43 protein-coding genes and 1 pseudogene (1 of these 44 running past the window's edge) are annotated in these 57,671 nt (G+C 67.5%); 21 read left to right on the top strand and 23 right to left on the bottom strand.

Annotation, left to right across the window (positions count from 1 at the left end):
• Both HH310_RS21335 and HH310_RS21330 read left to right on the top strand, forming a co-directional pair.
• Positions 1 to 1,773: the 3' portion of a bifunctional diguanylate cyclase/phosphodiesterase gene (locus HH310_RS21335; protein ID WP_169177368.1), read on the top strand. It extends 183 nt beyond the left edge of the window; 1,773 of the gene's 1,956 nt are visible here — the last part of the coding sequence; the start codon falls outside the window, past its left edge; its stop codon occupies positions 1,771 to 1,773.
• A gap of 114 nt (positions 1,774 to 1,887) precedes the next feature.
• Entirely contained in the window at positions 1,888 to 3,129 is a 1,242-nt protein-coding gene (locus HH310_RS21330; RefSeq protein ID WP_248294238.1) for a hypothetical protein, read from the top strand.
• A gap of 75 nt (positions 3,130 to 3,204) precedes the next feature.
• Here HH310_RS21330 and HH310_RS21325 read toward each other — a convergent pair whose 3' ends face one another.
• From HH310_RS21325 to HH310_RS21315, 3 genes are read right to left on the bottom strand one after another with little or no spacing between them, the layout of a single operon-like run.
• Entirely contained in the window at positions 3,205 to 5,355 is a 2,151-nt protein-coding gene (locus HH310_RS21325) for an FtsX-like permease family protein (RefSeq protein WP_169177367.1), read from the bottom strand.
• Positions 5,352 to 6,029 carry an ABC transporter ATP-binding protein gene (locus tag HH310_RS21320; RefSeq protein ID WP_169177366.1) on the bottom strand — a complete coding sequence of 226 codons (678 nt, stop codon included), beginning with the start codon at positions 6,027 to 6,029 and terminating at the stop codon, positions 5,352 to 5,354. The genes HH310_RS21325 and HH310_RS21320 overlap by 4 nt, the downstream gene beginning before the upstream one ends.
• Positions 6,026 to 6,550 carry a PadR family transcriptional regulator gene (locus tag HH310_RS21315; RefSeq protein ID WP_169177365.1) on the bottom strand — a complete coding sequence of 175 codons (525 nt, stop codon included), beginning with the start codon at positions 6,548 to 6,550 and terminating at the stop codon, positions 6,026 to 6,028. Before HH310_RS21315 ends, HH310_RS21320 begins: the two co-directional genes overlap by 4 nt.
• Positions 6,551 to 6,660: 110 nt before the next feature.
• Here HH310_RS21315 and HH310_RS21310 point away from each other — a divergent pair, with 110 nt between their 5' ends.
• Complete coding sequence (locus HH310_RS21310; RefSeq protein ID WP_169177364.1) at positions 6,661 to 7,440, top strand: hypothetical protein; 780 nt, start codon at positions 6,661 to 6,663, stop codon at positions 7,438 to 7,440.
• Between the two features lie 16 nt (positions 7,441 to 7,456).
• On the opposite strand, the gene HH310_RS21305 is transcribed toward HH310_RS21310, so the two are convergent.
• The gene (locus HH310_RS21305; RefSeq protein WP_169177363.1) at positions 7,457 to 8,119 is read right to left on the bottom strand and encodes a hypothetical protein; all 663 of its coding nucleotides are present in this window, start codon (positions 8,117 to 8,119) and stop codon (positions 7,457 to 7,459) included.
• A 158-nt stretch (positions 8,120 to 8,277) separates the two neighbouring features.
• On the opposite strand from HH310_RS21305, the gene HH310_RS21300 reads away from it, so the two are divergent.
• Entirely contained in the window at positions 8,278 to 9,102 is an 825-nt protein-coding gene (locus HH310_RS21300; protein WP_169177362.1) for an RNA polymerase sigma factor SigF, read from the top strand.
• A gap of 17 nt (positions 9,103 to 9,119) precedes the next feature.
• Here HH310_RS21300 and HH310_RS21295 read toward each other — a convergent pair whose 3' ends face one another.
• The gene (locus tag HH310_RS21295; RefSeq protein WP_169177361.1) at positions 9,120 to 9,929 is read right to left on the bottom strand and encodes an SMP-30/gluconolactonase/LRE family protein; all 810 of its coding nucleotides are present in this window, start codon (positions 9,927 to 9,929) and stop codon (positions 9,120 to 9,122) included.
• A 515-nt stretch (positions 9,930 to 10,444) separates the two neighbouring features.
• Here HH310_RS21295 and HH310_RS43245 point away from each other — a divergent pair.
• From HH310_RS43245 to HH310_RS21270, 5 genes are all read left to right on the top strand, one after another.
• A complete protein-coding gene (locus tag HH310_RS43245; protein ID WP_211192446.1) occupies positions 10,445 to 10,630 on the top strand; it encodes a hypothetical protein in 186 nt (61 codons plus the stop codon).
• 43 nt (positions 10,631 to 10,673) lie between these two features.
• Entirely contained in the window at positions 10,674 to 11,921 is a 1,248-nt protein-coding gene (locus HH310_RS21285; protein ID WP_169177360.1) for an AAA family ATPase, read from the top strand.
• 112 nt (positions 11,922 to 12,033) lie between these two features.
• Positions 12,034 to 14,127: a hypothetical protein gene (locus tag HH310_RS21280; protein ID WP_169177359.1), complete on the top strand. Its 2,094-nt coding sequence runs from the start codon at positions 12,034 to 12,036 to the stop codon at positions 14,125 to 14,127.
• On the top strand, positions 14,124 to 15,266 hold the full coding sequence (locus HH310_RS21275; protein ID WP_169177358.1) for a glycosyltransferase: 1,143 nt from the start codon (positions 14,124 to 14,126) through the stop codon (positions 15,264 to 15,266). The genes HH310_RS21280 and HH310_RS21275 overlap by 4 nt, the downstream gene beginning before the upstream one ends.
• Positions 15,235 to 15,834: a LamG domain-containing protein gene (locus HH310_RS21270; RefSeq protein WP_248294249.1), complete on the top strand. Its 600-nt coding sequence runs from the start codon at positions 15,235 to 15,237 to the stop codon at positions 15,832 to 15,834. Before HH310_RS21275 ends, HH310_RS21270 begins: the two co-directional genes overlap by 32 nt.
• Here HH310_RS21270 and HH310_RS21265 read toward each other — a convergent pair.
• On the bottom strand, positions 15,788 to 16,708 hold the full coding sequence (locus tag HH310_RS21265; protein WP_169177356.1) for an iron-containing redox enzyme family protein: 921 nt from the start codon (positions 16,706 to 16,708) through the stop codon (positions 15,788 to 15,790). The two genes, HH310_RS21270 and HH310_RS21265, sit on opposite strands and share 47 nt — an antisense overlap.
• 31 nt (positions 16,709 to 16,739) lie before the next feature.
• Entirely contained in the window at positions 16,740 to 17,138 is a 399-nt protein-coding gene (locus HH310_RS21260; RefSeq protein WP_169177355.1) for a hypothetical protein, read from the bottom strand.
• 319 nt (positions 17,139 to 17,457) lie between these two features.
• Here HH310_RS21260 and sigJ point away from each other — a divergent pair, with 319 nt between their 5' ends.
• Entirely contained in the window at positions 17,458 to 18,348 is an 891-nt protein-coding gene (gene sigJ / locus HH310_RS21255) for an RNA polymerase sigma factor SigJ (RefSeq protein ID WP_211192445.1), read from the top strand.
• A 320-nt stretch (positions 18,349 to 18,668) separates the two neighbouring features.
• Positions 18,669 to 20,009, top strand: a complete 1,341-nt coding sequence (locus HH310_RS21250) for a M1 family metallopeptidase (protein WP_248294237.1) — start codon at positions 18,669 to 18,671, stop codon at positions 20,007 to 20,009.
• Positions 20,010 to 20,076: 67 nt separating this feature from the next.
• On the opposite strand, the gene HH310_RS21245 is transcribed toward HH310_RS21250, so the two are convergent.
• From HH310_RS21245 to HH310_RS21215, 7 genes are all read right to left on the bottom strand, one after another.
• Complete coding sequence (locus HH310_RS21245) at positions 20,077 to 21,204, bottom strand: branched-chain amino acid ABC transporter substrate-binding protein (RefSeq protein WP_312034245.1); 1,128 nt, start codon at positions 21,202 to 21,204, stop codon at positions 20,077 to 20,079.
• A gap of 268 nt (positions 21,205 to 21,472) precedes the next feature.
• On the bottom strand, positions 21,473 to 21,772 hold the full coding sequence (locus HH310_RS21240) for a hypothetical protein (protein ID WP_169177352.1): 300 nt from the start codon (positions 21,770 to 21,772) through the stop codon (positions 21,473 to 21,475).
• A 799-nt stretch (positions 21,773 to 22,571) separates the two neighbouring features.
• Positions 22,572 to 22,940 carry a hypothetical protein gene (locus tag HH310_RS21235; protein ID WP_169177351.1) on the bottom strand — a complete coding sequence of 123 codons (369 nt, stop codon included), beginning with the start codon at positions 22,938 to 22,940 and terminating at the stop codon, positions 22,572 to 22,574.
• 24 nt (positions 22,941 to 22,964) lie between these two features.
• Complete coding sequence (locus tag HH310_RS21230; RefSeq protein ID WP_169177350.1) at positions 22,965 to 26,486, bottom strand: hypothetical protein; 3,522 nt, start codon at positions 26,484 to 26,486, stop codon at positions 22,965 to 22,967.
• On the bottom strand, positions 26,447 to 28,783 hold the full coding sequence (locus HH310_RS21225) for a hypothetical protein (RefSeq protein ID WP_169177349.1): 2,337 nt from the start codon (positions 28,781 to 28,783) through the stop codon (positions 26,447 to 26,449). The genes HH310_RS21230 and HH310_RS21225 overlap by 40 nt, the downstream gene beginning before the upstream one ends.
• A 276-nt stretch (positions 28,784 to 29,059) precedes the next feature.
• Positions 29,060 to 29,644, bottom strand: a complete 585-nt coding sequence (locus HH310_RS21220) for a DUF4389 domain-containing protein (RefSeq protein WP_248294236.1) — start codon at positions 29,642 to 29,644, stop codon at positions 29,060 to 29,062.
• 214 nt (positions 29,645 to 29,858) lie between these two features.
• Positions 29,859 to 30,791, bottom strand: a complete 933-nt coding sequence (locus HH310_RS21215) for a helix-turn-helix transcriptional regulator (protein WP_312034244.1) — start codon at positions 30,789 to 30,791, stop codon at positions 29,859 to 29,861.
• 248 nt (positions 30,792 to 31,039) lie between these two features.
• Between HH310_RS21215 and HH310_RS21210 the strand changes: the two genes are divergently transcribed.
• Positions 31,040 to 33,952, top strand: coding sequence for a M4 family metallopeptidase (locus HH310_RS21210; RefSeq protein WP_169177348.1), 2,913 nt, complete (start codon positions 31,040 to 31,042; stop codon positions 33,950 to 33,952).
• Positions 33,953 to 34,046: 94 nt separating this feature from the next.
• Here the strand turns inward: HH310_RS21210 and HH310_RS21205 are convergent, their stop codons facing one another.
• On the bottom strand, positions 34,047 to 35,063 hold the full coding sequence (locus HH310_RS21205; RefSeq protein ID WP_169177347.1) for a TIGR03118 family protein: 1,017 nt from the start codon (positions 35,061 to 35,063) through the stop codon (positions 34,047 to 34,049).
• Between the two features lie 757 nt (positions 35,064 to 35,820).
• Between HH310_RS21205 and HH310_RS21200 the strand changes: the two genes are divergently transcribed.
• Positions 35,821 to 36,159, top strand: a complete 339-nt coding sequence (locus tag HH310_RS21200; RefSeq protein WP_169177346.1) for a hypothetical protein — start codon at positions 35,821 to 35,823, stop codon at positions 36,157 to 36,159.
• A gap of 29 nt (positions 36,160 to 36,188) precedes the next feature.
• Here HH310_RS21200 and HH310_RS21195 read toward each other — a convergent pair whose 3' ends face one another.
• Both HH310_RS21195 and HH310_RS21190 read right to left on the bottom strand, forming a co-directional pair.
• Positions 36,189 to 36,689 carry a hypothetical protein gene (locus tag HH310_RS21195; RefSeq protein ID WP_169177345.1) on the bottom strand — a complete coding sequence of 167 codons (501 nt, stop codon included), beginning with the start codon at positions 36,687 to 36,689 and terminating at the stop codon, positions 36,189 to 36,191.
• On the bottom strand, positions 36,689 to 38,593 hold the full coding sequence (locus HH310_RS21190; protein ID WP_169177344.1) for an NAD(P)/FAD-dependent oxidoreductase: 1,905 nt from the start codon (positions 38,591 to 38,593) through the stop codon (positions 36,689 to 36,691). Before HH310_RS21190 ends, HH310_RS21195 begins: the two co-directional genes overlap by 1 nt.
• Positions 38,594 to 38,699: 106 nt before the next feature.
• Between HH310_RS21190 and HH310_RS21185 the strand changes: the two genes are divergently transcribed.
• The 3 genes from HH310_RS21185 to HH310_RS21175 all read left to right on the top strand — a co-directional run bounded on the left by HH310_RS21185 (position 38,700) and on the right by HH310_RS21175 (position 43,284).
• Positions 38,700 to 40,367, top strand: coding sequence for an acetolactate synthase large subunit (locus tag HH310_RS21185; protein ID WP_169177343.1), 1,668 nt, complete (start codon positions 38,700 to 38,702; stop codon positions 40,365 to 40,367).
• Between the two features lie 94 nt (positions 40,368 to 40,461).
• Positions 40,462 to 41,124: a hypothetical protein gene (locus tag HH310_RS21180; RefSeq protein ID WP_169177342.1), complete on the top strand. Its 663-nt coding sequence runs from the start codon at positions 40,462 to 40,464 to the stop codon at positions 41,122 to 41,124.
• Positions 41,125 to 41,331: 207 nt separating this feature from the next.
• A complete protein-coding gene (locus HH310_RS21175) occupies positions 41,332 to 43,284 on the top strand; it encodes a protease pro-enzyme activation domain-containing protein (RefSeq protein WP_169177341.1) in 1,953 nt (650 codons plus the stop codon).
• A 130-nt stretch (positions 43,285 to 43,414) separates the two neighbouring features.
• On the opposite strand, the gene HH310_RS45430 is transcribed toward HH310_RS21175, so the two are convergent.
• Positions 43,415 to 44,599, bottom strand: coding sequence for a GDSL-type esterase/lipase family protein (locus HH310_RS45430; RefSeq protein ID WP_211192444.1), 1,185 nt, complete (start codon positions 44,597 to 44,599; stop codon positions 43,415 to 43,417).
• A gap of 257 nt (positions 44,600 to 44,856) precedes the next feature.
• Here HH310_RS45430 and HH310_RS21165 point away from each other — a divergent pair, with 257 nt between their 5' ends.
• From HH310_RS21165 to HH310_RS21150, 4 genes are all read left to right on the top strand, one after another.
• The gene (locus HH310_RS21165) at positions 44,857 to 46,389 is read left to right on the top strand and encodes a DUF5010 domain-containing protein (protein WP_169177340.1); all 1,533 of its coding nucleotides are present in this window, start codon (positions 44,857 to 44,859) and stop codon (positions 46,387 to 46,389) included.
• Between the two features lie 68 nt (positions 46,390 to 46,457).
• Positions 46,458 to 49,193 (top strand): glycosyl hydrolase family 95 catalytic domain-containing protein, encoded by a 2,736-nt coding sequence (locus HH310_RS21160; RefSeq protein WP_211192443.1) that lies wholly within the window; start codon positions 46,458 to 46,460, stop codon positions 49,191 to 49,193.
• A 106-nt stretch (positions 49,194 to 49,299) separates the two neighbouring features.
• Positions 49,300 to 50,760, top strand: a complete 1,461-nt coding sequence (locus tag HH310_RS21155) for an FAD-dependent oxidoreductase (protein ID WP_169177339.1) — start codon at positions 49,300 to 49,302, stop codon at positions 50,758 to 50,760.
• Between the two features lie 254 nt (positions 50,761 to 51,014).
• Complete coding sequence (locus HH310_RS21150) at positions 51,015 to 51,974, top strand: aldo/keto reductase (RefSeq protein ID WP_169177338.1); 960 nt, start codon at positions 51,015 to 51,017, stop codon at positions 51,972 to 51,974.
• Between the two features lie 76 nt (positions 51,975 to 52,050).
• On the opposite strand, the gene HH310_RS21145 is transcribed toward HH310_RS21150, so the two are convergent.
• Positions 52,051 to 52,605: a hypothetical protein gene (locus HH310_RS21145; RefSeq protein WP_169177337.1), complete on the bottom strand. Its 555-nt coding sequence runs from the start codon at positions 52,603 to 52,605 to the stop codon at positions 52,051 to 52,053.
• A gap of 96 nt (positions 52,606 to 52,701) precedes the next feature.
• The gene (locus tag HH310_RS21140; RefSeq protein ID WP_211192442.1) at positions 52,702 to 54,639 is read right to left on the bottom strand and encodes a S9 family peptidase; all 1,938 of its coding nucleotides are present in this window, start codon (positions 54,637 to 54,639) and stop codon (positions 52,702 to 52,704) included.
• Positions 54,640 to 54,855: 216 nt separating this feature from the next.
• On the opposite strand from HH310_RS21140, the gene HH310_RS43945 reads away from it, so the two are divergent.
• Positions 54,856 to 55,344: a GNAT family N-acetyltransferase gene (locus tag HH310_RS43945; protein ID WP_169177335.1), complete on the top strand. Its 489-nt coding sequence runs from the start codon at positions 54,856 to 54,858 to the stop codon at positions 55,342 to 55,344.
• A 78-nt stretch (positions 55,345 to 55,422) separates the two neighbouring features.
• On the opposite strand, the gene HH310_RS21130 is transcribed toward HH310_RS43945, so the two are convergent.
• The 3 genes and pseudogenes from HH310_RS21130 to HH310_RS43940 form a co-directional block, all read right to left on the bottom strand.
• Positions 55,423 to 56,331 carry a helix-turn-helix domain-containing protein gene (locus HH310_RS21130; protein WP_169177334.1) on the bottom strand — a complete coding sequence of 303 codons (909 nt, stop codon included), beginning with the start codon at positions 56,329 to 56,331 and terminating at the stop codon, positions 55,423 to 55,425.
• Positions 56,328 to 57,533 (bottom strand): glycosyltransferase, encoded by a 1,206-nt coding sequence (locus HH310_RS21125; RefSeq protein WP_169177333.1) that lies wholly within the window; start codon positions 57,531 to 57,533, stop codon positions 56,328 to 56,330. Before HH310_RS21125 ends, HH310_RS21130 begins: the two co-directional genes overlap by 4 nt.
• A gap of 11 nt (positions 57,534 to 57,544) precedes the next feature.
• Positions 57,545 to 57,671: pseudogene (locus tag HH310_RS43940) on the bottom strand (sugar ABC transporter substrate-binding protein); the annotation flags it as partial.

The raw sequence follows: 57,671 nt of genomic DNA, 5'->3' as shown, positions 1-57,671 counted from the left end.
CTGACCGAGATGCAAAGTGCCGCCTGGCAGCAGAGCACGATCCGGTTGGAAGCGGTGATGGCGAACCGGCTGTCGCCCTCCGCGGCGCAGACCCGCCAGGAGATTCACGACTACATCGACGCCATCGGCGACCATTTCTCGCTGCGTGATCCCGGAAACCCGCAGGCCCAGGCCGTGCAGGACACCTTCGAGACCTACGATCACGCGGTCGATGAGGAGTTCATCCTGCTCGGCCGAGGCGACATCGGCGGCGCGCAGCGCCTCGACGCCGAGCGTGCCGCTCCGGCCTACAAGCAGATGACCCTGGCTCTTGCCGACGCCGACCGGCACTACAAGCAGCAGGTGGACAACGCCTCCGCCCGTGCACAACTCGGGGCGGGACTGATCGTCGGCTCGGGCGCGCTGATCATGCTGCTGCTGGTATGGCAGTCCCACCGGCTGCGGTCACGGTCGTTCCGGCGCGCCACGTATCAGGCGTCGCACGATGCCCTCACCGGTTTGCCGAACCGGGTGCTGCTGCACCAGCGCATCACCCGATCCGTCGACGCCGACACCGGCGCGGCGCTGCTGCTGATCGACCTGGACCGGTTCAAAGAGGTCAACGACACTCTCGGCCACCACTACGGCGACCACCTGCTCATCGAGGTCGCCCAGCGCATGCAGGCCATCCTGGGCCCCGAACCGACGGTGGCCCGGCTCGGCGGCGACGAATTCGCCGTCCTGCTGCCCGGCGTCAGCAACGCGCAGGACGTTGCCGCGCTCGCCGGCGACCTGCAGAAGGCTTTGGCCGAGCCGTTCCTGTTGGACGGGCTGAGCCTCACCGTGGCCGGCAGTATCGGCGCGGCCCTGTGCCCGCAGCACGGCAGCACCGCCGACGAGCTGATGCAGCGCGCGGACATCGCCATGTACGCAGCCAAAACCCGGCGCGCCGGATACCTGCTGTTCGACGACAGCCAAGACAGCACCGACCCGCGCAAACTCACCCTCGCCAGCGACTTGCGCCGCGCGATCGACCAGAACCAGCTCACCCTGCACTACCAGCCCAAGGTCGACGCCCACACCGCTACCGTCCTCGGCGCCGAGGCACTGATCCGCTGGCACCACCCCGAACACGGCATGGTGCCGCCCGACGAGTTCATCCCTCTCGCCGAACACACCGGCCTCATCACGCCACTGACCCGATTCGTGCTCGACACCGCGGTACGACAGTGCCGCTCCTGGATGCTCGACGGCCACCAGCTCAGCGTCGCCGTCAACATCTCCACCCACCAGCTGCTCGACCTCGGGTTCCCCACCACGATCAGCGACCTGCTCACCCACTGGCAGGTACCGGCCCGGCTGCTCACCCTGGAGATCACCGAAACCGCGATCATGGCCGACCCCGACCGGGCGTTGCAGACCGTCCAGCAACTGCACGACCTCGGCGTCCAGCTGTCCATCGACGACTTCGGCACCGGCTACTCATCCATGGCGTACCTGAAAACCCTGCCCGTCGACGAACTCAAAATCGACCGGTCCTTCGTCAGCCGCATGACCACCAGCGAACGCGACGCGATCATCGTGCGCTCCACCGTGGAACTCGGCCGCAACCTCGGCCTCAACGTCGTCGCCGAAGGCGTCGAGGACAGCGCAACCCGCGACCAGCTCGACGCGGTCGGCTGCAACGCCATCCAGGGCTACTACATCTCCAAACCGGTCGCCTCCACCGGGTTCGGGGACTGGCTCACCGAGCACGCGAACCTCGCTGCGGCCTCTCCGACCCGTAAAGTCTGACCGGCGCGACTCTCCGGATCCCGTGATTATCACCTGATAGGAGTCTTCAGCGAAATTTCAGGACTCATGATGGATTGTCGTCTTGGTCCCAAAATTTTCTTTAGGAGACTCTCCATGACGCTGACTTCTGCCCGCGCGGAACAGACGCGCACCTGGATGACCAAGGTCCCGGCGATCACCGCCACGTTCTGGATCATCAAGGTGCTGTCCACCACGATCGGCGAGACGTTCGCGGACTACCTGACGGTCAACGTCGGCCTCGGGCCGATCACCACCGACGCGATCATGGCCGTGGTCCTGATCGCCGCGCTCGCCATCCAGTTCCGCACCAGCCGATACACGCCGTGGATCTACTGGCTGTGCGTCGTGCTCGTCAGCATCGTCGGCACCCAGATCACCGACTTCCTCACCGACACCCTCGGCGTCCCGCTGCTGGCCAGCACCATCGCTTTCGCCGTCGTCCTCGCCGTGGTCTTCACGATCTGGTACCGGCAGGAACGCACCCTGGCCATCGCCTCCATCGACACCCCGCGCCGCGAAGGCTTCTACTGGGGTGCCATCCTCACCACGTTCGCGCTCGGCACGGCCGCCGGTGACTACGCCACCGAGGCGCTGAGCCTGGGCTTCCGCAACGGCGCACTGATTTTCGGCGGGCTCATCCTGGCCGCCTGGATCGCCCGCAAGGCGGGCGCCGGCCTGGTGCTGACGTTCTGGATCGCGTACGTCCTGACCCGGCCACTCGGCGCTTCCCTGGGTGACCTGCTCACCCAGGACAAACAGTTCGGCGGCCTCGAGCTGGGTGCCAGCGCCACCAGCCTGCTCTTTTTCGCTGTCATCCTGGTGCTGGTAGCCCGCGAACAACTCCTGGTCGGCAAGCACGGCGTGACGGCAAAAGGCAGCGGACGCGGCCGCGACTACGGATGGGCTGCCGCCGGCGTTGCGGCCGTCGCCGCCGTCGGCGCGGTATTGAGCTCGGCACAAACCACCCCCGGCGATACCGCCACCACCGGCCTGACCGTCAAGGGCACCAGCACGGCAGCCGCCACCCGAAAGCCGCATCCCACAACGCGGCTGGGGGACCTGACATCGTTCGTGACGATCGCGACCGATGTCCAGGCCAAAGTCAACGCCAACAACCTGTCCGGCGGCAAAACCCGGGTCAAGGACCTCGAGGTCGCCTGGGACGATGCCGAGGCCGGCCTCAAACCCCGCGACCCCGGCAAGTGGCACAAGCTCGACGACCAAATCGACACCGTCCTGACCGCCCTGCGGGCGGGCAATCCCAGCCAAGCTGACTGCGCAAGCAGCCTCAAAACCCTGATCAGCACTCTCGACACGTTCGACGGCATCGCCTGAACCGCGTCATGCCCCGGGTGACTCAAGACCGTCACCCGGGACGGAGCGCTGACGTCTGGCAGCGGTATCACTCGGTCATTCGCTGCGTGCGGTCTCCGGGCCGGTGATGCGTTCCAGCAGCGGCAGGGTGGAGGCGATGATGCCGAGACAGGCCGCCAGCCCGGCGATCACGATCCCGTAGAAGGCCGCTCCCGGCGCCACCAGGGTGTAGCCCATCTGCGCCTGGAGGAACAGTTGCGCCGCGAGGAAGCCCATCCCCATCGCGATAACGGCAGCGGTGACCATCGGCGCGGCGGTCTCGAACGCCACGACTCGGCGCAGGACCTGGACCGGCGCGCCGCTGAGCCGCAGCAGGCTGAACGGGCGTTTGCGTTCGGTGAGGCCACCGATCACGCTGACCGCGAGGCTGCAGCCGGCGATGGCGAGGCTGGCGACGATGACGACGTCGGCGAGTTGCTGCCAGCCTCGCAGCGTGTCGGCGAAGTCCGATTCGAAGTCGCCGGGCACATGCGGCGCGACCGCGTAGCCCGAGTACCCCTTCTCCAGTGCGGTGCGTGCGCGTTCGATGGCGGCTGCCGAGCCGTCGGTGAGAACGACGATCGATTCGGCCGGCAACGTCGCCAGCCCGTCGAGCGGGACGGTGGACGCGGGCCACACTCGTGCGGGATCGGCCGTCGCCCCGTACGGGACGAGGTCGGTCGACACCTCGGCGACGGTGACGCCGCCGGCGCACCGCCCGTACGCGGCAGGGATGTCGGAACACGCCACCACGGGGCCGGCGTATTTGACGGGATTCTCGCGGAGTTCGGTGGCGGCTTCGACGCCGGGGGTGGAACGCAGCTCGGCGAGGGTCGTTGCCGGCACCGGCTTCCCGTCGGGCATGTAGGTCGACAGCGTGGCACTGTCGGTCGAGCCGGTGGGCGCGGGCCCACGGTTCGCGACAATCGTGGTGATCACGCCGGTGGCCACGGTGGTGATGAACAGGGCGAGCATGATGCCGCTGATCGCCCGGAAGCCGGCCTTGGGGTTGTCCGCGAGGCGGCGCGCCGCGATGAGCATGGCCGGCCGGGTGGAGCGCCGCGCCATGACCCGGGCGCTGACCATGGTCAGCAGTGGGCCGGCCAGCAACAAGCCGGTCATGACCAGCAGCAGCCCGGGGACGAACACCGCCATCTGCCCGTCCGAGGTCTCCGGCCTCGGTCCGATGAGGAAGAACGTCAGTTCGGCGAGGCCCAGCAGCAGCGGGACCAGCCGGTACCAGCGCGGCGGCCGTGGCGTGGTCCGCCGGGTGATGCCCAGCGGCGAGACCCGCACCCGGCGCAGCGACACCGCCGCCGCCAGCGCCGCGCCGGCCGGCACGCCCACCGCGACCAGCAGCACGTCCCACCCGCCGAGCGAGATGTCGCTGGAAAAGAACCGGTCGCCGGTGAACGGGATGCTCGCCAGCGAGTCCCGGAACACGAAGAACAACACGAAGCCCAGTGCGGTCCCGGCGAGCGCCGCGGAGGCTGTCTCGATCGCCGCGACCACCGAGATCTGCCTCGGGGTGGCACCCACCAGCCGCATCGCGGCGAACCGTTGCTCGCGGCGGGCAGCGTTGAGCCGGGTGGCGGTGCCGATGAAGATCAGGACCGGGAACAGCAGCCCGGCCACGATCACGCTCATGATGAGATCCACGACGGTCTCGGGCAGCGCGGGTGCGTTGTCACCGGTGCTGGTGAGCTGCCTCGCGCGCGGCTGCTCGGCCAGCAGCTCGGGCGTGCTGCCGGCGATCAGCAATAGCGTGTCGGGCGAGGTCAGCGCCGCATCGCCAACAATTCCCACATTGTGTACGGGATAACGATCGGCGAGCTGGTCACCCGGGTTGGCGGCGAGTAACCGCTGCAGCGCCGATGAGGCGTAATACTCCCCGACAGCGGGAGTCCTCGGGATGCCGACCGGGACAGGCGATGCGGCGCCGGTGGCGGCAACGTCGACCCGCAGGATCTGCTCGCCGTGGAAGTAGTCCTCGCGGGTACTCCACCACAGCGGATCCCCGGACGCGCCCGACGTGGACGGCGGATACAGCGCGGCGTACCGGGTGAGCTGGGCGTTGACGGCGTTGATCCCGGCGAAGGTGGCCAGCAGCAGACCCGCACCAACCGCCACGGCGGCGGCGATGATGACCAGACGGGTGAGCGCCTCGCGCCCGCCGGCCACGGCCAGGCGCAGCCCGAAGCCGATCATGACGCGACCCGGTGCGGTGCGTTGACCCGCCCGTCGCGCACGATGACTTCCCGGTCGGCGTACGCGGCGACGCGCGGCTCGTGGGTGACCAGAATGACCGTGGTGCCCTGCTCCCGCGCGGTGCCGACCAGCAGATCCATCACCTGTTCGCCGGTCAGCGAGTCCAGCGAACCGGTCGGCTCGTCGGCGAACAGGATTTCCGGCCCGGCGACCAGAGCCCGCGCGAGCGCGACACGTTGCGCCTGCCCACCCGACAGCTCCCCCGACCGGCGCTCCCCCAGCCCGTCGAGACCCAGCCGTTCGACGAACCCGTACGCCTTGGCCAGCGCGGGCGTCCGGCGGATCCCGCTGAGCATCAACGGCAGCGCCACGTTCTCGGCGGCCGTCAGCTCGGGAACCAACTGTCCGAACTGGAACACGAATCCGAACCGGTCCCGACGTAAGGCACTGCGCTTGGTCTCGGTCATCGAGTCGACTCGCGACCCGTCGAAAACGACCTCGCCGGAATTGGGCACGAGAATGCCGGCGAGGCAGTGCAGCAAGGTGGACTTGCCGGAGCCGCTCGGTCCCATGACGGCCAGGATCTCGCCGGATGCCACCTCGATGGTCGCCCCGCGCAGCGCGGGCGTCGCCCCGAAGGAGAACATGACGTTCCGGGCTTCCAGGATTGTCATCGCTGTACCGCCTTCCGCAGGGCGTCCAATCGGGCACTGGTCGTTTCGATCCACCGCAGGTCGGCCTCGAGGTGGTAGAGGCCGTGGTCGGCGAGCAGCCCGTCGACCAGGCCGCCGGCACGTTTGACCTCGGTGAGCTCGCGCATCCGCTGCAGGTGAGCGGCGCGCTGGGTGTCCAGATATTCCTCGGCCGGACGCTCGAGCATCAACGCCAGCACGACCTTGGAGAACAGCACGGTCTGCAGGTGGGGTTCCGGCTCCACCGGCTGGGTCAGCCACTGCTCGAGCTCGGTCGCCCCCAGGTCGGTGATCACGTAGCGCTTGCGGTCGGGCCCGTCGCCGGGGCTGACCTCGCTGACGACGACTTTGCCGTCTCGGGTCAGCCGCCCGAGCGTCGAGTAGACCTGGCCGAACGGCAGCGGCTTGCCACGGCCGAAGAAGGTGTCGTAGTCCCGCTTCAGGTCGTAGCCGTGACTCGGCTCGCGTTCCAGGAGGCCGAGGAGGGTGAGGGGAACACTCATGCCGGAAGAATACACTGGAGGTATACACCGAGTACATACGCGTCATAAGAAAGCCGTAAGAGATCTCGCGCTCAGCGTTTCTTCAGGCCGGCCCGGTGACCCTGTCCGCCGTGACAGTCGATGATCGAATCCGCCGCCCAGCCGCTCTCGTGGCCAAGGTGCCGCAGGTGACGGCCCTGTTCTGGGTGATCAAGGTGCTGACAACCGGCATGGGCGAGACCGCATCGGACTTCCTCGCCCGCGCGATCGATCCACCGATAGCCGTGGCGTTGGCGCTGGCCGCCCTCGCCGCGGCCCTCTACCTCCAGTTGCGCGCACGCCGATACCGCACCGGCCTCTACTGGTTCACCGTGGTCATGGTCAGCATTTTCGGCACCATGGCCGCCGACGGACTGCACGTCGGGCTTTCCATCCCGTACGCCGTCTCCACCGCCGTGTTCGCGGCAGCCCTCGCCTTGACACTCTGGTGGTGGCACGCCCGCGAAGGCACCCTGTCGATCCACACCGTCACCCGCGGCCGCCCCGAACGCTTCTACTGGGCCACCGTGCTGATCACCTTCGCCCTGGGCACCGCCGCCGGCGACCTCACCGCCACCACCCTCGGCTGGGGCTACCTACCGTCCGGGTTGGTGTTCGCCGCCGCCATCTGCCTGCCCGCGCTGGCGTTCCGCACCCACAGGCTCAACGCGATCGCCGCCTTCTGGACCGCGTACGTCATCACCCGGCCCCTCGGCGCATCCTTCGCCGACTGGATGGGCGTACCCACCGACCGCCACGGCCTCGGCTGGGGAACCGGACCCGTCACCGCGGCATGGGCGGCCGCCATCGTCGCACTCGTCGCCTACCTCGGGCTGCACCGCACCAGCACCAAAACCGCCACGGCCATCTGATCGCGCGGCGCCGCTCCTAATCGACCGGCGGCGGCACGACCATGAACCGACGCGACAGCGGCGCGCGCCACCGGACCCGTGTCTCGACGACGCCGGCCCCGACGCCGAGCAATTCCAGAAAGTCCAGCACCGCGGACTCGTCACCCCGAGCGAATCGGTCGCCCGGCCGAGCCGGTACGTCCCACCGCTCCTTCGCGTCCCACCGCTCCTCGTCGTCCTCGTCGCCGGGCGACTGTGCGAGGTAAGCAGCCACGTCCGCGCGATCGAGGGCCAGCTCCGGAAACGCGGCAACGACAGCCTCCGGCCGACCACGCGAATCCTTACCCGGGAACCAGTCACCCTCCGGCGATTGACCGAACCAGTCCACCGCCACCCCGCGCTCGAACAGCTCGTAGCCCCAATAGTCGCCGTCATAGACGAACACCAGAGCGCCCGCGCAGCCGAGCACCTCGGACACATGGAACTGGGCCTGACGCCGCAACGTCCACTCCCAACCACTCGTCCAATCGAGCAGCGTCCAGCCGTCGCGCTGCTCGTAGAGGTCGAACGCGTCGGCTCGCGCGTCCGGCGCCACCCGCTCGACCTGACGATCCTGCCGCGACCAGAAGTCGGTCAGGGCGGCGTAGACGTCGTCGTGCGAGACGCCACGAAAGACGTTGAGCCGCATGAATAATCCCATGACCGAAAAACCTACGCGGTCCTCAAGATCCCACCGTGAGTTCCCCATTAGACACTCAGCGTGACTCATACTTTCGGCTAGCTTCGGCTCGGTTATTCGGTTATGATCATGCGGCCGAACGGGTATCCGTCCTGGCGGGACAACCGAAGGATCACGTCATGACCAGCGCACCTGCCGCGACTGTCAACCAGCCGGCCGCCACCGACGGTGACACGTCTACCGACCCCCGTACGGCGGACGTCGCCGGTGATCTGATCAACGCGCTTGCGGCGATGCCTGCCGGTCATCCCTCCCGGCCGGCCCTGCGCGAGAAGACCATCGAGGCATGGCTGCCGCTGGCCCACCACCTCGCGCACCGCTACACCGGCCGAGGCGAACCCACCGACGACCTCGTGCAGACTGCCGTCATCGGGCTGATCAAGGCGGTCGACCGGTTCGACGCCGGGCGCGGGGTGGACTTCGCCGGCTACGCGATCCCGACGATCCTCGGCGAGGTCAAGCGACACTTCCGCGACCGCACCTGGTCGATCCGGGTCCCGCGGCGCCTGCAGGAACTACGCCTTGCGATCACCGAGGCCAACAACACGCTCACCCACTCGCTGGGCCGGCCGCCGCTGGTCGCGGACGTCGCCGCGCACCTGGGCATCACCGAGGAAGAGGTCCTCGAGGGACTGGACGGCGCCCGCGCCTACAACACCACCAGCCTGTCCACCCCCATCGGTCCGGACGGCGGCACCGAACTCGGCGACACCATCAGCGACCACACCGACGACTACGACAACGTCGACATGCGCGCCAGCCTCGGCCCGGCGCTGGCCCTGCTCGACGAGCGGGAGCAGAAGATCATCGCCCTGCGCTTCTACGGCAACCTCACCCAGTCGCAGATCGCCGACCAGGTCGGGATCTCCCAGATGCACGTCTCCCGCCTGCTGACCAGGGCGCTCACCAAGCTCCGCGGCCAGATCGACGCCGACGCGCTCTGACGGACCGTCGGGGGCCTTCAGATCTCGGTGGCGAGCACGACCGCCTCGTGACCCTCGCCGCGGTATGACGGCGCCGCGCACACGAACAATGTGTCACCGCCGAGCGCGCAGGTGAAAGCGTGCAACGACCCGGTCGAGATCTCGTCGACTATGCGTCCCCCGCGCTCGACACGCACCACCCGGTGATGTGCGGAATCGGCCACCCAGACCGTGTCGTCGCCCGCCGCGGACATCCCGTCGGGCTCGACGTCGGGCAACGCAGCCCATTCCCGCCGATCCGAGAGCGTGCCGTCGTCGTGACGAGAGAAGGCGGAGATACGGTGTCCGGCGGACTCGGCGACGAGCAGTGTCGCGGCATTCTCGATCAGCGCCATGCCATTCGGAAAGTCCAGTCCCTCGGCGGCCACCCGAGCCGAGCCATCGACCCCCGTACCGAATAGGTCCGCTGGTTTTGCCTCGGTGCCGGCCAAGTGGTCGTAACCCACGCCGCCGACGTACGCCCACCCGTCCGGCGTGACGAGCATGTCGTTGATGAACCACGGGGTGAAGGCTGACAGGTCGGCGTGCTGCCTCAACGACCCGTCGCGTTCCCGGCGCAGCAATCGCCTGTCCCGCATCGAGACGATCAGCAGCCGCCCGTCGGGCAGCCAGCCGAGTCCGCTGGGCATCCCCGGCACGACGGCAACCGTGTCCACCTGGCCGGACGGCGTCACCGAGAGCACCCGATTGCCGTAGACCTCCGAGACCCACAAGCGATCGTCGTGCCACCGGACTCCCTCGAGGAAGGAGAAGCCCGCGGCCACCACCCGGGTCTTGCGCTCAGACATCCGACGTCCCGCCGTTCGCTACCGACCGCTTGGCGCCGCCCCCGCTGGGCGGCTCGCTCGTCAATAGAACCGCGCCGAGCCATGGCCGGACGGAAATTCTCTGCACAATGTGTCTTATTCCATGCCGGGTAACCCAGCGGCGTCGGGGCCCCGTGACGGCGTGGCTTGCACGAGGCGGCGGGGGATCGCAGCGTGGCGGCGAGGACGCGAGTTGCTGCGCGGCGGCCGCGGACCCGGCGTGGTTCAGCCGGTGTCGGCCGCCGTCAGAGGCCCATGATGTGGGACGTGGTCCGTTAAGTGGGACGGGCGTCCGCATTGTGGCCACCGAGCCCGCGATGTGGGACCGCCGTCTATTGTAGAGTCTCATTCGTCCTCTCTCGTGGCTTTTGTTCCCACGGTTTTCTCGGCGTTTCGTGGACCTTGGAGAGTTATGGCTCGTATGTGGGCCTAAGTCTCCAAGGTCGCGAGAAAGCCCAGAATGTGGCCAGGATCGACCGCAATGTGGGAGCAGTGACGTGAGGTCGGCTCGTCCAGCGCTCGCAGGTTCCCCGCGGCGGAACACCACGACCGATCCGACCCCGACCTCGAAAGAATCCAAGGGCGTCACGATCCTGCACGAGCCGCACGATGCGGGGTTCGGGCTGACCTTCCTCGCCGCCGATCCGGACGGGAACCGCATCCGGGTCGCCCCGAAAGACTGAGCGGGCGGTGCACAGAAAGCATTGGGGTCGCTACAGTGAGCGCGTGGTAAACCCCACGGGTCCCGAGCACGTACGGGTGCTCGGTGGGCAGGGCACTGTCATCGGCGACGGCAACACGATCTACCAGACGTTCACCAACGCTCCGGCAAGCATCTCGTCCCACATCCGGGTCCGGGAGTTCGCCACGATCGTCGCGGAACGGACCCGGGGGTTCGTGGGTCGCGAATTCGTCTTCGCCGCGGTCGAGCGGCTCTTGGTCGCGCCCGGGTTCGATTCCGGCTATGTGGTCATCCGCGGGGAGCCGGGTATCGGCAAGACGTCGTTGATCGCGGAGCTGGTACGCCGGCACGGCCACGTACACCACTTCAACGTGGCGTTGCAGAACATCCGGTCCGCGCACGACTTCCTGTCAAACGTCTGCGCCCAGCTCGTCGTGCGCTACGGGCTCAGCCATGCGGCGCTGCCACCGGAGGCGACCGCCGGTGGCGGGTTCCTCAGCCGGCTGCTGGCCGAGGCGGTGGAAAAGGCGCCGGACCGGCGCGTGGTTCTGCTCATCGACGCCCTCGACGAAGCCGACGACCTGGGCGTGGCGGTCGGCGCCAACCGCCTGTTCCTGCCGGCCGTGCTGCCGGACGGTGTCCACATCGTGGCGACCAGCCGTGAGGTGCACGATTACCGGCTGGCGGTGGACTCGATGGACGAGATCGCCCTCCGCGACGACGACCCGCACAACCGTCAGGACATCGCCCAGTACGTCCGTGATTTCGTGCAGGCCAACCACGACCCGATGCGCGAGCGGCTGGCCGGGTGGGGCACGACCGTCGAGGAGTTCGCCGACCTCCTCACCGCCCGCAGCCAGGGCAACTTCATGTATCTGGTGGCGGTGCTGCGTGACATCCGTAGCGGCCGGATCGACGTGGAGCGCATCGGCGACCTCGAACAGCTGCCCCGCGGCCTGCGCGCTTACTACCTGCGGCACTGGCGCGCCATGATGGCCGCGGACCCGGAGCTGTTCCGCACCCTGTACGAGCCGGTGATCTGCATGCTGGCGGTCGCGCACGAGCCGGTTTCGGCAGCGGACCTCAGTCGGTGGACGGGTCTGAGCCCGAACCGGGTCCGCGGCGTCCTGCGCGACTGGCGTGAGTTCCTCAACGAGGAGCGCACCGACGGCGCGCCGACACGCTACCGGCTGTACCACGCCAGTTTCCAGGACTTCCTGCGCGACGAGGTCGCACTCGACGAGTATCACGAAGCCATCGCGGCCGCCGCGCTCGGGAAGCTCGGGCTGTAGAGTGGCGGCGACGGCGAGACCGTTCGATGCCCTCACCGGATACGAGCTGCGACACCTGCCCCGCCACCTGCGCGCGGCCGACCGCGCCGCGGACCTGCATCGCCTGCTTGCCATGGAACAACCGGAGGAAACCGTCGGAGCCGGGGCGCGCGCCGCGCTCACCGGCAGGTCCGTCAACGCCTGGTATGCCGCTGTCACCCGCAACGGTGACCTGCGGCTCTACCTCGACCACCTGGAAATCGCGACCGGTGCCGCGGAGCAACGCTCCAGAGCGGAACTTTCCGCGGGGCGGCCGGCCAGCGAGCTGGACCGTGAGCTGCAGTACGCGCTGAGCGCCGCCTCCGTGCGCAACCTCTCGGCGAACGTGTCGGTGCGGTTGCTGACCACCTTGCTGCGCCGCGGACTGCTGAGCGCCGACGACGCGCTGTCCTTCGTGCGGCAGGTGCCGGATCCGCGGGAACGCGCGGAGGGCCTCACCACCCTGCTGGCCGTGCTCGATCCGGACGACGCCGAGGACGTCGCCGGTGAAGCGCTGGCCGCCGTGTCAGTGGTGCCGGACCCGTTCTGGCGGGTGGGTGAGCTGGGGCGGCTCGTGCCACACCTCCCGCGGCACATGGCGGGCCAGGCGGAGCTGGTCGCGATGTCGGTCGACGACGCCTACTACCGGGCGGTCGCGCTGGTCACCGTCGGCCGTGACCTCGACGAGGAGTTGCAGCTCACTCTCGCCGACTTGCACTTCCACCGCAAGAACATCATGGCCACCGAGTACGAGCTCGGCGAAGTGGCCGAACTGTTCCGGGCCGAGTTCGCGCAGCGCAGCACCCATGCGGTCGCGGTGCTCGGCGAGTTCCTTCCCGTCCCGATCCGTTCGCAGTATTGGCGGGCGGAGACCTACGCGTCACTGGCTGACGATTCCGAAGAACATCTGCGCTCCGCGCTGTCGGCGACCGGAACCGTCGGCGGCGGCACCGCGTTCACCGCCATGGCCCGGGCGGCCTGCCTCCATCTGGCCGGGACCGGACGTCCGGACGACGCCTGGGCGTTGTTGCGGGAGGTTGTCGACCCCGCTGACCGTGTCGTGATCGAGTGCGAGCTCGCGGCGGTCACGGGCACCGGCGCCGACGTGGCGCGGGCGGCCGCGGCAGGCGACCCGTGGCAGCGGCTGCACGCCGTACGTGCGCTGCTGCCGGTTCTGGACGAGCCGGGGCGCGCCGACGCCGTCGCGGGAATCATCGGGGTGGCGCCCGACGATGTGAACACTCATGTGCTCGCGGAAGGACTAGTCACCGTCGCGTCGTATCTGAGCCTGAGCGAATGGGAGCGGGCCGTACTCACGGAACCGCTCCTGGCCGACGACGACGAGCGGATGCGCGTCCGCGGCGCCCTCGCCGCGCGTGGCGTCACGCTCGGCCGCGGCGAGGCGCTCGATCTGCTCGACGGCATCGACGACGACACCTGGTTCGCCGAAGCGGTCACCGCGGTGGTGCAGCGCCTGACGGCCGCCGGCCAGGCGGACGAGGCCCTGCGATGGGCGGCCCGGGCACCGTTCCCGCACCTGCGGGTCGCGCTCATCGCCACCTGCGCCCGGGCGCTGCCCGGGGCGGCCGCGGCCGCCGCGATAGCCGATGCACGCGCAGTCGCTGGTGAGCTCATCGAGCCCACGGCCCAGGCGCGGGCCCTATTATTGCTCGCCGACGCACTCGCCGGCGAGGAGCGCATGGCGGTGCTGCGGGAGGCGATCACCGCCGCGACGACGATCGAGCGGGGCAACGAGCCGCTGCGTTCCGGCTGCATCGCCGCGGTCACCGCGTCGCTGGCCGGCACCGGCGACATCGACGGCGCGCTCGACCTGGCCGGTGCCATCACCGACGAACACTGGCTGGCCTCGGCGCTCGCAGCGGTCGCCGGGCACGCCACCGCCGCCCACCTGCCGCGGGTCCTGGCAATGACGCGGTCGGTCCGGGCCCGCCGGGAACGCGGCCGCGCGCTGATCGCCCACGTCCGCCGGCATGCGGTCCTCGGATCCGACCTCGTCACGGTGCACGAGGGCTGGCGGGAGTCCCTGCAGACGCTCGCCCTCGGTACCCGTGCGGAATTCTTCTACGACGTCACCGGGCTGTTCCCGGTCGCCGACGTGCTGGGCGCGCCAGGTGCGCTGGCCGGGCTGGTCCGCACCAGCCGCGCGGTCATGCGGTGGTGGCCGTGATCAGGGTCGCGCAGCTGCTCTACTCCGACACGGTGATGCGCGGCGCCGACACCCTGATCGTGGACCTGGCCCGGGAGCAGCTGCGCGAAGGTGGTGTCCGGCCGCTCATCGTCGCCGCGGCGGGGCCGCAGTACGCACGGCTGCTGGCCACCCGCGGGGTGCCGTACCGGCTGCTGCCGTTCGTGCACCCCAACCGGTTGAACTATCTGCGGGTGTACGCGGCCCTGCTACGGAAACCGCCCGCCACCGATGTCGTGCACGCGCACGGCGCGAGAGCGTTGTACCTGGCGGTGTTCCTGCGGTGGGTGAGCCGGCGCTGGGCGGGTATCGGCCTGGTGTACACGGTGCACGACGAGTGGCGACAGGAGACGCTCCGCCAGCGGGTCACGGCCCGGGTCGAGCAATGGTGCTGCCGGCGCGTCGACGTCCTGATCGCGTGCAGCGCCCCGATGCATCCGGTGCTGCAGCGACTGCCGGGGCCCAGGGCAATCGCACTGGTCCGCAACGGCCTGGAGCTACCGGCCCCGCAACCGCCGGCCGACCTGGGCCATCCGCCGGAATCGCATGTCGTCGGGGTGGTCGGCCGCCTCGCCCGGCAGAAGCGGATCGACGTTTTCCTCGCCGTCGCGGCGCGGCTGGCGGCGTCCCGTACCGACGTGACGTTCGTGGTGGTCGGCGACGGGCCGGAGCGGCCGGCTCTGGAGGCGCTCACCGCCGAGCTGGGACTCGACAGCGTGGTCAGGTTCGTCGGCGAGGTTGCCGACACCGCCGCCGTCTACGCCGCATTGACCGTGCTGCTGCACACCGCGGACTACGAGGGCACCCCGATGGTGCTCCTGGAGGCGATGGCGGCCGGCACCGCCGTCGTGGCCACCACCGTCGGCGGCATCCCCGACCTCATCACCGCGGGCGAGCACGGACTGCTCGCACCGCCGGGTGACGCGGAAGCCCTGGCGGAGCAGGTCGCATTGCTGCTCGACGATCCAACCTTGCGCGCGGCGGTCGGCGGCGCGGCGCGTACCCGCATCGCGACCGAGTTCAGCATCGGCGCGATGGCACAACACCTTTCCTGCCTGTACGCGACGGCGAGGAGACCCGACGGTGAGCATGGAACTGATTCTGAGCCTTCGGCAAGGTGACGGCGGCCCGGTCGACACGTCCGGGCGGGGCGGCGCGGTTCGCGGTCGGAATGTCGCGGCCGTTGAGGGCCGTCTGCCGGGCCGGTCGGCGATGGGCTTCGACGGGGCACGCAGCCGGGTCGTGGTGCTGCCGTCGGAGGCGTTGACCGAGCTCGGCGGGGTCCGTGTCACGACGTGGCTGTGGGTGAACGAGGTGACCGGCCGGCACACCATCGCCGAGGGCTACCTGTCGTTCGCTCTCTTCGTCGACGCCGACCGCAGCATCGGCGGGACGGTCTACAACGGATTCGACTGGGGCGGTGTGCGCAGCGCGCCCGGCACGGTCCCGTTGCGGCAGTGGCTGTATCTCGCGTTCACCTACGATGGCGTCGACACCTCCACGATCCACCTGGACAACGTGCTGCGCGCCCATGAATACAGCCCCTTCGGCTCCGTACTGGGTGTCGAATGGCCGTACGGGCTCAACGTGGGTGCGTGGCCGGACGCCGACAAGCGGGTCTTCGCGGGACGGATCGACGAACTCAAACTGTGGCGCCGACGCCGAACCCCGCCAGGAAAGCCTGGTTGATCCCGGCCCGCCAGATCGCGCCGTGCACGATCCGGTCACCCCACTCGGGCAGCTGCGCGACGACCGGCCGCACCGCGTGCTCCAGCCAGTCCACGCCGTGGCGCGGGTCGGTCCGCGCGTGCTCCACGTAGAAGGGGTACGCGTCCGCCGGCGCGCCGCAGCGCTCGAATGCCTGGACCACCAGTTGACAGCGGGGCCCCGCCTGCAGCTCGATGAGGCCGAGCGCGCCGAGCATCTCCGGCTGCAGCCACCGGTTCGTGCCGAGCAGCCCGCCCAGAGCCTGCCTTTCCAGTGCGGCGAGCGGCTGCTCGTCCGCCGGCCGGGCCACGATACCGACGGCGTCGGCGAAGCGGCGGTACAGCACGCTGTGCACGGCATCCCAGACGCCGTTGCCCATCTCGTCCCAGTAGTTGCGGGCCAGCTCCACCTTCGCCACCCCAGGCAGCCCGAGCTGACACAGCGCGACCAGGTCGTCGAAGCCGCCGTCCGGGCCACCTTCCAGCGTCAGAAATTCCACGACGTCCGCCCACGACGCGGTCTGCGCCACCCACCGGTACACGCTCGGCAGCCGGTCCAGCGCGGCCAGCCGGCGCAGAGCCTCGACCGGATCGGCGGGCAGCTGCCCACGCTCGGCGCGGGCGGCGGCGTCGAGCTCCGCCAGCCACCGCATCTCCAGCCGGCACTTCACCTCGGCCAGCCGCGGATGGTGCTGCAGCCGCACACCGGCCGCACGCCGCGGCGCCGGTCCGATGTGCAGCTCGTAGATCTGCAGCAGCGTAAGCACGCGGTCCCGGCGGTCCACCGGCTCGCCACCCGGCGGCATCAGGTCACCGTCACCGGCAAGGATCGCCTCGGCAACACGATGGTGCAGCATCGTCGTCTCCCACTCGATCGGCGGCTCCGGCCTACGGCTGATCGCGCTCCGGAGCACTGCCGAAGGTCATATGGACGGTGGACCCGTCACCGATCACGGTGCCCTGCGCGTTGCCGCCGACCACGACGGAGTATTTACCCGCCCTCGTTCCCTCGGGGTCGGCCGCGCTGAGCAACCGCTGCGCCAGCTCCTCGAGCTCCTCGTCCAGCCCCGCCGCGGCCAGCTCCGCCCGTAACGGCTGCTCCCACGTCTGCGGGTCGGCAGCGTGCCGGTCCACCACGACCTCACTGCCCGGGCGTCCGGACAGCCGCTGCCGCACCCTGTCCCGCAGCGAGGCGTAGAGGTCGCTGATCACCGACGTGGCCGTGCTCTGCAGCCCTGCCGCCGCCCCCGCGGTAAGCGCCGTGACAACCAGCGTGACCGGGTCCATGCAGCCTCCCTCGATCGGGTCTGTGCAGTGTCCAATGCCCGGCATCGGACCGGCGAGATCTGTCCTTGATTTGATACTCGTGCGTCGCCGTACGGGACCTGCTGACGCTGTCCGCGGGGGGGACCCTCACGCGGAGGTCTGCCAATCCGTTCCATGACAGGAGTGCACCGCATCACCTTGTGATGCACTGCCGGGCAGACGGCCGACGTATGAGGCCGCTGTCACAAACTCGCCGAACGTGTCACCTATCGGTAAGCCGTCTCGTCTCCACCTCATCAAATTTTCATTTGTGGGATGAGGTCCGGAGGGCGAATGGGCCGTGAGTCGCGAAGATGATCTGGCGATGGCGTACGCCGCTGTGCGTTCGCGCCTGACTCGTGTGGCGTACACCATTTTGGGGAGCTATACCGACGCCGAGGACGCCGTCTCCGATACCTGGCTACGACTCGCGGCAGCGGATATTCGCGACCCGGTGCGAGATGTCGAGGCCTGGGCCGTTGTCGCGGTCGCGCGGACCGCGGTGGACGTGCTCCGCTCAACCCGGATGCGACGCGAGACGTACGTAGGCCCATGGTTGCCCGAGCCGATCGTCGAGCGACTGCCGAGCGGGGTGAACCCGGCCGAGCAAGTCTCGCATAACGACGCTGTCAGCTACGCGCTCCTGGTCGTCCTCGAGTCGTTGACCCCGGCCGAGCGAATCGCGTTCGTGCTGCACGACTTGTTCGCGATGCCGTTCCAGGAAGTCGCCAAACTGGTCGGCCGCTCGACGGAAGCCGTACGGAAACTCGCATCACGAGCTCGCAACCACGTTCGGGCCGACGCGTCGCGCCTCGAGGTCGACGCCGAGCAACATCGCCGGACCGTTGTCGCGTTCATGGCCGCGGCCGCCGGCGGAGACCTCGACCGGCTGGTATCTCTGCTGGACCAAAGCGTGGTCGCGACCTGCGACGGTGGCGGCATCATCAGTGCGGCGCGGCATCCCGTGAAAGGCCGCGACAAGGTCGCCCGCTACGTGTTCGGACTGGTCGAAATGCTTACCCCCGGCCAGCGTCTGGAGTTCGTCTTCGTCAACAGCATCCTCGGAAATGCCAGTTATAACAACGGTATCCTGGATTCGGTCACGTCGTTCACCACCGCCCGTGGACGCGTCATCAGAATCGACATCATCCGAGCCCCGGACAAACTAAAGCACGCAGCGAACCGTATGTGACAGCCACCACAGCACAAACGGTCCCATAAGCGCATTCACAGCCCCGGGCACCGCACGATGTCACATTTCGCACCTGGATCTCGTCCCTGCTGGGCCAATTCATTACTGCCACCAGGGATGGTTCTGTCCTCATGAGATACTCGACAGCCAAGGCGCCGTTCCGAGTAATCGCCGTCGGTGCCGCCGTCACGCTTTGTATCGCTGGCCTTTCCGGTGCTCCCGCCTATGCCGCGCCATCGGCCACACCGGGTGCGCCCGGGGCCGGCGATCGGCTCTTCCCGCTCCTCGGCAACGGCGGGTACGACGTACAAAATTACGATTTGAGTCTGACCTATCCGAAGAAAGACCCCAAGCAGCAAGTCACCGGCAACGTGACGATCACGGCTGTCGCGACGCAGGATCTGTCCCGCTTCGACCTCGACTTCGGCGGCGACGGCCTGGCCCGGGTCACCGTCGACAACAAGACCGCCGCCTTCCGCCGAGACGGCGACGAGCTGATCATCACCCCGGCGCGCGCACTCAAGAAGAACAAGGCGTTCAAGGTGACCGTCTCCGGCTTCGCGGCCACTCCGGTCACCGGCACCCAGGACGACCCGAGCGGTTTCCTCACCACCCCGGACGGCACCGTGCTCATCGGGCAACCCAATTTGGCACACCAGCTCTTCCCGAGCAATGACATCCCCAGCGACAAGGCCACTTACACCATCACGCTGACCACTCCGACCGGCTGGACCGGGACGGCGAACGGCGTACGCGTCCGAACTCTTCCGCACGGGGGCTACGTCTCCTCGACGTACCGCGAATCGAACCCCATGGCCACCGAACTGGTCCAGGTCGCCGCCGGTGACTTCGTCGTGCGGACCCAGCCTTCGGTCGATGGCGTACCGATCCGTGACGTGGCGCCGGCTCGTCTCGCCGACACCCTCCTTCCGAAGGCGAAGGACGAGCGCGCCGAGATGGCGTACATGGTCAGCAGGGTCGGCAAATACCCGTTCGAGAACTACGGTTCGCTGTTCATCGACGCCCCTCTCGGAGTGGCGCTGGAGACTCAGACACTGCCGATCTACGACTCGACAATCGCCGCGCTCCCGGCGAACGAGTTCAACCCCAGCTCGATCCACGAGCTTTCGCACCAGTGGTTCGGCGACAGCGTCGCACCGAAGACCTGGAGCGACGTCTGGCAGAACGAAGGCCACGCGACGTGGTACGAGTACAACTACGCCGCCGACCGTGGCACATTGAAGGAGTACAGCGGTCTCGACACGATCGATGACCTCTTCAAGGCCATCTACGCGGACGGCGACCAGTTCCGCGCCCAGTTCGGGCCGGTCGCTCGCCCGCTGTCGGCTGCAACGCTGTTCGACCTGTTCAACCAGAATGTGTACTTCGGTGGCGCGCTCACCTTGTACGCGCTGCGGCAGCAAGTCGGCGCCGCCAAGTTCGGCTTGATCGAGCGGACTTGGGCGACACTGGACCGCGGTACCTCCCAAGGGACCGACGACTTCATCGCCCTGGCGTCGAAGGTGTCCGGCCAGGACCTGACCGGCTTCCTGCGGTCCTGGCTCTACGGGACCAAGACCCCGCCGATGCCCGGGCACCCGGATTGGACGGTCAAGCCGGTCACCGCAACCCCCGCGGTCCTGTCCCTGCCCCGCCGCTGACACGAACACCGTCGTTGTCCGCGTGCGCCGGGTCGCCCACGGCGATCCGGCGCACGCTCGACGGGCGTCAGGCCGGAAGCTTGATTTCTCGATCGGGCTGGATGCCGCCCGACTTGTCGAACCGGAACGTCCACACTTTGATCAGCGACGAATCCAGCTCGCCGGTCGGCGTGAACTTGTACGTTTTCGCGACGCCCTGGTAGTTGACGGTCGACAGGTACGCGTTCAGCTTGTCGGGCGTGGTGCCACCGCCGTCGATGCCCTGCAGGAGCATGTTCGCCGCATCGAACGCGACATCGGTGTAGGTGCCGGGTGTCTGGTGCCATCTGGCCTGGTAGTCGTCGTTGAACGTGCCGGCCGCCGCCTCGGGTGGAGAGCAAAGACAGGTCGTCACGGTTCCGGCCGCCGCCGCGTTACCCGCGGCCCTGGCCAGAGCGCGGTCCTGGAGGCCGTCGCCGCCCACCAGCGTGCCCGTCCAACCCGCCGCCGTGAGCTGCTTACGGATGATGCCGGCGTTGGCGTAATAGCCGCCGTAGAAGAACGCGGCCGCTCCACTCGACTTGACCTTCTGCACCAGAGGCGAGAAATCGGTCTGCTTTCCGTCCCCCTCGGTCTTGTCCGAACCGACGACGATCGGGCCGAGTTTCGCCTTGACCTGATCGGCCAGACCCGCGCCGTACGCCGACTGGTCATCGGCCACGAACACCTTCGGCGCCTTCAAAACATCCTTGATGTACGCCGCGGCGGCCGGCCCCTGCGTGTCGTTGTTCGCCACCGCGCGGTGGAACACTTTCCAGCCCTTGGCCGCGAGTGACGTCTCGGTGGCACCCGGTGTGATCGTCGGAAGGCCGGCCGAGTCCAGGATCGGATCGGCCGCCTCCGATTCGCCGGAGAACAACGGGCCTACCACACCGATGATCGTTTTGTCCGCGACGAGGCTGCGCGCCACCCCTGGGGCGAGCGAGGGGTCGCCCTGCGAGTCGAACTTCGCCACCTGGATGCAGTCGGATCCCATCTTCTGGTTGTGCTGATCGACCGCCAGCTGGACACTCTGCTCGACCGGAACACCGAGGTTGGCGGCTTGCCCGGTGAGCGCGCCGAAAAGCGCGATCTTGTAACCACACTTCGGATCGCTCGAGGCGGCATCGCTGCTCGCGGATTTGTTGCAAGCAGCGCCACCGACGAGAAGGCCCATGACGACCACCCCGCCGACACCCCGCGTGAGAACCTGTTTCAAATCGGAACCCCCTTCTGTGTCGAATACCGCTGGGTGCAAGGACGTGGCCGCACACCAAGACGTGACACGAAGGCGAATTCATGTGTCGCCCGCCTCAACAACCAAGGCGTGGCGGGGTGCCGGCAGGCGACGAACTTCGTGGGTTTCGGAGTGCCGTCGCCTCAGTGGCTGACGTTGTTCGTGGCCTGACTCGTAACTCCAGGGTCAATTCATCGGCGCGGTCAGTTTACTGGAGTCGCTTGTATTGCACGTACCATCCGTACAGGACGATCAGCAGGTAGACGCGATTATCGAGAGTAACCAGAGAAGGCGCCACCGGAGTCGCCTGGCCAGTGCTTTCCGGCGTCCAACCGGAGCCTTCGTACGTTCCCCAGTACTGGAACATGAGTTGATTCCACATGCGTCCGTCATCCGCTCGATGGGTGAGCGCCAGGGTATTGTCCGCATTAACGGCGATGTGTGGGCTCGAATGGGTAACGCCACCCAAGGAGCTCCAGTTTCCCCAACGATCCGAGCCGATGACCATCGACGCGATGTAAATTTGGTTGTCCGTGCCTTGATGTACGGCCCAGACCCGGCCGGCCGAGGAACCTCGGTGCCTGGCGCGGCCCAAGCCACCGTCGGCGCCGACGGGCTCCGGGCGTTGTCTCCCATGAGTTCCGGGTAGGCCCAGGACGCACCGTTGAAATCTGTCCAGAACAGGCGTTGATCGTCGTTCCCGGGCTGCGAGTCACCGCGATACACCATCACCAGATCACTGGATCCCGGACCTAGTTGCGTGACCGAGACGCTTTGTGCCGTGGTGTGTCCCGGGATGGCGGTCCAGTCACCCCAACTATCCGGACCGGTGGCGTCCAGCGGAGCTGTCGAGAAGTAGATCCGATGGTCCTGTCCCACGTGGAAGGCCGCCCATCCATCGCGGAACGGCGCGATCGTCGGGGCGACGCCGGTGTGTGCGCCGGTTCTGATCTGATACGGCGCACCGCCGTTGTAGCTGACCGAGACCACATCGGTCCGGAATCCGCGCCATATGGCCATGCGGTCGTCGCCTTGACGTGCCTCGCTGTACGTGTCGGAGGTATAGATGACACTGCTGTTCGCCGTCGTCTCCGTGTGCCAAGTGTTTTCCTCGCCGATAAGTCCAGCGGCGGCGGCATCAGCCGTGCCATTCGCGAGAATGACCGAGAACACGGCTGTGACCGCGACGGTCCACAGTCTCCTGGAGCGTAACAAGACAACCTCTCTTCTTCGCGCTGGGTGGTTCGCGCAAAAGGACGAGAGGCACCGACGACACGTGACACGTCGATGTCATCGCGTGGCGCGCCTCACCCAAGCCGGCGGAAGGTCCGGCAGGAGGGAGGGATGTATCCGTTGAACCGCGGGCTCTCCAGCAGGTCGGTACGCTGCCGCTCGTCCAGCGGCAGATCGTCGAAGATCGCCGGGTCGAGCGTCAGGGGATCGCCGCGGAACCGGTCGATCCGGTCGCGCAGCATGGTCCACACCGCCGGGCCGGCGTCGCCGAGGTCGACGTTGACGGCAAACGCCGACGCGTCACCCTCGGCGAAGAACGTGGGCCGCAGCACCTCACCGCTCGGATCGAGGTATCCGTTGTAGATCAGGTTGTCGTACAGCTCGGCCCGGTGCGCCTCGGTGAGTTCCGCGAAGCCGGCGAGGTCCGACGGGTAGAAAGACACCCGAGCGTCCATGAGGACTTGACCTCAGAAGAAGGCCATCGGCGCCTCCACGATTTGCAGACTGCCGGTGGCGGTGTTGCCGGCCACCATCGTCCCCAGGCAGACCCGGTCACTGACCCGGTACTGGTCCGGGAGGTTGACCCGCACCGCGTAGGCGATCCGGGCAAGGATGGCGGTGATGGTGCTGACCTCGTCGAAGATGGCCATGGCCCGCTCGTTGGAGTCCGGCGCCTCGGACAGCTCCTTGAAGTGCCAGGCCGAAGGGAACAGCGCGACCATCCCGTTGACCACGTCGATGCTGGCCATCAATCCCCGCCAGTCCCTGATGCGGAGCGTTCCGAAGCCGATCTGGCGGCCGTTCCACGGCGGTCCCGCCCACGGGTACTTCTTTTTCAGGACGACCCCGGCCGTCTTCGTCACCTGACGCACGCCGGTGATCGCGACACCGATGTACCGCACATTCTCGTCGCGTATCGCGGCGACCGGCACGATCAGGTTCGCGACATACCCCGCCATGCCGGTGCCCCCGGCGCCCGCCGCGGACAGAATGGTGGTGAGCCGGGCCAGGTCATTGGTCTCGTCGTCGGGCAGCTCCGTCTCGACCATCGCGTACGCGCTCGCGACCATGGTGAGGACCCCCGACGAGAAGTGCCCGACGAAGTGCATCGCCTGCTGCCAGGTCGGCATCGTGGTCATCACGGCGGAGGCCCGCAGCATCGGCTGCGGCGATCGGCCGATGAGTTGCTCCCAGTCGGTCGTCGAGATGAGGTACGCGGTCTGCGCGTCGTCGGGGAACGGCGCCCGCTGGGTGGCGATCTTGTAGAGCAGGGTGGCCGGAATGGCGGAGATCCAGCAGATGATGTCGAGCGAGGAGAAGTCCGGGATACCGAAGTAGTTCAGGACGTCCGAGACCACCGGAATGTGGACCGGTGTGTCCAGGATGTCCAGCGCGAGCCGGACCGTGCCGGAGATCAGCTCCAGCGACGCGTCCAGCACGACGCGGGAGCTTTCCAGCACCGTCTCGCCCAGGATCGCGACCAGCTCGGTCAGGATCTGATCCAACGGTGTGCTGGCCAGGCGTGAGCCGAGGTCCACGAGACGGTCGATCGCCGCGTACAGGGTGTCGCCCTCTCGTTCGAGGGCCTCCGCGATCGCCGTGATCGGGCCGGGCCCCGCGATCGCGGGGTCCGGGCCCAGCTGCGTGGTGTTCTGCGCGTTGTTCTGGTAGTGGTACTGCAGCATCGAGCCCGGCGCGCTCTGATCCGGGCCGGACCCGGACATCGCGGTGGGGCTGGACCCGGCGGTGTCGCCGAGCGCGGCCCAGTCACTGTGCCCGGCCCAGTCCGCGATGACCTGCTCGGCCGCGACGATCCGCTGGTCCAGCTCGGTTCGCAGGACGTCCACCTGGCCGGCCTGGTAGGTGAGACAGGTCTTGATCAGGTTGTGCAGGACGTCCTTCGTGCGGGCGATGTCGTCCCATTCGAAGAGGAACTGGAGGAACTTGATGACATCCTCGATGAAGGTGACGATCATCTCGAAGACGTGCGCGATGCTCGCGACGACGGTCTCCAGGTGCTCCAGCACGCACTGGAACACCTGGCCACGAATCTTCGCCACCAGGTTGTAGACACCGGTGACCTCGTCGACGAACACCTGGATCTCGTCGGCCACCTCGTGCTCGAGATAGTTGATCAGATCGCCCGTGTCGACGAATCCCAGGTCCAGCCCGGCGCCGAGCGCACCCGGCACGGCCGGAACCGGCCGATGCCGCGCCGGGCGGCGCCGGTCGGCGCGCCGCCGGACCACAATGCGCCGCTGGTGACCGGGCCGGCCACGATGCTTCGCCGGCCGGGCCGGCCGGGGAGCCGAGGCGGTGAGCGTCGTGAAGCCGTCGTACGCGTCGCCGAGCGCCCCGGTGGCCTCGGCCACCGCGTCCAGGTCGGTCTTGTCGCTGCCGGCCGGCACGAACGGCCGCGTCGTGCCGTCGGGTTCGGTGATGACCGCGGCGGTGAGCGTGTCCGCGCTGTCCAGGCCGGCCGCCTTCTTGAACGCCTTGTCCATCGGGTTGATGTCGAGCTGGGCGCTGCCCGCGGTCACCGTCAGACGTGACCCGACAAGTGTCTCGACCGGTTCGACGACGGTAATGCAGCCGTCCGAGTCGGTCGTCGCCTGGACGGGCCGGGGCCCGACCGTGTAGTAGAGGTAGTTGATGTAGACGCCGGCCACGTTGGACGCCTGAACGGTGACCGGCACCCCGGCCACCCCGTTGCCGTCGGCGTCGTTGACCCGCACCCGCGTGGTGTAGGTGCTGACCCCGCGCGCCGGGGTGGTGGTCTGTGGCGGCTCCAGGGTGATGTCGCGGGACGTCCACATCGTGGTGTCCGGCGACTTGACCATCTTGCGGAGCTTGTTGGCGCCGGTGTGGCAGAAGAACGTGTTGGCGTCGTTGGCCCGATCGAGGTACGGCGAGATCTGCTCGGCCCCCGTCACGATCGGCACCGGCACGCTCCACGGGCCGGCCACCGGGTTGGTTCCGGTGCAGGTGGTGTAGAAGACCTGGTTGCTGGCGTTCAACCCCCACACCACGACACCGCCGCTGGTGGTCGCGGCAAACAAATCCCGTACGCCGGAAAGCAGTTGATTGTCGAACAGGCGCACCGCCACCGCGCCGTCCTGCTGCTTGCTCGCCGCCAGGTAGTACAACGTGCCCCCGGACGCGATGTACAGGTCCGAGGTGTTGTCGGTCCGGCGGCAGGCGGCGATGCTCTCGGCGATCCGTCCGCCGGGCAGGGTGAACCGGCTGGCCGGCGGCGCCGTCGTCGCGTACGGGTTGTAGAGCGGCTGGTAGATGAGTTGCGAGCGGCCACCGATCTGCCCGGCCGTGTAGAGCCCGTCGAGCTGCTGCCCGGATTTACGGCCCAGGCAGCTGGCGTACGCGGTGGCGTCCAGGTCGATCGCCAGGTCGTGCGGATGCCACGCGTACCCGCCCGGCTTGGCCGGGTCGATGTAGTAGCGGAACACCAGCTTCGGTGAGCCGGCCGGGTCGCGCAGCACGTCGACCACGATGTACTCGCGGTCGGACGCCTCGCTGAGGAACACGTTGACGATCTTCAGCCGGGACAGCTGGTGGCTCGGGTCGTCGAACGCGAAGACGGTCCAGCTCGGCGCGTCCGCCCAGGAGGTGTCGGTGCCGGAGTTGGCAAGGCTGAGGCACAGATGATCGTCGTGCTCGTCGGTGGCCACCATCGCCAGATGGATCTGGCCGGCCGCGTGCTGTGCGGCGGCGAAGTCCGAGCAGCGGGTGGTCTTGCCGGGGAACGCGCGGGCGAGCAGCGCGCTGCTGGCGTCCGAGCGCACCCAGCCGGCCCGGGTCTGGGGCACCTCCCGGGTGACGTAGAACGCGCCATCGGTGCCGACCGAGAACAGCAGCGACGATCCGTCGGCCGTCTGCAGAGCCTGGAACTTCCCCTCCGGGGCGAGGATGTCGCTCTGGAGGAAGTTGTGCATCAGTTCCGACGAGTACGCGAGTGAGAAGGCTTCTTCCATGGCGGCTTGCTCCTGTGGTCGGGAGTCTCGCTGGTGTGCTTCGCGGGGGCGGGTTTGGCGGCGGGCGCGGGCGCAGCCGCGCCCAGGGGTGCCGGCGTGGCGGCGAAAGTGGTGTTGCTGGCGAACACCACGGTGTCGGGCTCGCTGGGCGTGCCGGGTTTGCTGGTGCAGACCATGAAGTTCCCGTCGTCGCGCAGCACGGCGACGTACGAGCCGAGCGCGCTCTGTGCCGTCCCTGACGCCCAGTACGGCGATCGGAGGTTCAGCGGGCTCGTTCCGTTGTAGAGCACGAAGTTCCCGTCGGACTGCATGGTGGCGACGTACGGCACCCCGCCCGGCTGGCCGACGAACAGGCCGGGCTGCTTCGAGGCGACCGACCAGTACGGCTTGGACAGATCCGGTGCTCCGTCGACGGCGTGCACCAGCACGAAGTTGCCGTCGTTCTGCAGGACCGCGGCGTACCGGCCGTTGTTGGACACCAGGAACCCGCCGTTGGCCAGCCACTGGCCGGCGACGAGGCGGTCGGCGCCCTCGACCTGACCGGCCGGCAGGTAGTGCGGAGGCGGTCCCTGGTCCGGGTCGGCGTAGCTGATGTGCGCGACTAGATCGCCGCTCTCGGTGAACGCCACGTCCTTGAACGCGAACGTCCGGCCGCCGGGGAACACGAAATACTGCACGGTCGAGAAGGGCAGGCTGCTGAGCATCGTCCCGACCATTTGCTGCAGATACGCGCTCGCCGAGTCGTACTCCTCGTTGAGGTGCACGAAAAGGTTCATGAATGAGCCGAATTCCTCGTTGCTCGCCTCGTTCACCGGCGGTTGCGGGGTCGCCATCGACGCGACGAGCTGACCGAAATCGTCGATGGTGAGCGTGCAGGTGTCGGTGCGGTTGATGCTGATCGGTGTCCCGTTGACGGTTTGCAGGGCCTTGGTCACCGACATCTTGAACTGGAGGAACTGATACACCGTGATCTTGTTGCCGAGCACCTCGACCGATGCGTTGTAGTGCGTGCTCAGCGATGCCTTGCCGAGGTCACCGCCGAGGCCGGCCTGGTCGGAGGCGCTGGCGTCGTAACTGAACGACATCATGATCACCGGCCGCCCGGCCCGCAGCCGCTTCATCGGGCCGTCCACGATCACGGGCGTCTGGCCGGGTGTGACGTTGATCGTATAGATGGGCTGGCTGGCGCCGCTCAGGCTGACCGTGACCGACGGCTGGTAGCAGTTGGCCTTCACGGAGGGCAGCAGCTGGTCTTTGATCAGCGCGAAGAACGGCACCCGGTTGATCGCCACCACGCCGTCATGGTCGGGTGCGGCACCGCCCGCGGGCTCGTCCACCCAGTTCCAGGTGAACGCGCCGGCGGGCTGCACCCCGGTACGGCCGGCCACGCACAGGTAGTCGAGTGTCGCGAGGTCCCGCTGCGCCGGGCTGGGGTGGGCGGCGGGCAGGCCGTCGTCACCGGTCCAGGGCATCACCTGCATGGTCATGTCGGTCAGGGCCATCGTCGCCGGCGACGGCTCCTGCTGGGTGATCGCGCAGGCCAGCACCGGGTCACCCTGAGCGCGCAGACCCAAGATGTACGCCCCGAGGAAGTACTGCACCAGCATGGTGTACGCCGGATGGGTCGGCTTGATCTGGTCGTCGAGCTGCGGAACCGACTCCAGGGTGGCGTTGTCGAGGTCGAACAGTAGCTGCTGAACGCTGAACGCCGTACCGCTGAGGTTCTTGATCTGCAGTTTCACCTCGTCGGGAAGCTTGTTGAAGCGGCTGCCCTCCACATCCTCGAACCGCAGCTCGACGTTGGACTCGAACACCCACGGCTCGTCGGCCTCCTGGGACAAGCTGGTCCAGGACGGCGACGAGTAGCCGCCGCCGGGGTCCAGGTTGACGAGCTCGAACTCGGAGCACAGCAGCCGATAGAGGACGTTGCCGGTCGGCCCGAGCTCCACGATGTCGGGCACCGTTTCCGGCTTGGACATCGGCGGGAGCCCGAGCTGCGCCCGGAACCCCATCATGAATCGGGCCTTGAGCAGATGCGCCAGGTCCTCGTCACGCATCGGGTCGGCGCCGGCCGGAACGCTGAACGGATCGGAGCCCTGCGCCCGGTCCAGGAGCTCCTCGTACGGGATCTCCTGGGGCTGGCCCTTCGCGTCGGCGACATAGCACACGGTCACGACCGGCTCGGTCAGCTCGGACAGGAACCATTTCATCGTCGAGTTGATGCTGGCCTGCGTGGTGGCCACCACGTAGTCGTAGCCCCACTTGGGATCGGAAAGATTCGATTTGGATGCGCCCATGGCAAAACAGCCCTTCCGGGAAATCTGAACAATGCGCGGGCGAATGACCGATCAGCGGGCGGAATCACCCATCGGCAAATGGGTGCGGCGCACGGGCCAAGAATGGTCACGTGGTGGGATGCCCAGCAAGCCGACGTTCCCATTCCCGGCGCTGGAGTGTCAAGCGATGGTAGGGCACGGTCGGCCCCGATACCAGTTGGTAAAGTCGCTGATGTCCGTTGGTTCAGAAGCAAATCACTAACCCGAAATGGATGAGTCTCGCCGCTGATCCTCAGATCACCTGAGGCTGAATGGCGGGTACCGGTCGGTGACCAGCAGGAACGCGTAGGCCTGTACGCGGAGTGCCCACCGGCCGACGCCCACCATGTAGTCGAACAGCGACCGCGGATAGCGTCCGGTGAAGAGGATGGCGAACCACGCGATGACCCAGACGACGATCGCGCCGATCCATAGGAAGGAGAGCACGATGTAGTGCGGGATCGCCAGCAGCCATTTGACCAGAGGGAGCCAGCGGTTGAGGTCCTGCTCGACGTCCGGGTAGTCGATCTCCAGATGCACCGACTGTTCCTCGACCGTCGAGGGATATCGATCGGTCACCAGAAACAGGTAGGCGCCGACCCGGGCGCTGAAGCGCGTGAACTCCCGGGCGAAGTCGAACCACCAGCGTGGGTAGCGCCGCCGAAACAGGATCATCAGCAATGTCGCGGCGAAGAGCGCGCCCACGATTCCGCCGCTGGTCGTCGTGGTGGTCGTGACCGCGCTGTCGGTGACCGTCCTTACCGTCTGGCTGGCATATGCGGAGAGCACGTTGAGAACAATTGCAATCGGGATGATCCAGATCAGCCGGAAGAACGACGTCAAGCGGTCGAGTCTCTCGGGGTAGTCGATATCCAATCGGGCCGCGTAGGCATTAGGTGCAGGCGTGACGACCACGACGATGCCTCCTATGTCGGATCATGCCGGCGGACAGCACCACGGCGCTTCAGCGGTTTTGTCAGCCCGGAGCAGGTACAGCTTTCACGCCCCTGTGACCGGCGTCAATGCGGCAAGCGCCGGATCCGGACAAACCGCCCGCTCAGGTATCACCCAGCTCAGTGCCAGCCGTGCGGGCGACTCCCGGCCCGCTGAGCCATCCCCGCTTCGCGGCCAGCACGGCGATCTGGAAGCGAGTCCGGGCCCCGAGCAGGGAACCCGCGTCGCTGATGTGTTGCTGAACGGTACGTCGGCTTATGTTAAGAACTCGGGCGATGGTCTCGTCCTTCATGCCGACCGCCAGCATGCGCAGGATTTCCCGTGTTCGCAGGTCCCGCCCCGAAGTCGGCAGGCCGTCCTCGCCGTCCGGCAGGTCGTGCCGCCTCGTCAGCGACACCGGCTCGGCGCGATCCCACACGCTCTCGAACAGTGCTGCGAGCGCCGTCACCAGCGCGGGCGCGTGCACCACCAATGAACCCGACGACGGGCGGTCCGCCCATATCGGAAGCAGAGCCGCCGCCCGGTCGAAAATCACCAGCTTCACCGGGATCTGCGATGTCAGACGAAGTTCTCCGCCCTGGCCCGTCCCACGCAGAGCCGTCTCGAGGGACACGGCGTCGGTGAAACCTTCCGTCTCGTACACCGATCGCATCCGCAGGCCGGACGCCACCCCCACCGCCTCGTCGGACGCGGACCCCGCCGTCACATACGGCGGCTTCGCCAGATGCAGCACTTCGGACGAGCTTTCGCTCAGCAACTGGGCATAGCGTGCGGGCACCTCATCCGCGCTCGTCAACACCTCCACCATGTCCGTGGCGCGCGGCCCGGCGTGTTCTTCGAGCATCCGGTCCACCAGATCCTCGACCCGGGCCAATTCGGCCCGCCGCCGGGCCAGCAGGGCGCCGAGCGACGGTCGCGGCGGTGCGGCTGCCCAGCGCGGCACCGCACCACCGATCCGCAACGCCAAGGCCGAATCCACCAGGAGGCGTAGTGCCCGCTCCGCCTCGGCGGGCGACACCCCGGCCGCGGACGCCACCTCCGCACCGTCCGCAGATCGTGCGGCCAACAGGTGTTCCCACACCCGGCCGGCCAGCGGATCAAGACCGATCGCCGCCCACGGTATATCCGTTTCGTCCATATGCTCCCCCGTACCCGTCCGATCTGAGCATGCCAGGAACGCCGCGCGCCTGCTCATCTGTGCAAATGCACAAGATCGTTCTTGTGGTGGCAGCCGATACCGGGGTGAGGTGGGCAAACCTGTTCACAACCTCGCAGGAGCACCAATTGCGCAGACCCAAGGCACTACCCGCCATCGCCGTTCTGGCGGCGGTCACCATTCTCGCCACCACCGCCCAGCCGGCGATCGCGGCAACCCCGACGCCGAGCGACACGAGGGCGTCGGAGGGGTCCGCCCCGGTCACCGAGGCGCCCGCCACGGACACCCCCGCACTCGTGGACGACGTGGCCGACCCGGTCGACGCCACGATCGCACCGGACCAGGCCGCCAAAGCTCACCTCGCGGGCCATCGGGACCGCTACAAGATCAGCGATCCGGCCGGCACGCTCACCACCGCGAGCGTCGAGACCGAAGGCGAACGCGAGACGGTCCGGCTGGACCAGAGGTACAAAGGCCTGCCCGTGTTCGGCGCCCAATACGTGGTGCGTGCCGAGAAGGCGGCCGGCAAGCGTACGGTGACCGGAACGTCGGGTACCTACTTCACGAACCTGGACGTCGACACGGCCGGCACCACGATCCCCACCGCGATCGCCGTTTCCCGCGCCGTCGACGAGGTCCGAAAGAGCCTGCACCCCGGTGCCGCGGTCGTGGCCTCCGCCCCGGGTGCCGCCGCCGACCTCGCCGGCACCGACCAGGGGCTCGTGGTCATGCCGACCGGCACCGGGGTGCTCGCGCGGCGTGTGCTCGTCAAGGGCAAGGACGCCGTCACCGGCCAGCCCGTGCTCCGCGACGTGTATGTGGGCGCGACTAACGGGGTGCCGCTTCTCAGCGTCAGCCGGATCAAGTCCTTCGTCGCCGGCCAGCAGGCCGTCGCCCTGGCCGCCGACGGCAAAGCGGCCGCGCCGCAGACCAGAACGACGACGCTGCCGGCGGGCAACGGCACGGTGCCGGTCGTCGGCCAGGGCACCACCCTGCACGGCGCCACCGTGTCGCTGCCGCTCGTCAAGTCCGACACCGGTTCCTACCTCATGAAGGACCAGACCCACTCGGCGCCGCTCACCACCTGGGACGCCCGCGGCCGGGACTACTACGACCTGCTCGGCGACCAGTGGCCGGAGGGCCTGGCGCCGTTCGCGTCGCCGTCGACCAAGCTCGGCGCCGACCTGACCGACGCCGGCGCCGTGGACGCCGGCTGGGACGCCGCGAAGGTGTTCGAGTGGTACCGCGACAAGCTCGGGCGCAACAGCCTGGACGGCGCGGGCATGCCGATCGACTCGATCGTCGGCATCACGTACGGCGGCTCCCCCTGGGTGAACGCGTACTGGGACGGCACCCGCATGGTCTACGGCAGCGGCGACGCCGAGTATCTGCCGCTGGCCGCGGACCCGGACGTCGTCGGCCATGAGATGACGCACGGCGTGGTCGAGCACACCGCAAGCCTGGTCTACGCCGGACAACCGGGCGCGCTCAACGAGGCGATCGCCGACTACTTCGGCAACGCCATCGACGTCGACGCCTCGGGCACGTCGATGTCCGACCCGCAGGCGAGCCTGATCGGCGGCGACCTCTGCCGTACGCTGGCTCCCGCTCAGTGCGCCCTGCGCGATCTCGACGACGGCGCCACCACGGCGGACTTCCAGCACCTCATCGACACGCCCTCGATGGACGACGGCGGCGTGCACCTCAACTCGACGATCGTGTCCGGCGCGCTCTGGGACCTGCGCCAGGCGCTCGGCAAGACGGTCGCCGACAAGATCGTCTACCGCGCCCTCACCGATTACCTGACGCCGATGTCCGATTTCGTCGACGCGCGCGACGCGGTGCTCGCCTCGGCCAAGTCGTACCGCCTGAGCAAGAAGGACCTCAAGGTGGTGCAGACCGCGTTCGACTCGCGGGGGATCACCGCGAAGTGGAAGGCGAACCTGTACGGCAAGGGCACCGACGTCCTGATCGACAGGCTCAACACCGGCGTGTACGCCGACATGAAGGCGAGCACGGCGGGCGGATGGTTCGCCGTGCCGCGGTCGGACGCGAACCGCACCCAGCCGACCTCGATCTGGGTGGGTCGCACCAACGGCAAGGGCACGCCGTACCGGATCTCCCCGGACGACGGGACCATCCACAGTTTCCCGCACACCGACGGCAAACGGGTCGTCTGGTTGTCGATCGGGCTGGACCCGTCATCGCCGACGGGCGAGACCAACCGCATCCTGTCGGCGCCGGTCGGCGGCGGCCCGGTCAAGGAGCTCTACAGCTCGCCGGAACGCGTCGACGGCGTGGGCTTCGACGGCGACGTCGTCACGTGGAGCCAGTACGACCCGGCGCAGGGCTACCTCGACGTCGTGCGCTACCTGCGCGGCAGTTCGCCGACCGTGCACACCCTGGCGCATCCGGGCTGGGCCGGCAGCGCGACCGCACCGAGCGTCAAGAACGGCAAGATCTCCTACATCCGGTACGAGAATTACACGCAGCCGGACGCAAACGGCCGGTGGTGGTCGCTGGGCGTCGAGGTCTACGACCTCGCGACCGGGCGCACGACCTACGCCGGCGGCGACGCGGGCGCCGAGCGGATGAGCTATCCCGACCTGTCCGGCACCGGCGTCGCCTGGATGACCGACCGCGACTACGGCACCATTGTTGACGGCGAGTGGACCCAGGGGGCGTACTACGACTCCGTGCGGCTCTTCGACTTCGCCACCCGCACCAGCCACCTGCTGTTCGACGAGAACTCCCCGCAGGCGATCCGCGCCGACACCGTCGCGCTCTCCGACACCACCCTCACCGTCACCGAGGAGGCCCCGGTGAAGGCCTGGCTCGACAGCGGCGGCTACCCGGACAACGCGCTCAACCCGAAGCTCAAGCAGTACACATTCCAGGGCAGGTACATCGGCCCGGCCTCCTGCAGCCCCGGCGCCCAGATGTACGCGGCGGCGGGAGCGGGACGCGAGGTGGTCTACATGGACTCCTCGGCGTCCGGCTTCGGCCTGGCGTACGCGCCGGGAGCCAAGTCCTGCAAGTAAGCCCCCGCTGGGCGAGAACAACGTGGCCCCCGTTGTGGGCGGGGGCCACGTTCTCACCGTTCGCCGTTGCCGGCCTTGCTAGTTACACTGCTGGTCAGGCGTCGCGCAGCGTGCCGATGATGCCGGCGTTCCCGCGGTTCGGAGCGGAGGCGAACAGAACCTCGCCCTTGTCGCCCGCGTCACCGTTGGCCTGGGCCAGACCGTAAAGGCCGCTGATCACGATCGTCCTACCGTTGGTGCCCTTCAGGAAGCCGACGAAGTGACCCCGGCCGTTGAAGACCGCGATCGTGCCGCTGTCGTGGTTGCCGATCAGAATGGCGCCCGGGAACTCGAAGCCACTCGGCGCGTTCACCACGCCCCAGGCGCCGTCGAATACGCTGTTACGCGGGTTCTGGTAGTGGTACATGAACCCCATGTTCTCTGAGTACGCGTCGACCCAGCCCTTGGTGCTGTTCCTGCTGTTGCTGGACTCGAAAGTGACCAGAACCGTGTTGCGGTTCAGCTCCGCGACGTTGAACACCCGCGCGTCACGCGAGATGTGAGGGTCGCGGATGGAGCCGATGAACTTGTAGTCGCTGTTGAACAGGTCGACACGGTTCTGCCGGTTGTTCGCGGCGGCGAGCACGGTGTGACCCTTGTAGTTGTGAATCAGCGAGATGCCGGTGTAGCTGGCGCCGCGAACGCTTACCTCGCGGAAGGTGTTGGTGCCGCTGAAGAAGGCGTCGATGCTGCCGTCCTTGCTGGCGATGATGAACTTGGCGCCCTTGAATCCCTTCGTGTCGTTGAACACGACGCCGGTCGGCGAGCCGTTTTGGACGTGGACCGGCGGCTTCTGGGAGACGCCCTCGTTGCGGCCGCCTCCTTCGAAGAGAGTCTCGATGTTCCGAGCGTTCTCGGAGACCCACCCGGCACCCGTCGGGCCGAGCGCGACACCCCACGAGCGTTGCACGGTCTGGTCGACCTGCTGGGCACCACGAAGGTCCGACAGCACAGCCTTGACCTCGATTCCGTGAGTGCTGGGGGCGGCGTTCGCGGCGGCGCCGGGGACGACGGTGGCCGCGATGGCCGCCGCGGCAAAGCCGGCGGCAGCCAATGTAAGACGCTTGCGCATCCTGGTTCCTTTCCACTGTGGCTCGCATCGTTGTGCGTGCCTGCTGACCATCAAACGCGGTCTTCACAGGGAACGGTCAGCAATTGTGACGGGCGACTATCGATCGGCACGGGTCGTTTCGCCAGCACATTTCAGAACCACGCCGGCCACGGTCAAAAATACACGCGCTGACGGTCTCCTACGCCATTCGCGGACGAAAGATCATTGGCCGGGCAGGAGACTCTCTTCGCTTTCAAAACGCCTCTCGTGCCCGGATCGTCGAAGGTGACCCTCGGCGACCGCGGCCCATGGCGTTTCGCATCGCGCCGATGTGGTCATCCACCAGGGAAAACAGGCTGACGGCCAGGCGCAAATCCGGGCCGCGGATCGGCAGTGAATCGTCACTCTGGAGAAACAAAATTGGACGCCCCCGGCTCCGCGGGCCGGCAGCAGAAACGGCAAAAGTAAATCCCTTCACTGCGGTCGGCGGAACGATGCGGGATTTGCGCCGAGCGAGAGAACGTCGTGCTTATCGATCCGATGTTCGCAGGATGCCGGGTACGACGGAGGTCACCTGTCAAATAGAAGACCCTCAGGAATTCCTCATCTTCGCCTTCGCACCGGGAACCCGGCCGTTTGCCATCCGGTTCGGACGGCGAGCGGCGCGCCGAACAGGACCCCGGCGGTGACCCGCCAGGCGTACGGACGACGGCGGTGAATTTCCCGCCTTGGCGTGCGTCTGCTGAGCACATTCGGCGGACGGAACGGTAACGAGTGAATGGTGCTCCACAGCGCGGATCAGACAATGGCAGGCGTCGCTCTGCTGGGCGTCGTCACCCTCGAGTACGGCCGGGCCTTCCTGCATCGCGTGGTGGACGGCACCCTGGCAGCTCACACCGTCGAACTGGTTGTCCTCGGTGTCGTGGTTATCGTGCTGGTGCAGGCGAACGTGGTGGAAAAGCCGTGGTCGACGCTCTGCTATGGAGTGCTGATCGCCACCATCTTGATGCCCGCCAAGCTTTTCCGTTCGGTTGCCGGTGACAACCCGCAATGGTCGAGCGGACTGATCGCCCTGGTGTGGATCGGCACCGCCGTCTTCTTCGTGGGCCTGTTGTGACGGGGGCCGCAAGCCGCGGCCCCCGATCACTACTCGCCGCCGGGCACCGGCGCCGACATCGCGGCCGAGAACGCCGTGTGCGCGCTGAACAGCACGAGCAGGCAGAACAGGATGCCCTCCCATTGGGCGCTGTTGAGCGACGAGCCCAGCGCGGTGTAAAGCGCGGGCACCGCCGCCACCAGCGCGACCAGCGCGTTGAGCGGCAGGCCGATGAACAGCAGCACGCGTGCCGACACCCGGGATCCGTCGTGGGCCAGGCGCGGCACCATCAGCAGGATGGCGATGAACCCCAGAACGCCGGCGGTGGTGAAGGCCAGCCGCCACAGTGTGGGGACCTCGGGTGCGACCTGGCTCATCAGCGCGGCGGTTCCGGGCACGAGAAACTGCAGCGAGACCACGTACGCCATGCCGCCCGCCTTGCCGTTGCGTGCCCGCAGATGGCGGAGCTCCTGCACGGCCACCCACCACAGACCGAGAAGGGTGAAGTTGATGCCGGCGATGGTCGAGTAGAAATCGGTGAGATCCTGCATCACTGGCCTTCGTTGATCTCGAGTGCCACCCGGACCGCCGACTCGAGGGCGCCTTCGATCCATGAGTGCTTGAGTGAGGTGTGCTCGCCGGCGAAGTGCAGCGGTCCCTCGGCGGCCGCGATCACCGGATGGTGTTCGACGAGCTGACCCGGGGCGAACACCGCCGCCTCGCCGAACGCGAAGTCGTTGCGTGCCCAGCTCTGCGTGGCGCCGTGCCCGGTGTAGAACACCTCGATCCGGTTGCCGTGCACCTCCTGCATGCCGCGCAGCGCGTACGCGTACCGGTCGTCGTCGTCCATCGAGTCCCACCGCGCCGCGTCGTCGGCCCAGGTGTAGCTGGCCAGCACCACGCCGCCCGGGCTGCCCGGCACCGGATGCGACGGGTAGTACATGAAGCGGTTGGCGTTGTCGGTGACCGATCCGCCGCCGGTGATCCGGTCGGCCGGGTGCGAGCGCTGCCCACCGTCTCGGGCCCGTTCCAGGTCAAGCCGCTGCCGCGGCGGAATCTCGCCGGTCACGCCCTTGCCGACCAGGTCGGTCCGGTCGTCGGCGGTGCCGCGGTCGTAGCTGTCGTAGAGGCCCGGCTCGATGCCGTCCAGCTCGCGCCGCCAGTCCTGTTCGGTGAACTCCCACCAGCGCCGGCTGAACTCCAGCAGGACCTTGGTGGCGGAGTCGTAGTGCAGCTCGATGATCGCCCGTCGCTTGGCGTAGGACAGCATCGGCTCGATCTCGATGTGCCGCAGACCGGAGAACGGGACGGTGATGACGGCCACGTCGCCGATGAACGTCTCCCGCGAATCGCCGGCCTCCGAGTACGCCTCGATCGTCACCCCGGGTCCGTCGACGGCGTGCTGGATCGTGGCAACGCGCCGATCGAAGACGACATCCTCACCGAGCAGCGGTTCGAAGGCGTACGGGAGATGCCAGCTGCCGCCCTCGAGCTCCCAGTATCGCGTGCTGGGGTTGATCATCGAGCGCGCCATGTAGCTGTGCACAAAGGCCAGCGGGAGACGGGAGGTGATGTTCTCCAGCGTGCCGATGGCGTCGATGGCGTTGCCGTCCAGGCCGGCGACCTTGGTGAGGAACTGGCTCATCGACAGGTCGTCGAGTTCGTAGATCAGCCGCGCCCATGCCTCGACCTGCTCGGCGGCCTCGCCCGCACCCTCGGTTGCCGCGTGGTACTGGACGTAGGCACGGTGCAACGCGGCGTCCAGGGTGTCCCCGGCCGGGACGCCCCGCAGATCTTCGCGCACCGAGAAGCTCTCGTTGATCGCCGACGGGTCGCTTTGATATTCGGAGCGCCGCATCTGTACGCCGTTGACCCGCACCCAGGTCCGGCCGGCCGCCGTGGGCGCCTCGTACACGTCGTCGGCCTCGGGATCCGGCCCGTTGCGCCAGACCTCTCCGGTGGCGGCCCGGTAGATCACCGGAGGCGGGCTTCCGTACGGCCGGCCGGTCGCGGCATCGACGTCGACGTTGTAGAAAGGCCGGCGACGCAGCCCGAACTTGTCGACCAGTGCCAGGGTGAGCGGATGCATGTCGGGGATGCGCATCGCGCCGGCCTCGGCGTACTGCAGGGGGTCGGCGAACGGCGAGGTCATCCCGTGCTCGGGGTCGTCGCGGAAGGTCTTGATCCGGCCACCGAGCCGCCTCGGGTTCGCCTCGATGATCCGCACCTCATGACCGGCCTGCTTGAGCAGGTAGCCGGCGGCCAGACCGGCGATGCCGGCCCCGACGATCAGTACCCGCTTCGCGACGACCGCCCGCGGCAGACCCTCGTCGATCAGCACCTTCAGATACCGAAGTTTCCGGTCGCTGCCGTCGGAGTCGAGCAGCAGCACGTCGCGCGCGAGGTCCAGGCAGACCCTCCACCGCGCTTCGTCGAGTCCATCAGGGGTGGTCACGCTCGTCTCCCTTGATCGTCAAACGGAGTGTCCGCATCAGACGGACGAGAGCGACGGATATTCACCCGGACCATGAATTCTGCGAACGCCGCTGCGTCTGCCGGGCGTGACGGCTGACAAGACCCATCAAAAAGGATCCGATCTCCTCGTACGCGCGTTGGAGAACGAGGGGGTCGAACGCGTGTTCGCGGTCCCCGGCGAGGAGAACCTCGACGTGCTCGAATCGTTGCGTACCTCGACGATCGAGCTGGTGCTGATGCGCCACGAACAACCGGCGGCGTTCATGGCCGCGACGTACGGGCGTCTCACCGGCAAGCCTGGCGTGGTGCTCACCACGCTCGGCCCGGGCGCCACCAACCTCACCACCGGCGCCGCGTACGCGCAGCTCGGCGGCATGCCGATGGTGATGATCACCGGTCAGAAGCCGATCCTGTCCGCGCCGCAGGCACAGTTCCAGATCGTGGACATCGTGGGCATGATGAAACCGCTCACCAAATTGGCCCAGCAGATCGTCAGCACCGCGATGATCCCGACCATGGTGCGCAACGCGTTCCGCATCGCCGCCGAGGAGCGTCCCGGCGCCGTGCATCTCGAACTGCCCGAGGACATCGCCGCTACCGCCGCCGACGAGCCGCTCGTGGCCCCGCATCCGGAGGTTCTGCCGATAGCCGCCGACGAGGTGCTCGACACGGCGGCGGCACGAATCCTCGCGGCCTCCCGCCCCCTTGTCATGATCGGCGCGGCCGCCAACCGCAACCGGCTGGTGCCCTCGCTGTCGCGCTTCATCGCCCGCACCCGCCTGCCGTTCTTCAACACGCAGATGGGCAAGGGCGCGGTCGACGGCGCCGGCGAGCTGTACCTGGGGACCGCCGCGCTGTCCGAGGACGACTACGTGCACGACGCCATCGACAAGGCCGACCTGATCCTGTCGATCGGCCACGACACCATCGAGAAGCCACCGTTCCTCATGACCGGCTCGGTGCGCGAGGTTGTCCACCTCGGGTTCACCCCCGCGAACGTGGAGGAGGTCTACTTCCCGCAGTACGAGGTGATCGGCGACATCGCGGGCGCCCTCGACCGCCTCGGTGACCGCCTGGACGGGAAGCTCGCGCCGGACCCGGGCGGCCTCCTCGGCCTGCGTGAGCAGATCCACGCGCACGTCCAGGAGGGCAGCCTCGACGGGCGATTCCCGCCTCTGCCACAGCGCATCGTGCACGATGTCCGACAGGCCCTGCCGGACGACGGCGTCGTCACCCTGGACAACGGAACTTACAAGATCTGGTTCGCCCGCGGCTACCGCACGCACCGCGCCAACACGATCCTGCTCGACAACGCCCTCGCCACCATGGGCGCCGGCCTGCCCAGCGGCATGATGGCCGCGATGCTCGACCCCGGCCGCAAGGTGATCGCGGTCGCCGGCGACGGCGGCTTCATGATGAACTCGCAGGAGCTCGAGACCGCGGTGCGGCTGCGGCTCAACCTCGTGATGCTCGTCCTCGAGGACAACAGCTACGGCATGATCCGCTGGAAGCAGAGCGCGGCCGGCTTCCCCGACTGGGGCCTGCAGTTCGGCAACCCCGACTTCGTCAAGTACGCCGAGGCGTACGGCGCCACGGGAACCCGTGTATGGCGCACGGAGGATCTCGTGCCGATCTTGAAAAACGCGCTCGCCGAGGGCGGCGTGCACCTGGTGGTGTGCCCGATCGACTACAGCGAGAACCAGCGGGTGCTGATCGACGAGCTCCGCACGCACCGCGCCGCCGGCAACAACTGAACGGACAATCACCGCCCACCACGCGCGACCGGCCGAGATCATCTCGCCGGAAAAGGGCCGCCGCCCTTGCACAGGGTTACCGCGAAGGAGCAACATGCAGCTCGCAAAACGGTGGAAAATGCTCGCCGCAGCTCTCGCGGCGGCGTTAATTGCAACGTTCGCCATGGTGTCGCCGGCGATGGCGGACACGCCCACAAGCTGGGGCACGATCGGGCAGTTCTGGAACGTCAGGTCGGATCTTTCGCCGACGCAGACCACTTACCACGCCAACAACACCGCCGTTTCGTGGGGTGTGCCCGGTTCGAGCGCACAGAACACACCCGCCATCGTGACGCTGCCCAACATAGACCAGTCATTCGACCGGGCCCTGCTTCTCACCGCACTCCCCAACGGGCAGATCGCTCAAGCCGTCATCCGGGTCACCGACAACAACGGATTCGCCGCGTCGCAATGGCAAGTAATCAGCTCACACAATTACGGGCAAAACTTCCACATTGACGGATACGTTACGGCGGCGGCACGGGGAAACGACATCCGGGTCGGCGGACGCGACGTGAACAACAACTATCTGGTATACATCGGAGGCACCATCAGCCAGAACTCCAACGGGGCGACCGTCAGCTACGGAGACTGGACCTGGCAGCCCGGCTTCAGTGACCGATGGGTCATGAAGACGGAGCCCCACCTCGCACTTATCCACGGGCAATACCGCGCACTGTATTCAGACGATCTCGTCTACACCGCGGGCATAATTTAACAGGCATCCGGGCAGGCCCCGGGCGCTCCCAGAGACCGCCCGGGGCCGACGCGGTCTGGGCTCACACCACGGAGATGTCCACCCGGCCCGGAGTCTTTACCGGCCATTCATGCGGCGACGCGAGATCCTCGCCACGTTCTCGGGGATCCACAGAAATCGTTTCCCGGGCGTCTTAGCAATGACGCTGTTTCTCATGTGGAGGTTTCTATGCCGCAGCTGTTGCGGACCGGCGGTCGTCTGCTCGCCGCCGGGCTCCTGGTCGTCGCCGCGCCGGCCATACCGGCCGCGGCCTCGGCGAGCCCGCCGGGGCGGGTGCCGTTGCCCAGCCCCAACGTCGCCGACCTGACCGGTACGCCGGTCCCGCTCGCGCCGGACACCGTGGTGCCGCTGCGGGTCTATCTCACCCCTCGTGCCGGCCTGGCCGATACGGCGACTTCGGTGTCCACGCCGGGAAGCGCGGACTACACGCACTTTCTCACTCCGGGTCAATTCCGTCAGCGGTACGCCCCGAGCACCGCCGTATCGTCCTGGCTGGCCGGGCAGGGCATGACCGTCACGGCGACCACACCGCACTACATCGGTGTCTCGGCGACCGTGGCCGAGGTCGACGCCGCCTTTCAGACGCGGGTGAGCTCGTACGACACCACGCGAACGATCGGCGGGCAGCCCTTCGTCATCCATCAGCCCGGTGTCGTCGGCGGTTTCTCCGCTCCCGCGGCGGTCGCAGCCCAGATCACCAGCGTGACCGGCATCGAGCAGCTCGACCTGTCGAATCTGCCCGCACCGGCACCGAAACCAGCCCCCGCCCGCCGTTCCCTGACCACGGACGCCGGGTGCTCGCACTTCTGGGGCGAGCACACCGTGACGATCCCGGCGGCGTACGGCCACACCAAAGCGCCGACCACGCTCTGTGGATACACGCCCGACCAGGTCCGTTCGGCATACGGCGTGAAGTCGTACACCGGCAAGGGCCGCACCATCGCGATCATCTGGCACGGCCACCTGGCGCACATGGAAAGCGACGTCAACCGCTTCTTCGACGAGCACGGCGATGCGGGGTTCGCGCCCGGCCAATACGCCGAGAACATCGGCCCGGACGTCGACGACACGTGCGGGCCGGACAGCGGAGACGTCGAGGAGGCCAACAACATCACGTCGGCGCACATCGGCGCACCCGACGCCAAGATCGTGTACGTCGCGGTGAACTGCACGCCCACCATCGAAGCGTTGCTGGAGTCGTGGCTGGACGGGGCGTACCGGGTGGTCGACGGACACCTCGCCGACGTCGTCTCGATCTCCGGCGGCCTGAAGGAGTCGACCCTCTCGCCCGCGCAGATCGCACCGTGGGCCGCGATGCTCGAGCAGGGAGCGGTCGAGGGCATCGGCTTCACCTTTGCCGCCGGTGACGAGGGCGACCTCGGCCTGTCCGGCGGTTTCGACGAGCACGACCTGTGGTTCCCGGCGAGCTCGCCGTGGGTCACCGCGGTCGGCGGGACCAGCCTGGCCATCGGGCGCGACGGCAAGGTCGCCGGCGAGTACGCCTGGGGCGACAACATCGCCCGGATCGACGCCGACCGCACCGGTTACGAGACCCCGCCTCCCGGCGACTTCAACTGGGGTGGCGGCGGTGGCATCAGCCAGGTGTTCGCGCAGCCGGCATACCAGAAGGGCACCGTCCCGGCCGCGCTGTCGCGCACCGCGCGGGTGATGCCGGACATCTCGGCCGACGCGGGTTTCGCCTGGCTCATCGGCTTCACCGACCCATGTCCGCCGAACGACACCGCCCAGGTGCGGCCGTTCGACTCCTGCGGCTCGCCGGCCTACACCGAGGTGGCCGGTGGCGGCGGCACCAGCGCCGCGAGTCCGTTGATCGCCGCCCTGGAGGCGGACGCCATGCAGGGCGCCGGGCACGCGTTCGGCTTCGCCAATCCCCTGCTCTACCGCATCGGTACCGGCGCGGCGATCCGCGACCTCGCCCCGGTGAACCCGGCCGACCCGCCGATCGTCGTGGGCGACCAGGCGAGCGGCGGCTCGTTCGACCCGGACGCGCTGATCACGCTCGGCGAGAACAGCACCCTCGCGTCACGCGACGGCTACGACGACGCCACCGGACTGGGCGCGGCCGGGCCATCGCTCGTCAGCGCGATGATGCACCCGTAACCAGGTCGACGGGGCAGCCGGCCGGACCGGCTGGACAGCGCGAACAAAATCTCGAGATGGCAGCCGGAGCCGCGGCAACGCTGAACGGCACGGGAGAGTGCGCCCCTACCGTGCCGTTCCCGGCGCCTTGTCAGCTGAACAGGTTGAGGTTGACGCTGTTGGCCATCGCCTGGAGCCCGTCGGTGTTCGGATGCAGGTGGTCGCCGTTGTCGTACGCCGGAAGGTACTGCTCGGGGTTAGCCGGGTCGTGGCTGGCGGTGTCGAAGTCAACCACCCCGTCGCAGCCGCTGTTCGCGCTGCGAACGAACGCGTCGTAGCCGTCCCGGCTATCCTCGCCCGCCTGGGTCCATCCACTGTCCGGCTTGAACGGGGTGAGCGTGGCACACAGGAACTTGACGCCCTGGGCGTGCGCCGCGTTGATGATCTGCGTCAGCGCCGCCGTGAGCTGCGCCGCCGACGGCGGGTTGGAGTTGTTCACGTCGTTGATCGGATCGTCGGCGAAGACCACCCACTTGACGTTGGGCTGCTGCAGCACGTCCCGGGTGAACCGGTTGACCGCGCTCTGCCCGGAGCCGTCGTGCAGCAGGGCGTTGCCGCTGATGCCCTCGTTGAGCACGCCCACCGTACGGCCGGCCTGGTTAAGACGCACGGCCAGGTCGTTCGGCCAGCGCCGGTTGGCGTCGCTCAACGATCCGATGCCGTCGGTGATCGACGCGCCGAGCGTGACCACCGAGCCGGTCGCGGCGCTGTTCTGCACATCCAGCCCGGACAACAGGTTGTATTCGCCGTTGGTGGTCGGGTTGGTCAGCGTCGCGTGGCTGGAGACGTCTCCGGCCGCGACGTAGTTGGTCTGCAGCCCGAGCCCGTGCTGCGTGGTGATGGTCTCCTGGCTCGGCACATAGAAACTGATCGCGACGTCGGACAGGGCCGGCACGGCGAAGGCGACCGAGTCGCTGACAGCCTTAGCGCCCACCGGGATCGTCACGCTGCTCTTACCACCGAAGGTGACCCGGCGATTGGTGGACGAGGTCACCGACGATCCTTGGCTCCGCCGCGCGATGTTGATGTCGGACACCGTGACCGGGCCGGCGCCGAACGCGTTGGACAGCTGCACCCGGGCGGTGGTTCCGCTGATGCTGGTGTGCACGATCTGCCGCAACGTCTGCTTGTTGAACGACGCGCCGCCTTGTTGGGGCGCGGCCGCCCAGGTGCCGGTGAACGGGGTCGCCGCGGGGGCGGCTTGCGCCGGTTGTACGGCCGCGATGGCCACCAGAGCAGCAGCGGCGGCGGTACCGACCGCTATTACTTTCTTCACAGAATCGCCCTTCTACGGGGATGAAAAGTTCGGCAGCGAACGCAACCGGACTCGGCGAATTCAAATCTCCGTGCAAGAAATTTGATTGTTTGATCGCGCACGCGACGCCGATTGTCACTTAAGGAAAAATTATGGAACGGACGTATCGGCTGCTGATCGCCACCGATAACGACGCCGGCCGGTGATGAATGCGTTGACCCACCGGAATCCACTGTGCTAACCCTTCAGCGTCAATTGCCGAAACGGCGGGAAGTGCAATGGAACGAAGAAAAGTACGTCGTCTGGCCGGAGCCGCGCTCGGAATCGCCGTGCTGGCCGGGACCGCGCTGGGGATCGGCGACGCAGGCGCCAGCACGACCAAGAAGGCCGCCTCGCCCGGTGCGGTGTGTGTGACGTTCGGCATCACGAACACCGTGCTGGACGGCGGAGACTACGAGAACCAGGGCAACACGATCTACAACCTGCCGATGTACAAGGCCACCACGGACGAGAACGCGACCTGGGACAACTACGTCGCCGAACTGCTCGCCGCCGGGGTGGACTGCGTCGCGCCGACCATTCGCGGCTACATTCCGGGCAAGGATCAGTACAACGGGGGCGGTGACACCCGGAAACTCGCCGGTCTCGTCGCCGCGATCCAGCGCGCGGGCGCCCAGGACAAACTGAAGATCAGCGCGCTCGACGACACCCCGGCCTCGCTGGTCGACAAGAAGAACCTGGACAAGCACGACCGCGGTGGCTACGACCCGCCGTTCGACGTGGCCGACGCCGACAGCACGGGTGAGGGCGGCTACAAGTACATGTGGGACAACAACTGGAAGGTCTTCCTCCAGACGGTCCCCGACAACATGCGTTTCAAGGTCGACGGCCGCCCGATGATCGTGGGCTGGTCGCTGGGCAGCCCGCTGTTCAGCAACCAGGGCAACGGCAACGTCACCAAGATGATCAACTACATGCGGGCCCAGGCCAGGGCCGAGTTCGGCACCGACCTGTACGTGGTGGCCGATCAGAGCTGGCGTCAGGTCGACCCCACGTCGACCACCACCTCGGACGCGATCCAGTCCTGGTTCACCATGGACAACGGCCACAGCGTCACCGACTTCAACGGGATGAAATTCGGTGTCGCGGTGCCCGGATTCTCGTTCGTCGCCGGCGACACGAACATGACCATCGACCCCGACCACGGGCGCGCGTTCGCTCGCAACCTCGACGCGACCGTGAAGGCCGGCGCTCAGGTCACGCTCGTGGAGGGGTTCACCGACTGGGAGGAGAACTGCGCGATGTGGCGCGGCCGCCCCGGCACCTACGCGCAGACCCATTACGACTACCCCAACCAGATGATCAACATCCTGCGGCGGTACTCGAAGAACCCGTTCCCGACCGACCTCAAGGTCGAGGCCGAGGGCGCCGACTCGTTCCACGACACCACGCCGGGCAACCAGGGCGGCGTCTACCGCGACGGCGACATCGACGTCGGCCGGACCACCGACGCCGGCGGCGGGTGGGCGGTCACCAACACGGCACCCGGCGAGTGGCTCCAATGGCAGGAGATCCCCCTGCAGGGCCAGGTCACCCTGAAAGCGCGGGTCTCCTCGACGGTCAGCAACGCGGCCATCCGCCTCGTCGTCGACGGTGTCGCCGGGCCCACGATCACCGTGCCGAAAACCGGCCAGACCTTCCGCACCATCGACGCCGGCACCTTCACCCTGCCGGCGAATTCGGTTCATACCGTACGCGTTGAGTTCGTGCGCGGCCAGGCGAACCTCAACTACTGGGGACTGGCCGCCTGACGTGTCACCGGTGCGGGGTTCCATCGGGGCCCCGCACCGCCTCCTGTGCTCTCTCGAAGGAGAAGCCTGTGCGTAAGACCCGCGGGTGGGCCCTGTTCTGCGCCACCCTCGTCACCGGCATCCTCACCGTCGCCGGCCCTGGAAGCAGCGCGAACGCGTCGGCAACCGACGCCGCCTTCAACACCGCCACCGGAACACTCGACGTGGATCGAGGCAGTTATCTGTCGAAGCATGACGTCGTCTACAACGCCCCGCAGTCGAACCCGAGCGACGGGCTCACCGTCGGCACCGGCCGTACCGGAGCAATGGTCTGGAACGACAACGGTCTGACCATGCAGGTCTCCAACCCCGACCTGGCCGAGCAGTCCGCGTACGCGGCCGGACAGGTGAATCTCAACACCAGCCCCGGCCTCGACACCGGCGCCTCGTCCTACCAGCAGCGGCTCTCCCTCTACGACGGCACGCTGACCACCCGATACGGCACCGACCGCACCGTCACCATGTTCGGGGTGCCCGGATCCGAGGTCATGGGCATCCACGTCGACGACCACCGCACCGGGCTGGGACCGACCACGCTCAACCTGTCGATGTGGGATCCGGCAACCGTGCAGAACGTCGCCGACGTCCCCGATCTGACCACCTGGCGCGCGGTCAGCACCTTCGCCGACTTCACGGTGGCAGGCTTCAGCCGGGGCACCGACGACCCCAACGGATTCGGCTACACCCTCGCGGCAACCGTGGACGGCACACCGTTCACCACCAAAGTGGTCAACGGCACCCAGACACGACTGACCATCACACCCGCCGCGAGCTACACCATCTGGCTGACCGCGGCAAGCCGGATCAACGCGCCCGGCCACGACTCGATGGCGCAGGCGCGAACCGAGCTGACCGCGGCGAAGCAGCGCGGCTACGCGGCCACCCTGACCGACTACCACAACTGGTGGCACCAGTTCTGGGCCCAGTCGTTTGTGCAGTACAGCGGGGCCGCCGGCACGGGCGACTACCTGGAGAACATCTACTACCTCGCCACCTACATGATCGCCGCAGGTGGGCAGGGCAACTACCCCAGCCACTTCATCAACGGCGTCTTCCGAGCGACCGGCGACGACACCAAATGGAGTAACGCCTACTGGTTCTGGAACCAACGTGACATCTACAACTCGTTCCTCGCCTCGAACCACACCGACATGTTCGCGGTCGAGAACAAGCTCTACAGCCGCAACTTCACGGCCCTCAAGGCGTACACACAGACCCGGTACGGCATCGACGGGCTCTGGGTGCCGGAGACCATGGGCTGGGACGGCAACGCACGCGGCACCGTCGACAGTGACTTCGTCAAGGACATCTACTCGACCGGCACCGAAGCCGCCTACAACATGTACCTGCAGTACCGCTACACCAACGACACGAACTACCTGCAGACCACCGCGTACCCGTTCATGCGCGAAGTAGTGAAGTTCTACCAGAGCAAACTGTCCAAGGACGCCACCACCGGCCACTATTACATGGCCAGCTCCAACGCGCACGAGACGTACTGGGACGTGAAAAACGCCATTACCGACCTTGCCGCCGTACGCCTGTTGTTCCCCCTGACCATCGCGGTGAGCAACCAGTTGGGGCTCGACGCGGGGCTGCGCGCGGGCTGGCAGAACGTGCTGGACAACCTCGAGCCGTACAAGGTCTCCGGTGGGGTGTGGCTGCCGCATGACCCGCCAGACGCGCAGATCCGCAACGGCGAGAACGTGACATCGGAACTTATCTGGCCCTACGACCGCACGGGGATCGGCGCCCCGGACTACGCGACGGCGCTGGCGAGTTGGAACGCGCGGCCCTTCCCCTACGGCGCCATCTGGGCCAACGACGCCGTCCAGGCGGCCCGCCTCGGCCTCGGCGACCAGACGCTGGCCGGGCTGAAACTCATGCTCCAGAAGTACCAGAACGACCCGAACGGGCTCACCGCCGATACCAACGGCGTCTTCGAATACCTGGGCGTGCACCTCGCCGCGACCAACGAATCGTTGCTGCAGTCGTACAACGACAGCATCCGCGTCTTCCCCGCGGCGCCGACCGACCCGGCGTTCACCGGCAAGTTCACCCTGCTGGCCAAGGACGGGTTCCTGGTCTCCTCGGAACGCGAGAACAACGACACCAAGTACGTCGGGATCAAGAGCCTCTACGGCAAACAGGCCAGCGTCATCAACCCGTGGGGGACGCAGCAGATCCAGGTGCGGCGGGCCTCGGACGGCGCGATGCTGGCCAAGACAACGGCCGGTACGGTTGCCTTCCCCACCACCGCCGGAACGGTGTACGTGGTGGAACGCACCGCCAAACCGCTGACCTCGTACGCGCACACCACGCTCACCGGCACCACCAACAACGGGGTGAAATCACTGGCCGGCACCGCCGCCACGCTCGGCACGCCCGCAGCCGGCCAGCCCACCCTCGTCAACGACACCGCACTCACCTACGACCAGAACTGGTTCGCGTCCAACGGCCGCGGTCTGGGCGACTACAACGACGACGTGCACTACACCACGACGAACGGCGCTGCCGCGACCTACACGTTCACCGGCACCGGCATCGACCTGCTCGCCGAACGCGCCGCCGACATGGGCAGCATCGACATCTACCTCGACGGCATCCTGAAACAGACGGCCGACCTTCACCTGGACGGCACCCGCCAGGCACAACAGACCGTGTACCACGTCGACGGCCTCAGCGCGGGAACACACACCCTGCGCGTCGTCAACCGGGGTACCGCCGTCGGGATGGTCGACGCGGTGCGCATCCTCACCTCGTAACCGGGCGCCGGCGAACAGGTTTCCCTGACCCCGATCGCGCAAGTCCGATTTCATCACCACCCACAGTGGAGGTATTGCCGGTCTTGGTCGCAGTAGGCTCGGGCGCATGGGACGTGTGATCATCGTCGGCGCGGGCCCCACCGGGCTGTGGCTGGCCGCCGAACTCGCGCTCGCCGGGACGGACGTCACCGTCCTGGAGAGGCGAGCGGAGCGCGATCTCCATTCAAAGGGGTTCACCATCCAACCACGGACCCTCGAACTGTGGGCGTCGCGCGGCATCGCGGACCGCTTCCTCGATGCCGGAAGACGGGTTCCGACGTCGCATTTCGCATTGCTGGACCAGCGGATGGACTACGGGGTGCTCGACACACCGTTTCCCTTCGTCCTCATTCTGGGCCAGCCTGACGTGGAGGCCATGCTCGAAGACCACGCCCGCGCGGCAGGTGCCGATATCCGGCGAGGTCACAGCTTCCTCTCTTCGACCCAGCGTGCCGATGACGTCACGGCACGGATCGCCGGACCGAACCACGCGTACGAACTGCAGGGCGCTTTCCTGGTCGGATGTGACGGGGTTCGAAGCTCGGTCCGGGCGGCGGCGGGCATCGGTTTTCCCGGAACCGACGGCACCGCGTTGTCGTGGGTCGCGGACGTGCGGTTGGACGCCCCACCAAACGATCCCTACTATCAGGCGACGTCGCCGGCCGGATCGCTGCTGGTGGTGCCCCTCGGACCCACGCTGCATCGAGTCGCCGGTATCGAGCCGAAGACCGCTGACCCGGAACCGGCCACCACGGCGGCCCTGGCCGCGAAGGTCAAGGCCATCGCGGGCACCGACTTCGGGCTACGCGACTCGTTCTGGTCATCGCGCAGCGACACCGACAACCGGCTTGCCGAAACGTACCGCGCCGGCCGGATACTGCTGGCCGGCGACGCCGCGCACCGGATCGCCCCGGCCGGCGGCCGGGGACTCAACACCGGAGTGCAGGACGCCGCGAACCTGGGATGGAAACTCGCCGCCGTCGTCCGCGGGCAAGCCTCGGACGAGTTCTTGGACAGCTACCACGACGAGCGGCACGCGGTCGGTGTCGAACTCATGGATTCCATCCGTGCGCAGATGCCGTTGATGAACCGATTCGACGAGGAGACCCTGGCCCTCCGCTCGATGCTGACCACCATGATCGCGGAGATTCCCGAGGTCTCGCGACGCTTGGCCGCCATGACATCGGGACTCGACGTCACCTACCGGCCGCCGTCACCGCAAGCCCACCCCTTGGCCGGCCGGCGCGCTCCCAACCTGCTTCTCGACGACGGCCGGACGCTGTTCGACCGGCTGACACCGGCCCGATATCAACTGCTCGACCTCACCGGACACGCCGTCCTGACCTCCATGACCGAGTCCAGCGACGCACGAGCAACGGCGCCTGCCGGGGCACGTGCTGCCGAATGGCGAGACGTTCGCGGCGCGCTGATTCGCCCCGACGGGCACGTCGCCTGGGCCTCGGACGCGGAAAAAGACAGCACACTGCGGTCTGCGGCGAAAGCGGCCTTGAACTCGGCCTGGCGTTGACACACCGAAATCGAGCAGCTCGAGCGTCACGACGGCGCTGATCGCACCGGCCCTGCTCGCCCGGCATCGGGCCGGCATCGACGTCCGCGACGTGCTCAGCGCGAACGCGATTTTCACGCCGCACACCGCTGGCCGATGTTGTCCAGGAATCGAGTGGATGGCGTACCGCAGTTGAGTCACCGGCGCGGCCAGCCTGCGTACGTGATACGTCCTGCGCGTCGTGAATCCAGAGATCCGTCGCACGTCTGCGGAACATGAAGTATCGGCAGCTCGGCAGGTCCGGCGTCCGGGTGTCCACCGTGGCGATGGGCGCTCTCACGTTCGGCCACGGATCTGGCCCCGTCGGAAGCGTAGGACGAACCGAGGCGACCCGCCAGGTGGACCTCGCGCTCGACGCGGGCGTCAATCTTATCGACACCGCTGACTCCTACTCCCGTGGTGTGTCGGAGGAACTCGTCGGTCGGGCCCTGAGAGGACGCCGGGATCGCGTGCTCATCGCCACGAAAGCAGGCATGCCCATGGGTCACGGGCCCAACGACCGGGGCTCATCTCGACAACATCTGATCCGCGCCTGCGAGCGCAGCCTGCGGCGCCTCGGCACCGACCACATCGACCTCTACCAAATGCACGCGTGGGACGGCGTAACACCTCTCGAGGAGACGCTGTCTGCGCTGGACGCCCTCGTGCGTACGGGAAAGGTCCGCTACGTCGGATGCTCGAACTACTCCGACTGGCATCTGATGAAGACGCTCGCAACATCCGAACGGCTAGGGCTGACCCGGGTCGTCAGCCAGCAGATCTACTACTCGCTGACTTCACGAGAGGCCGAGGATGGGCTACTCCCGACCGCCATCGATCAGGGTGTCGGAGTACTGGTGTGGGGCCCGCTAGCGGGCGGGTTGCTGACCGGCAAGTACCGGCGGGGCGAGCGACCTCCGGCAGGCTCGCGGCGTTTCGCCGGCTGGACCGATCCGCCGGTCCGAGACGAGGGCAGACTGTACGACATCGTCGACGTCTTGAATGAGATCGCCGCCGAGCGTGCGGCGACATCGGCTCAGGTGGCACTCGCCTGGCTGCTGTCGCGGCCAGCGGTGACTTCCCTGGTTGTCGGCGCTCGGACCAGCGCGCAACTGGCGGAGAACCTCGCGGCCGTCGACCTCGAGCTCACCGCTGGCGAGCGCGCCCGCCTGGACGAGGTCAGCGCCATGGGCTGACCAGAGACTAGAGTCGCTGTTTCGCGGGATGTGACGGCCGCGGCGCCCCGGGGACTCCGCGGCCGTCGCCGGTCCGTCAGTGCTGGGGCTTGAGCGTGATCGGCACGTCGGCCTCGGCACCGGCGGAAACCGTGAACAGTGCCGAGACAGAGAAGATCGCGAGGACGCCGCCGCGGATCTTCTCGTTCTGCAGGGCCTTGTCGTCGACCTTGAGGGTGGTCTTGAACGACCCGTCAGGGTGCAGCTCCGCCTGGGCCACGCTGCCCGGGGTGACGCCGGTGTGGACCCAAACCAGGTTGGCGGCGGAGTGCGTGTCCTGCGAGAAGCCCTTGGAGGGCTGCCACCCGGACTTCTCGATCCAACCGATTTCCACGTACGCCCCGGCGTTCGTTCCCGGGCTGATCGGGTTGGCGGTGCGCGTGTCGAAGCCGGTACCGCGGATCGTGATGACGGTGCCGTCGGTGAGATTCCTGCTCGGCGTCACGGTCAGATGGGGGTGCGGACGGTTGCCCTGATCGCTCGCCGGGGCGGCGGACGCCGGCCCGGCGAGCCCCACCGCGGTCAGAGTGAGCGCCGCCACGGCGGCGAGCCCGGCGACGATGGGCCGCCGGTGTGCGATGGCATGCTGCATGCCGATCGTTCCTTCCTGGACAGAAAACCGGAGCTGTCACCGGCCAAACGTCGCAGGACGCCCGCGATTCACGTGATCTAGCAGACCCGGCCGGCGTCAGCCAACGATCGACCCGGCCGGCAAGTACTTCTCAAACCAGTCGATGATTCTGCTGAGGAAGTCGGTCACGGCGGGAAAAGCGCGGACGCCGTGTCCCTCCTCGGGATAGATGACCAACGCGGACGGCACTCCGTGGAAGACCAATGCGTGGTGGAACTCCTCAGCTTGCCCCGGCGGAGTGCTGCGATCCTGGCCCCCCGCGATGTTTAGGCATGCCGCTCGCGTCTTGCTGGCGTGAACCAGAGGACTGCGGCTGAATACCTGGCTGCCCGGTACCTCAGGGTCGCCGTTCAGAAGGCGGACGCCGAGGCCTGCGACGTTGCTCGTGTATAGCCAGCTGTACCAGTCGGTGATCGGGTCGATCGAGACCGCGGCGGCGAATCGGGTATCTTGGGTGATCAGCCAGGATGCCATGTAACCGCCGTAGCTGGCGCCGATCACGCCGATCCGGGCCGGGTCGGCGATACCGCGCTCCACCATCGCGTCAATGCCGGAAAGACAATCCTGCGCGTCAGCGCCGCCCATGTCCCCCACGACCCCGGCCGCGAAGGCTTGTCCGTAGCCCGTGCTGCCCCGCGGGTTGGGGGTGAGCACGGCATATCCGCGGGCCACAAGCATCGAGATCCACGGGTACCGCGCCGACCAATAGTCCCGCAGAGACCAGATGGGACCGCCATGGACGTGCAGAATGAGCGGATGCGGTCCGTCACCGCTGGGCAGGAACAGCATGCCGTCGATCTCCTGCCCGTCGCGCGCGTTCCACTCAACACGCGTCGCGTGGCCGGACATCGATGCCCAGTGGTCGGTGCCTGCATGAGCGATCGATGCCAGTATCTGGTGGCCGTCCGGGCCGGACATGACGATCTGCGGCGGCTTGCCGTAAGAGTCCTGGATGGTGACGACCCGACCGTCGGAGGTGAACGCGGCGTCGGGGTAGATCGCATTCCCGCCGCAGTTGTTCGGCGTCGCCACCACTTCGTGGACTTTTCCGTCGAGGACGTCGATGACGCCCGCTGCCGAGTCGAGTCGTCGCACGCCGGCGAAGCCAAGCCGTTCGGAGTCGATCCAGCCGGTGCGAGTGACGTCCGTTCCGTTCGTGTTGACGTGGCGAGCGGCCGCGGTGCCGGTGTCGACGACCAGGAGGTCGCCGGCGACGACCCAGCGATCGCTGCACACTGCCTGAACCACCGCGACTTGACGGCCGTCAGGTGATCCCGACGGAAGACCGAGCTGCACCGTGCTCGTCAGAAGCGTCCGCACCTTCTGGGTCACCAAGTCGACATGACTCAGTTCCGCGCTGTACCACGCGTCTTCGTCGGGGGTACGGGATGTGATGGCGACGATGGCGTCCGGCCCCGCCCAGTTGGCTTCCCAGCAATTCAGGCCCTCGCGCGAGACGCGGGTAAGTTCGCCGGTGCCAGGCTCGTAGGTCCAAAGGCTGCGCCAGGCATGGTCGGCGGCCGAGCCGTACTCGGTCCGCGGATACCAGGAAGGCAGAGTCGACGCCTGATGGCCGAGCGTGCCAGATCCTTGGGCGCTGGGCAGCTCGGCGCCGACACCCGCGACGCCGAGGAGGAGCTTGCGGCTGTCCGGCGACCAGTACGCGTATTCGATCGTCCCGGGCACTGGCGGAGCCGGCTCACCCTGGATGAAAAGCTGGAATTCCCCTGGCCGTTCTCGATCCGACAGAAAGGCCGTGCTGTTCCCGTCGGGGGAAATTCGCGCCCCGTAGGCCCGATCCGCGAGGGGGCGCAACGTTCCATCCACGACGGTGTGGACGACGCTGCGCGGTCTTCCCTCAAGTTCCTCCCACACGTCCGCGGTCACCACGACCTGACGTCCGTCTGCCGACACGTGGACGTCACGAATAGCCGATGGTCGTCCGAAAGCCGGTTCGAAAAGCGCGCGCAATTGCTTCTCGACCGTCTGGTGCATACCGGACATACAACGACCTCCTCAGGATATCTGCCTCAAGCGATGACCAAACGTGCCGGAAAGCCGCGCCTTCAGCCAAGCGGGCTAGCCGTGAAGATCGTCACGGTGCTCGTCAATACCACTGCCGTGTGCCAGCCTCAACAGACACCGATGTGGACAAAGGATTCGTGTCTCGCGTCCTAACGCTTCTCGGGAAAATGAAGCAAACTGGCAGCCGTGACAAATGATCTACATCTCGTCCCCATGGCCCGTTCCGGGTTCGACGACGGCGTGCCGATTGCGGTCGACGTGTATGCCGAAGGACTCATTCGCAACCAGCACGTCGACGCGACGGCGGCCCGTGCGGCCGGCGAGAAAGCCGTCGCCGACCTTTTTCCCCAAGGCATCGATACGCCGGGCATGCTGTTCTTCGACGGCCTCGCGGACGGCGTGAAGATCGGCTGGGTTTGGCTGGCCTTGAAGTCATTGAACACGTCCCACATTTACATGATCTTCGTGATGGAGGGCAGCAGGGGCCGTGGCCACGGGCGCGCGCTTATCCAAGCTGTGGAACGCGAGCTGGTCGGGCGCGGGGTGCGACAAATAACCCTCAATGTGTTCGCCTACAACGAGTCCGCCCGAAGGCTCTACCAGAGCGTCGGCTTCAAACCCGTTTCCCAGTTGATGACGAAAACGATCAACAATTGCCGCGAACCCCTGATGTGAAGGTATGAACTTCCCCGCAGGACGTCACCGCCGCCGATCCCCTCCGCCGCGCGTGCAAACGCGAGCATGACTGTCCACCTACCCACTTGGCGACCCGTGATTGCTGGGCGAGTCGGCGGCTGCGGGGGAAGGCTGTCGGAGAGTGAGTCGGTTCAGCCTCGCGAGGCGCTCGACGGCGTCCGTACCAACCGCAGGCTGGAGCAGGCTCAGTCGCTGGGTCAACGTGGGGCTAAGCATGACCGTGCGTTCTACCTCGATGGTCCCTACCTCCGGGTGAGCGAAACGTTCGCGGTTCGACTGGACGGTCAGGACCTCGTGTTGTTCCCATTTCACTCGGAAGTCCGCGCTCTCCCGAAGCAGATTCTGCAGGAAGTCGCAGGTCTCGGCGTCCGCCCTGCGCAGCGCGACACCGTTGCGAAGTTCTGCTGCCAGTACCCGGCTACCGATGTCGTGGTCGTCGGCCGGTTTCAGCCGGCGGCGCCAGTCCGGCTCAGTAAACCATCGCCAGACGATGTTCGACCGAGGCGCCTTGAAGTCCGCCATCGGGCCGAACAGCTCAGCATGGATGGCGTTCTGTGCCAGCACGGTGCCGATGGTATCGATCACCGCCGCCGGTATGAGGGCTGTGACGGCCCGTAGGACCGAGGCGAGCGCCGGGTTCGCCGATCCACCCGGCTCCATAATGGGCGGCACGGCCTGTTCGGCGAGACGATATATGTAGCGACGGTGTTCCGGGCTCAGCAGTAAGGCGCGTGCGATGGCGTCGAGCATGTCCGGCGACGGCATCGGGCCGCGAGCACCGCGTTCCAGACGCTCGTAGTAGGCGACGGAGACGTTTGCGAGCGCGGCGACTTCGGCTCGCCGCAACCCGGGCGTTCGCCGTGGGCCTAGTGTGGTGATGCCGGCGTCACTGGGGGACAGCGCCTCGCGGCGGCGGCGAAGAAAATTACCCAGCTCTCGGCTGCATATCTCGGTCAGAGTCGTCATGATTGCGGAGCTTTCACGTCGCTCGTTCGGCCAGGTGGGAAACGAGGTGGCCGAGGGCTCGCCTCTTCTACGATCTCGGCGATGGCGTCGAATGGGCGCGACCGGGTGGCTTCGCGCATCAGCGGCTCGGTTCGAGTGCGGAACCTCCGATCCCGCAGGATGGTCTGCACCGCCCCGCGGATGTCCGCGAGGGTGGGTGTTCCGGTGTGCAGGTTGATGCCCGTCCCGGTCCACTCCAGGCGGGCTGCGACCTCGGCCTCCTCCGCGGCGCTGGCGGCGACGACGCTCGGCACGCCATGGCGTAGCGCGAGGTGGACGTCGTCGGCATTGCCGTCGGTTATCAGGACCTCCGCCCTGGGCACCAGATCGTCAAGCGGTGCGGCCGCTTCCGCATGGCCGTTGTCGGCCAGCGCGAGCATGCTCGGCACCACCAGATCCGAGACGGCGACGATCGGCCGGCCGCCAACGAACATTCGGCGCCCGGCGCCGGCGCCCAGTGCCGGGAGGATCGGGCCGACGAAGCGGAAGTGGGCGGGGACGTCGCCGCGCCGGTACTCGAAGCTGGGGATCGACAACTGCAGGTAGTGGTCAGTGTGCCGCAGTGCCGCATTCCAGAGGTAATCCTCGAGTGGCACGCCGAGCGTGGCGAAGGTCCCCTCGGCGGCCGCCTGTGCCCCGGCCATGTAGTCGCGAACCTTGGCGTTCATCGCCCGGTTTCGGGCCCTGCCCTGCGGCGGCCTGGCGGCCCCGGGCGGTGCGGTGTCCGCACTGAGAAACATCGGGCAGAAGGTACCGAGCGTCACGAGGGTCGGACGCTGTGGGCCCGCGAGGGCAAGAACGGGAAGGAAGGTCTGTTCACTGAGGACGACGTCGGCCGCGAATTCCTTGATCAGCGCCCGCAGGTCGTGAAACAGCACCGGGATCGGATCGATCAGACCGGCCTTCATGTCGAAGACCATCCTGGCCAAACCCGGCCGCAGGTTCTCCCGCTCGGCGAGATGCCGGTCGAGGCGGAGGTCGTCGAAGTCGACCTCCGCGGGAAAGGCGCGAAAACACGCCCCGGTGGACCGGACATGGTCTTCGAACCGGGCGCCGGTGTAGATCACCACGGTGTGGCCGCGGGCCACCAGGTCTCGCCCGATGGCCAGCAGCGGATTCATGTTGGCGAGCTCGGGGTAGCCCGCGATCACAACGTTCGACATGGTCTCTCAGGTCAGTTGATGCCCGCCGCCGTGCATGCCTGGGCGAACGCCGCGGTGCACACGTCGGCCTTGGTCACGAAGCCGTCCGAGATCACGTTCTTGACGGTGTCCTTGGTGATCGACTCCGGTGTCAGCAGC

The sequence above is a fragment of the Actinoplanes sp. TBRC 11911 genome (genome assembly GCF_012933445.1).
GTDB lineage: Bacteria > Actinomycetota > Actinomycetes > Mycobacteriales > Micromonosporaceae > Actinoplanes.
The sequence above is the reverse complement of the archived record's forward strand: the minus strand, read 5'-3'. Positions and strand labels throughout refer to the sequence as shown.

Bases quoted from the DNA above. Each gene is read 5' to 3' on its own strand.
- HH310_RS21295 (WP_169177361.1), bottom strand. From the start codon at position 9,929: ATGTCTGAGCGCAAGACCCGGGTGGTGGCCGCGGGCTTCTCCTTCCTC.
- HH310_RS21320 (WP_169177366.1), bottom strand. From the start codon at position 6,029: ATGACAATCCTGGAAGCCCGGAACGTCATGTTCTCCTTCGGGGCGACG.
- HH310_RS21280 (WP_169177359.1), top strand. From the start codon at position 12,034: ATGGAACAACCGGAGGAAACCGTCGGAGCCGGGGCGCGCGCCGCGCTC.
- HH310_RS21175 (WP_169177341.1), top strand. From the start codon at position 41,332: ATGCCGCAGCTGTTGCGGACCGGCGGTCGTCTGCTCGCCGCCGGGCTC.
- HH310_RS21240 (WP_169177352.1), bottom strand. From the start codon at position 21,772: ATGGTCATCGGCTCGGATCGTTGGGGAAACTGGAGCTCCTTGGGTGGC.
- HH310_RS21225 (WP_169177349.1), bottom strand. From the start codon at position 28,783: ATGGGCGCATCCAAATCGAATCTTTCCGATCCCAAGTGGGGCTACGAC.
- HH310_RS21325 (WP_169177367.1), bottom strand. From the start codon at position 5,355: ATGATCGGCTTCGGGCTGCGCCTGGCCGTGGCCGGCGGGCGCGAGGCG.
- HH310_RS21260 (WP_169177355.1), bottom strand. From the start codon at position 17,138: ATGGACCCGGTCACGCTGGTTGTCACGGCGCTTACCGCGGGGGCGGCG.
- HH310_RS21180 (WP_169177342.1), top strand. From the start codon at position 40,462: ATGCAGCTCGCAAAACGGTGGAAAATGCTCGCCGCAGCTCTCGCGGCG.
- HH310_RS21205 (WP_169177347.1), bottom strand. From the start codon at position 35,063: ATGCGCAAGCGTCTTACATTGGCTGCCGCCGGCTTTGCCGCGGCGGCC.
- HH310_RS21245 (WP_312034245.1), bottom strand. From the start codon at position 21,204: ATGGGCCTTCTCGTCGGTGGCGCTGCTTGCAACAAATCCGCGAGCAGC.
- HH310_RS21330 (WP_248294238.1), top strand. From the start codon at position 1,888: ATGACGCTGACTTCTGCCCGCGCGGAACAGACGCGCACCTGGATGACC.
- HH310_RS21140 (WP_211192442.1), bottom strand. From the start codon at position 54,639: ATGCACCAGACGGTCGAGAAGCAATTGCGCGCGCTTTTCGAACCGGCT.
- HH310_RS21315 (WP_169177365.1), bottom strand. From the start codon at position 6,550: ATGAGTGTTCCCCTCACCCTCCTCGGCCTCCTGGAACGCGAGCCGAGT.
- HH310_RS21150 (WP_169177338.1), top strand. From the start codon at position 51,015: ATGAAGTATCGGCAGCTCGGCAGGTCCGGCGTCCGGGTGTCCACCGTG.
- HH310_RS21155 (WP_169177339.1), top strand. From the start codon at position 49,300: ATGGGACGTGTGATCATCGTCGGCGCGGGCCCCACCGGGCTGTGGCTG.
- HH310_RS21230 (WP_169177350.1), bottom strand. From the start codon at position 26,486: ATGGAAGAAGCCTTCTCACTCGCGTACTCGTCGGAACTGATGCACAAC.
- HH310_RS21145 (WP_169177337.1), bottom strand. From the start codon at position 52,605: ATGCAGCATGCCATCGCACACCGGCGGCCCATCGTCGCCGGGCTCGCC.
- HH310_RS21200 (WP_169177346.1), top strand. From the start codon at position 35,821: ATGGTGCTCCACAGCGCGGATCAGACAATGGCAGGCGTCGCTCTGCTG.
- HH310_RS21195 (WP_169177345.1), bottom strand. From the start codon at position 36,689: ATGCAGGATCTCACCGATTTCTACTCGACCATCGCCGGCATCAACTTC.
- HH310_RS21130 (WP_169177334.1), bottom strand. From the start codon at position 56,331: ATGACGACTCTGACCGAGATATGCAGCCGAGAGCTGGGTAATTTTCTT.
- HH310_RS21305 (WP_169177363.1), bottom strand. From the start codon at position 8,119: ATGGGATTATTCATGCGGCTCAACGTCTTTCGTGGCGTCTCGCACGAC.
- HH310_RS21265 (WP_169177356.1), bottom strand. From the start codon at position 16,708: ATGCTGCACCATCGTGTTGCCGAGGCGATCCTTGCCGGTGACGGTGAC.
- HH310_RS21125 (WP_169177333.1), bottom strand. From the start codon at position 57,533: ATGTCGAACGTTGTGATCGCGGGCTACCCCGAGCTCGCCAACATGAAT.
- HH310_RS21300 (WP_169177362.1), top strand. From the start codon at position 8,278: ATGACCAGCGCACCTGCCGCGACTGTCAACCAGCCGGCCGCCACCGAC.
- HH310_RS21270 (WP_248294249.1), top strand. From the start codon at position 15,235: ATGGAACTGATTCTGAGCCTTCGGCAAGGTGACGGCGGCCCGGTCGAC.
- HH310_RS21165 (WP_169177340.1), top strand. From the start codon at position 44,857: ATGGAACGAAGAAAAGTACGTCGTCTGGCCGGAGCCGCGCTCGGAATC.